Raw genomic sequence first — 55,703 nt, 5'->3', positions numbered from 1 at the left:
ATCGCCAAGCTGCCGATCCCCAAGGTCATGAGCTACCAGCTCGAGAGCGGCTGCGAGCTGCCGGGCTGGAGCAGCGTGAGCTTCGTGCGCCCCGCGCACGGCCTGGTCGCGCTGCACGGCACCGAGGTGGTGGCGATCGAGGCGCTGGGCCTCCAGGCCGGCCGCGACACGCACGGCCACCGCTTCGAAGCCCGGGTCGACCCGGTGGTGCTGCGCGATGCCGACAGCTATGCGCCGCAGCTGGCCGACGAGGGCGCGGTGATTGCGTCCTTCGACGCCCGCCGCGCCGAGATCGTGCGCCAGCTGGCCGCGGCGGCTGCCAAGGTCGGCGGTGGCGTCAAGCCCATCCACGACGACGCGCTGCTGGACGAGGTCACGGCGCTGGTCGAACGGCCCAACGTGCTGGTCTGCGAATTCGAGCGCGAGTTCCTCGACGTGCCGCAGGAATGCCTGATCCTCACGATGAAGGCCAACCAGAAGTACTTCCCGCTGCTCGACGCGGCCGACAAGCTGACCCACCAGTTCCTGGTGGTGAGCAACATCTCGCCCGACGACGCCAGCGCCGTGATCGGCGGCAACGAGCGCGTGGTGCGCCCGCGCCTGGCCGACGCCAAGTTCTTCTTCGACCAGGACCGCAAGAAATCGCTGGCCTCGCGCGTCGAATCGCTGGCCAAGGTGGTCTATCACAACAAGCTGGGCACGCAGGGCGAACGCGTGGAGCGCGTGATGCGCATCGCGCAGGCCATCGCCACGCAGCTTGCCGAATCGACCGGCGACACCGGCTTGGCCGCCAAGGCCGTGCAGGCCGCGCAGCTGGCCAAGGCCGACCTGGTGACCGACATGGTGGGCGAATTCCCCGAGCTGCAAGGCACCATGGGCCGCTACTACGCGCTGCACGACGGCCTCGACGCCGCGGTGGCCGACGCCATCGAGGACCACTACAAGCCGCGCTTCGCCGGCGACACGCTTCCGCGCGACACCGTCGGCACCGTGGTCGCGATGGCCGACAAGCTCGAGACCCTGGTCGGCATGTTCGGCATCGGCAACCTGCCCACCGGCGACCGCGACCCCTTCGCGCTGCGCCGCCATGCGCTGGGCGTGCTGCGCATGCTGATCGAAGGCAAGCTGCCGCTGCAGCTGCGCGCGGTGCTGGCCCAGGCCTTCGCCGCCTTCAGCGCCCCGCTGGCCGGCGGCGCCGCGCTGACCGACCCCACCGATGCGCTCGAATCCTTCATCTTCGACCGCCTCGCCGGCAGCCTGCGCGAGCAGGGCGCCAGCGCGCAGGAAGTCGATGCGGTGCTGGCCTCGCGCCCGCAGCGCCTGGCCGAAGTGCCCGCGCTGCTGGCGGCCGTGCGCGCCTTCGCGGTGCTGCCCGAAGCCCCGGCGCTGGCCGCGGCCAACAAGCGCATCGGCAACATCCTCAAGAAGTCGCCAGAGGCCGATGCCCACGTGAGCGAACTGCTGCTGCAGGAGCCGGCCGAGAAGGCGCTCTACGACGCGATGCAGCAGACCGTGCCCGCGGCCGACGCGCAGTTCGCCGCCGGCGACTACACCGCCTCGCTGCAGACCCTGGCCGCGCTGCGCGCGCCGGTCGACGCTTTCTTCGACGGCGTGATGGTGAACGCCGAGCAGGTCGACCTGCGGCTGAACCGCCTGGGCCTGCTGATGCTGCTGCATGCGGCGATGAACCGCGTGGCGCAGCTGGAACGGCTGGCGGCCTGAGGCACCGCGCTCGATAATTCGATCCATGAACCGGCAACAGCAGATCGACTCGTTCCTGCTGCAGGCGCATCGCCTCGCAGTCGCGCGGCTGCGTGCCGATCCGTCGCGGATCGCGGAACTGGCGCACACGCTGTCGCAGTGGCGCGTGCGCGCAGGTGCGACGCGCTCGGATCCGTACTGGGACGAGTGGCAGACCCTGCTCGATGCCGGCATCGACGCCATCGAGAGCGGCGCCTGCGGCGTCGACGACCATGCGGCCGCGCTGCGCAACGTATCGCCGGTGGGCGTTCTGATCAGCGCGACCGAACGCAGCCAGCTGTTGCAGGCCGCCCGCAGGAGCGGCGATGCAGCGCAGTGAAGTCGAGCACGTCCTGCGTGCGGCTGCCGCCATCGCCCAGGAGCAGTCCTTCGTCGTGGTGGGCAGTCAGGCGCTTCTTTTCCTGTTGCCGAATGCGCCCGACGCCTTGCTCGTTTCACGCGAACTCGATCTCTATCCTGCGCTGAGCCCGGAGAAATCGGACCTCATCGATGGTGCCATCGGCGCGTTGTCCAGTTTCGACACCACCTTCCGCTATCCCGCCGACGGTGTCGGGCCGGAGACCGCCGTCATGCCGCCCGACTGGATGCAGCGTGCGACCTTGCACTACGTCGGCGAGCTGACGGTCATCTGCGCCGATCTCCACGATCTCGCATTGTCCAAATGCGTCGCTGCCAGAGAAAAGGACGCGACCTTCGTGCGCGAACTGATCCGGCATTCGCTTGTCAGTGCGGCCTTGCTCAAGGCTCGGGCCGACATGCTGGACGCGGCGCAGCACCTGGTGGCCAAGATCCTTGCGTGGATCGATCGGCGCGCCCTCGAAGCCCGGACGGACACCCCATGAAACTCGTCATCCTCGACCGCAACGGCAGCATCAACGTGCACCGCGACGACTTCGTCAAGAGCGAGGTCGAGTGGACGCCGCTGCCGAACGCACTGGAAGCCATCGCCCGGCTCAACCATGCGGGTTGGCATGTGGTGATCGCCTCGAACCAGTCGGGCCTGGGCCGCGGCCTGTTCGACGTGGCCTCGCTCAACGCCATGCACGCCAAGATGCACAAGATGCTGGCCGCGGTGGGCGGGCGCGTGGACGCGGTCTTCTACTGCCCGCACAGCCCCGACGAGGACTGCGGCTGCCGCAAGCCGCAGCCCGGCCTGTTCCGCCAGATCGGGGAGCGCTACGGCATCGACCTCGCGGGCGTGCCGACCGCCGGCGACAGCCTGCGCGACCTGCAGGCCGGTGCCGCTGCGGGCTGCGAGCCGCACCTGCTGCTCACCGGCATGGGCGCGGCCTGCCGCAACGTCGACCCGCTGCCGCCCGAGTACCCGCCCGACACGCGCGTCCACGAGGACCTGGGCGCTTTCGTTGAATTCCTGCTCGCGCGCGAAGCGCAGCAGGCCACATTGCAGGTGGCTGTCTGATGGCCTTGATTCGTTCGGTGGTCCACATGCTGTGGATGCTGGTCACGGTGATCCCCTGGGGCATCATCATGTGCGTCGCGTCGCTGTGGCGCCGCGGCGAGCCGCTCTACTGGATGGCCGAGCGCTGGCTCGGCTGGGCCATCGGCGGCGCGCGCCTGATCCTGGGCATCCGCACCCGCGTGAGCGGCATGGAGAACCTGCCGCAGGAAAAGCGCGCGGGCGCGGTGCTGCTGGTCAAGCACCAGTCCACGCTCGAGACCTTCCTCATGCCCACGCTGATGCCGCATCCGCTGGCCTACGTGTTCAAGAAGGAACTGATCTACGTGCCCTTCTTCGGCTGGGCCATGGCGCGGCTGGACATGATCCACATCGACCGCAGCCAGAAGGCCAAGGCTTTCAACAAGGTCGTGGCCCAGGGCAAGGACCTGCTCGCGCAGGGCATCTGGATCATCATGTTCCCCGAGGGCACGCGCATCCCGCGCGGCCAGAAGGGCACCTACAAGAGCGGGGGCACGCGGCTCGCGGTCGAGACCGGCGCGCCCGTGATCCCGATCGCCGTGACCTCGGCCAAGGTCTGGCCGCGCAAGGCCTTCATCAAGCGCCCGGGCGTGGTCGACGTGTCGATCGGCCCCGCGATCCCCAGCGTGGGCCGCAAACCCGACGAGCTGATGCGCGAGGTCGAGGCCTGGATCGAAGCCGAGATGCGCAGGCTCGACCCCGAGGCCTACGCATGATGGCTCACCCCCAGTCTTCGCGCACTTCGTGTCGCTACGCCAACCCCCTTCCAGGGGGCAACACCAGCGGCCCGGCAAAGCCGGTTCCGCGGTGTTTCTGGATGAGATAAATGTCGGGACTGCTGCAGTTCACGATGGACCTGTTCGAGGGGTTGGGCAGCGAGTTCGCGCGGCCCGAGCCGCCTCCGAAGAAGCGGGTGCGCAAGGCCGCGCCGCCCGCGCCACCGGTCGTGACGCCGCCACCCGAAGAAGTCCTCGACGCCGGCCCTTCGCTGCCCGCGATCCCGCTGCGCGACACGCTGGCGCTCGCCCGCTTCATGCATCCGCAGGCCACGCGCGAAGCGGTGCTGGGCTCGGCCCGCGTGGGCTACGCGTTCCAGCGCGGCAAGCGCAAGACCATCGGCTTCGTGGTCGGCGCCGAAGGGCTGTCGGTGCGCGCGCCACGCTGGGTCGCGCTGCGCGACGTCGATGCCGCGGTGCAGGAAAAAGCCGACTGGATCCTGCGCAAGCTGGTCGAAACGCAGCAGCGCCATGCGCGCGTCGAGGCCACGCGCATCGAATGGCAGGACGGCGCGGTCTTTCCCTTCCTGGGGGAGACGGTCGCGATCCGGCTCGATCCCAAGCATGCCTTCATCGGCGTCGGCGGCGCGCTCGACGAGGCGGCCGAGGGCACCGGCGTGCCGCGCGCGCTGCGGCTGGCCGTGGCGCAGAACGCCGAGCCTTCGCAGATCCGCGACGCCGCGCAGGCCTGGCTCATGCGGCAGGCGCGCAAGCTCTTCATCGAGCGGTTGGACCATTTCGCGCCGCGGCTGGGCGTGCGCTGGCAGAAGCTCACGCTGTCGAATGCGGCCACGCGCTGGGGCAGCGCCAGCATCGACGGCTCGATCCGCCTCAACTGGCGGCTGATCCATTTCGGCCTGCCGGTGATCGACTATGTGGTGGCGCACGAGCTGGCCCACCTGCGCGTGATGGACCATTCGCACCGCTTCTGGGAAACGGTCGAGAGCGTGGTGCCGGACTATGGCGCGCTGCGCCAGCAGTTGAAAGACCAGCCCATACCGAAGTGGAACTGACGGGCGCGCGGCGCCGTCATTCCTTCACCGAGCCGGTCATCCCCGAGACGTAGTACTCGACGAAGAAGGAGTAGATGAAGGCCACGGGCAGCGAGCCCAGCAGCGCGCCCGCCATCAGCGGGCCCCACTGGTAGACGTCGCCCTGCACCAGCTCGGTCACCACGCCCACGGGCAGGGTCTTCATCTCGGAAGAGGAGATGAAGGTCAACGCATAGATGAACTCGTTCCACGACAGCGTGAAGGCGAAGATGCCCGCCGAGATCAGGCCCGGCACGGCCAGCGGCAGCACGATCTTGACCAGGATCTGCCAGCGGTTGGCGCCGTCGATCAGCGCGCATTCCTCGAGCTCGGCCGGGATCGAGCGGAAGTAGCCCATCAGCAGCCAGGTGCAGAAGGGGATCAGGAAGGTCGGGTAGGTCAGGATCAGCGCCCAGCGCGAGTCGAACAGCCCGAGGTTGAACACCACGTTGGCCAGCGGGATGAACAGGATCGAGGGCGGCACCATGTAGGCCAGGAAGATCGACAGGCCCACCTGCTTGGAGCCCTTGAAGCGCAGCCGCTCGATCGCATAGGCCGCGAACACCGACACCGCCAGCGAGACGAAGGTCGACACCACCGACACCAGCACCGTGTTCCAGAGCCACTGCGGGTACGAGGTCTCGAACAGCAGCTTGTAGAAGTGCGACAGCGTGGGCTGGATCACCCAGAAGGGATTGCCCTCGCGCGACAGCAGCTCCGCATCGGGCTTCACCGAGGTGATGGCCATCCAGTAGAAGGGGAACAGCAGCACCACCAGGAAGGCGAACAGCGGCAGGTAGACCAGCACCGCCTTGCGGCGGGTCGAGTCCAGGAAGCTCATGCCGACGGTGTCGGACTGGGCGGTGTTGCTGCTCATTTGTCGGTGCCCCCTTGTTGCCATGCGCGCCGTTGCAGGCCGAAGAAACTGAACATCACGCAGGCCAGCAGGAAGGGCACCATCGCGATCGCGATGGCCGCGCCTTCGCCCAGGGCGCCGCCCGAGATCGCGCGCTGGAAGGACAGCGTGGCCATCAGGTGCGTCGCGTTGAGCGGGCCGCCGCGGGTGATCACGTAGATCAGCTGGAAGTCGGTGAAGGTGAACAGCACCGAGAAGGTCATGACCACCGCGATGATGGGCGTGAGCAGCGGCATCGTCACATGGCGGAACTGCTGCCAGGGCGTCGCGCCGTCGATGGCCGAGGCCTCGTAGTACGAGGGCGAGATGGTCTGCAACCCGGCCAAGAGCGTGATCGCCACGAAGGGCACGCCGCGCCACACGTTGGCGATGATCACCGCGATGCGCGCGTTCCACTCCGAGCCGAGGAAGTCGATGTAGGTGTCGATCAGTCCCATCTTCACCAGCGCCCAGCTGATGATCGAGAACTGCGAGTCGTAGATCCACCAGAAGGCGATCGCCGACAGCGCGGTCGGCACGATGTAGGGCAGCAGGATCACCGCGCGGAAGAAGGTCTTGAAGCGGATGTTCTTGTTCAGCAGGATCGCCAGCCACAGGCCCAGCAGGAACTTGAACACGCTCGCCACGAAGGTGTAGAACAGCGTGTTGAACAGCGCCAGCCGCGTGACCGCGTCGCCCCACAGGTACTCGTAGTTCTCCAGCCCGATCCACTGGCCCGGCCGCCCGACCTTGGCATCGGTGAAGCCCAGGTAGGTGCCCAGCCCGAGCGGATAGGTGAGGAAGACCAGCAACAGCAAGGCGGCCGGCAACATGAACATGAAGCCGAGCGCATTGCGACTGTTCTGCATTCTCTGGATCAGCGTCATGAGACCCTCAATGGACAGAGCCGCGTGAGCCGGCTCTTTTCAAGAAATGCGCGGAACCGGCGTTGCCGGCCCGCGAGGCCCCAGGCACTGCCGGGGGCGAGGGGAGCTCTTTAGAGCTTGTAGTAGCGCTCGGCGCGTTTTTGCGCGCGCTCGGCGGCTTCCTTCGGCGTCTTCGATCCGCTCGCGGCTTCGGCCACCATGTTCGGGATGATGAAGTCGGCCGCGGCGCCGGCCGAGGCGTAGCCCAGCTTGCCGTCGTAGCCGGCCGGGCGCAGGTTCTTCACCGAGTCGCGGTAGGGCAGGTTCTTGGGGTCCGAGGTCCAGATCGCGCTGTTCTCGTAATAGCGCAGGGGCTGCGCCACGTAGCCGCCGCCGCCCTGCAGCCAGGGGTCGAACTGTTCCTTCTCCATCATGAAGCGCAGGAACTCCTTGGCCGCCTGCGGAAACTTGGTGTACTTCATGATCATCTGGTTGAAGAACAGATGCGATTCGGTGGGCACGCCCACCGGCCCGATCGGGAACACCGCGTGGTTGATGTCGGCCGCCATCTCCTTGAGCTTGGGGTCGGGCGAGTTCTTGGCCGCGTAGTAGACCGAGATGCCGTTGTTGGTGACGCTGATCTGGCCGTCGAGGAAGGCCTTGTTGTTGTTCGGGTCCAGCCACGACAGCGTGCCGGGAATGAAGTTCGCGTAGAGCTCCTTGCCGTACTCCAGCGCCTTGATGGTCTCGGGGCTGTCGATCACCACCTTGTTGGTCTTGTCGACCAGCTTGCCGCCGTGCGACCAGATCAGCCAGTTGCACCAGGTGCTGTCGCCGGTCGCGTTGCCCAGCGCCATGCCGCCCGGCGTGCCCTTTTCCTTCAACGCCTTGTAGAGCTTGAGGAAGTCGTCGGTGTTCTTGGGGAAGGTGTCGAAGCCGGCCGCCTTGACCATGCTTTCGCGGTAGACGATCAGCGAGCCCGAGGCGCCCAGCGGCAGGCCCAGCCAGCGCTTGCCGTCGGGGCGCATGAAGGTCTCGCCCGCCGGGTACCAGCCGCCGTACTTCTTGCCCAGGTACTCGGCCAGGTCGGTCACGTCGAGCAGCTTGTCGGGGTAGAGGTTGGCGTCGTCGTTGGTCGACAGGATGATGTCCGGGCCCGCGCCGGTGTTGGCCGCCACCGCGGCCTTGGGGCGCACGTCTTCCCAGCCCTCGTTGTCCACGCGCACCTCGACACCCGTGGTCTCGGTGAACTTCTTGACGTTGGCCATGTAGGCGTCGATGTCGCCCTGCACGAAGCGGCTCCAGCGCAGCACGCGCAGCTTGGCCCCCTTCTCCGGCTTGAAGCTCAGCGTCTGGGCCTGCGCGAACGGGGCGAACAGCGCCGTGCCCGTGCCGATGGTCGCGGCGGCGGCGACGCCGGCCGAACCCTCGAGAAACTTGCGGCGATTGAAATCACTCATGGATGTCTCCTTCGTTGTAGGTAAGCGAACCGGGGGGCTGGAAAGGGGAGGGGCGTGTTCAGGCCGCGAGGCGCTGGCCGCTCGCGGCATCGAACAGGTGCGCGCGCTCCAGGTCGGGCTGCAGGTGGATGGTGCTGCCGGGGGCGAAGTCGTGGCGCTCGCGGAACACCGCCGACAGCTCGGCGCCCTCGTGGCGGCAGGCCACGAAGGTGTCCATGCCGGTGGGCTCCATCACCACCACGCGCGAGGGGATGCCGCCGCTCGCGGCCAGCGTCAGGTGCTCGGGCCGGGTGCCGTACACCACCGGCTGGCCGTCGGCGCCGCCGGCCTGCAGCGGCGCCTGGAGCAGCGTGCCGTCGTGGAGTTCGACATGGGCCGCGCCGGCGCCGCGGCGCAGCGTGCCGGGCAGGAAGTTCATCGAGGGCGAGCCGATGAAGCCGGCCACGAATTGGTTGGCCGGATGGTCGTAGAGCTCGAGCGGGCTGCCGGTCTGCTCGATGCGGCCGTCGCGCATGACCACGATCTTGTCGCCCATGGTCATCGCCTCGATCTGGTCGTGCGTGACGTAGATCGAGGTGGTCTTCAGGCGCTGGTGCAGCTCCTTGATCTCGCTGCGCATCGCGACGCGCAGCTTGGCGTCGAGGTTGGACAGCGGTTCGTCGAACAAAAAGACCTGCGGGTCGCGCACGATCGCGCGGCCCATGGCCACGCGCTGGCGCTGGCCGCCCGAGAGCTGGCGCGGGTAGCGGTCGAGCAGCGGCACCAGGGCCAGGATCTCGGCCGCGCGCTTAACCTTGGTCTCGATGGTGCCCTTGTCGGCCTTGGCCAGGGCCAGCGAGAAGGCCATGTTGTCGCGCACCGTCATGTGCGGGTACAGCGCGTAGTTCTGGAACACCATCGCGATGTCGCGTTCCTTGGGCGGCAGGTCGTTCACCCGCCGCTCGCCGATGCGGATCTCGCCGCCGTGGATTTCCTCCAGGCCCGCGATCATGCGCAGCAAGGTGGACTTGCCGCAGCCCGAAGGCCCCACCAGCACCGTGAACGAGCCGTCCGGGATATCGATGTCGACGCCATGCAGGATGGCCACATCGCCGAAGCTCTTCCTGACTGCCTGAATCGTGACACTGGCCATGCAAGGAATCCTCAAGATCGCAAAGAAGGGCGCGACACGGAGACCTCCGCATCGCAGCCAGCGCAGTATCGACACTGCCCCCTTGCTCCGGTATCAGGGCAAACCGGTAGGAGAAAACCCCTGTAGATTTGTATGATCACCTGATAACTGTGCTCCATACATCCGCTGCCGTGCAGGCCCTTTCCGCCCCCGAACCCATCCGCCGCGTGGCCGATCGCCTGTCCGATCGCCTGGCGTCGCGCTTGGGCTCGCAGATCGAATCGGGTGCCTTGCGCCCGGGCGAACGGCTGCCGACCGAGCAGCAGTTGGCGACCGAGCACGGCGTGTCGCGCACCGTGGTGCGCGAAGCGGTGCACCAGCTCAAGTCGCGCGCGCTGGTGGTGTCGCGCCAGGGCTCGGGCGTGTTCGTCGCGCAGGCGCCGCTCAACCAGCCGCTGGCCTTCGACCCGGCCGTGCTGGGCTCGGTCCAGGCCGTGGTGCACGTGGTCGAGGTGCGGCGCGTGCTCGAGGGCGAGATCGCCGCGCTGGCGGCCGAGCGCGCCACCCGCAGCCAGATCGCTGCGCTGCGGCGCGCGCTCAAGGCCATCGACACCGCGGTCGCGGCCGGCCAGGACGGCGTGGCCGAGGACCTGGCCTTCCACCGCGTGATCGGCGAGGCCACCGGCAACCCGCAGTTCCGGCTGCTGCTGGGCTTTCTCGAGCAGTACCTGCGCGAAGGCATGCGCATCACACGCGGCAACGAGGCGCGCCGCACCGACTTCATGCAGGCGGTGCAGCTGGAGCACCGCGCGATGGTCGAGGCCATCGCCGCGCGCGACCCGGACCGCGCGCGACGCTGCGCCACCGAACACATTCTTTCCGGCGAACGCCGGCTGGTCGAGGGCGGCGTGATCGCCGGCCGCCGCCAGGCGGCGCCGAAATCACGAACGAGCAAACCCTGAACATGAAGGAGACACCATGAAACTGATGATCACCGGCGGCGGCGGCTTTCTGGGCGCCCGCCTGGCGCGCACCCTGCTCGCACGCGGCACGCTCGCGGGCGAGCGCATCGACCGCATCGTGCTGACCGACATCGCGCCACCCCCGGGCGACCTGCTGGCCGATGCACGCGTCGAGGCCCGCACCGGCCCGTTGCTCACGCAGACCGAGGCGCTCAAGACCGAGGCCTTCGACGGCGTGTTCCACCTGGCCTCGGCGGTGTCGGGCGAGTGCGAAGCCGACTTCGACCTGGGCCTGCGCTCCAACCTCGACAGCACGCGCGCGCTGCTCGATGCGCTGCGCGCCAACTTCAACACCGGCGGCAAGGTCACGCGCTTCGTGTTCTCCAGTTCGGTCGCGGTGTTCGGGCCCGACCCGGCCATCCCCTTCCCCAAGCTGGTGGCCGACGACACGCTGCCCACGCCGCAGACCTCCTACGGCACGCAGAAGCTGATCTGCGAGCACCTGATCGCCGACTACACGCGCAAGGGCTACATCGACGGCCGCGCCGCGCGGCTCATGACCGTGACCGTGCGCCCGGGCAAGCCCAACGGCGCGGCCTCGTCCTTCTTCAGCGGCATCATCCGCGAGCCGCTGGCGGGCGTGGAATCGATCTGCCCGGTGTCGCCCGAGGTCTCGCACCCGATGGCCTCGCCCACCCGCACCGTCGAAGGCCTGATCGCGGTCTACGAAGCCACGCGCGAGGCCTTCGTGGGCCGCACCGCGCTCAACCTGCCGGGCCTCAACGTGCGCGTGGCCGACATGCTCGACGCGCTGGAGGAAGTGGCCGGCCCCAAGGTGCGCGCGCTGGTGCGCTTCGAACGCGACGAGCGGGTGGCGAACATCGTGGCCAACTGGCCCAGCGGCGCGACCGCGGTGCGGGCGGCGGGGCTGGGCCTGCACCCGCACGACAACTTCGCCGACATCATCCGGCTCTACATCGAAGATTGCAAAGCGCTGCCCAATGCAGCCGAAACCCTGAAAGGCATGTCCTGAAAATGAGCAACAAGAACCCCACGGTGAAAGCGGCGTCGAAGAGCGCGGCAGCGACGAAGAAGAAGTCCGCAGTGAAGAAGGCGGCACCGCAGCAGCTGCGTTCGCAGGCCTGGTTCGACAACCCCGCCAACACCGACATGACCGCGCTCTACATCGAGCGCACCATGAACTTCGGCCTGGGCCTGGACGAGCTGCAGTCGGGCCGCCCGATCATCGGCATCGCGCAGACCGGTTCCGACATCGCGCCCTGCAACCGCCACCACCTGGTGCTGGCCGAGCGCACGCGCGAAGGCATCCGCGACGCGGGTGGCATCGCCTTCGAGTTCCCGATCCACCCGATCCAGGAGACCTGCAAGCGGCCCACGGCCTCGCTGGACCGCAACCTGCAGTACCTCTCGCTGGTCGAGATCCTCTACGGCTACCCGATCGACGGCGTGGTGCTCACCACCGGCTGCGACAAGACCACGCCGGCCCAGCTGATGGCGGCCGCCACGGTCGACATCCCGGCCATCGCGCTCAACTCGGGCCCGATGCTCAACGGCTGGTACAAGGGCGAGCGCACCGGCTCGGGCACCATCGTGTGGAAGGCGCGCGAGCTGCTGGCCGCGGGCGAGATCGACGACAAGGGCTTTCTCAAGCTGGTGGCGTCGTCGGCGCCGTCGACCGGCCACTGCAACACCATGGGCACGGCCTCGACCATGAACTCGCTGGCCGAGGCATTGGGCATGACGCTGCCGGGCAGCGCGGCCATTCCCGCGCCCTACCGCGACCGCCAGGAGATGGCCTACATGACGGGCCGGCGCATCGTCGAGATGGTGCGCGAGAACCTCAAGCCCTCGGACATCATGACCCGCGCGGCCTTCGAGAACGCGATCGTCGTGAACTCGGCCATCGGCGGCTCGACCAACGCGCCGATCCACCTGAACGCCATCGCGCGCCACATCGGCGTCGAGCTGCACACGTCCGACTGGGAGAAGCACGGCTACAAGATCCCGCTGCTGGTCAACCTGCAGCCGGCCGGCGAGTACCTGGGCGAGGACTACTACCGCGCGGGCGGCGTGCCGGCCGTGGTGGCCGAACTGATCGGCAAGGACCTGATCCAGCCCGCGCTCACGGTCAACGGCAAGACGCTGGTCGAGAACTGCAAGGGCCGCTTCACCGAGGACCGGAAGGTGATCTTCCCCTATGCCAAGCCGATGAAGAAAAACGCCGGCTTCCTCAACTTCAAGGGCAACCTGTTCGATTCCGCGATCATGAAGACCAGCGTGATCGGCCCCGAGTTCCACCAGCGCTACCTCGAGAACCCGGCCGACCCGATGGCTTTCGAAGGCACGGCCGTGGTGTTCGACGGCCCCGAGGACTACCACGCGCGCATCGACGATCCCAAGATGAAGATCGATGAGCACAGCGTGCTGTTCATGCGCGGCGTGGGCCCGGTGGGTTACCCCGGCGCGGCCGAGGTGGTGAACATGCGCGCGCCCAGCTACCTGCTCAAGAAGGGCATCACCGCGCTGCCCTGCATCGGCGACGGCCGCCAGTCGGGCACCTCGGGCTCGCCCTCGATCCTCAACGCCTCGCCCGAGGCGGCCACGGGCGGCGCGCTGGCGCTGCTCAAGACCGGCGACCGCGTGCGCATCGACCTGAAGAAGCGCACCGCCAACATGCTGGTGTCGGACGAGGAACTGGCCCAGCGCCGCGCCAAGCTCGATGCCGCCGGCGGCTACGCCTTCCCGCCGAGCCAGACGCCGTGGCAGGAGATCCAGCGCGGCGTGGTCGGCGAGCTGTCGGAGGGCATGGTGCTCAAGCCGGCGGTGAAGTACCAGAAGATCCACGCGACCTACGGGATCCCGCGCGACAACCACTAGTCGCGCAGCACGGGCGATCCGTGGTCAGAATGGGGGGTGCGGCCGCGCCGCATCCCGCCTTTCCATGGGGTCGCCATGAAACGTCTTCTCGCGCTCTGTCTTCTGTCGATCGGCCTCGCCGGCACGGCCACTGCGCAGGTCATGCGCTGTGTCGACGCGGCCGGCCGGGTGAGCTACACCGACGCCGCCTGCCCCGCCGAGACGCGGCGCGCCGAGACGGTGCAGGGCATCGAGGCCACCGAGCGCCGCAGCGAACCCGAGGGCGCGCGCCGGCAGGAGCAGCTCGACAGCGTCGAGCGGGCGAGCCGGCTGCAGCGCGAGACGGTCGAGGCGGCCACGCCGCCCGCGGCACCGCCGGGCGGGCCGATCGTGCTCGACCGGCGCGGCGACGAATCGCGCGCCGCCGAGCGCGAACGGGAGCGTGAAAGGGAACGGGCCGCGGCCGAGGCCTGGTACCCACCCGCCGTGGTCCCGTCGCGGCCGCAGCGGCCACAGGACATGCGCCCGCGCATCCGCAACTGCGGCCCCTCGGGCTGCAACGACACCCAGGGCAACCACTACGACAACACCGGCAAGCTCGACCGCTACACGCGGCCCGACGGCCGGACCTGCCGGCCCGTGGGCACGACGGTCGTCTGCAACTAGCGCGTGTACATCACGCCGCCGTCGACCACCAGCGTCGCGCCCATCACGTAGTCGCCCGCGCGCGAAGCCAGGTAGATGGCCGCGCCCGCCATGTCCTCGGGCGTGCCGATGCGGCCGGCCGGGATGCGGGCCTTGACCTCGTCGCCATGATCGCGCGCATCCTTGTTCATGTCCGAGGCGAAGGCGCCGGGGGCGATCGCGCTCACCGCGATGCGCTCGGGCGCCAGGTGCAGCGCCATCCGGCGCGTGAGGTGCACCAGGCCGGCCTTGCTGGCGGCGTACGAATAGGTTTCCTGCGGGTTCACCGACAGCCCGTCGATCGAGGCGATGTGGATCACCTTGGCCAGGTGGTCGGTGGCGGCCTTCTTGAGCATGGGTGTGAGCGCCTGGGTCAGGAAGAAGGGCGCCTTGAGGTTGAGGTCGACCACCTTGTCCCAGCCGCTTTCCGGGAATTCCGCATAGGGCGCGCCCCAGGCCGCGCCGGCGTTGTTGACCAGGATGTCGAGCGAGTCCTCGTGCTTGGCGTAGGCCGCGACCAGCGCATGCGCGCCTTCCACGGTCGACACGTCGCCCGGCAGCGAGATGCAGGTGCCCAGGGCCGACAGCTCCTTGGCGGTCTGGTCGCAGGCCGCGGCCTTGCGGGCCGAGATGTAGACGCGGGCGCCCTGGGCGAGGAAGCCCTCGGCGATCATGCGGCCGATGCCGCGCGAGCCGCCGGTGATGAGCGCGCTGCGGCCTTGCAGGGAAAAGAGTTGGCGGGTGTCCATGCGATGTCTCCTGAAAACGTCGATCACGCCGTCGAGCGGCGGCGGTGCAGCTTAGTGTCAGCGCGCGGCGGGCGCCGTCGCCAAGGTGCCAGCCAGGGCGCGCACGATCTCGTCGAAGGCCGGGCGTGTGGCCGCGTCGGGCTGCAGGCAGCGCGCGGCCACCGCGGCCAGGGGTGCGAGCAGCGGGGCCGCCGGATCGCTGTGGTGCAGCAGTTCCTCGGCCAGGCAGCCGAAGGCGCGGGCCTCGAGGCCTTGCAGCGCATCCGCGTCGTCGGAGAGAAACGAAGCGGCCCCCAGATCGCCCAGCCGCGCCTCGCCGTCGGCGCGCCAGAGGATGTTGTGGCCGTACAGGTCGCCATGCAGCAGGCCGCGCGCATGCAGGTCGGCCACGGCCTTGGCGATGCCGCGCGCCAGCCGCAGCGCGGCCTCGGGCGCGAAGCGCGCGCCCTCGGCGTAGACGTCGCGGGTGCAGCTGTCGAAGCTGGGCGGGCCGGCCAGCACGGCGAAGCGCGTGTCGGCCCAGGGCATCACCAGGCCTTCGGTTCCGTCGGGATGGCCGCTCAGCCGGCCCTCGGCGCCGATCCGGTGGGGATGCGGTCCGGCCGCCAGGCTCGCGGCCAGTTCGCTCTGGGGCGCGCCGTCGCTGGTGAGGGCGCCCTTGAACAGCTTGAGCGCGACCTGGCGCGCACCGCCCGGCGCCTCGGTCCAGGTCGCGCGATGGATCAGGCCCGAGGCGCCTTCGCCCACCACTTCATGCACCTCGAGTGCCCGCCAGCCGATGGCCGGCAGCGGCGGCGCGGCCAGCACCGCGGCTTCGCGGTCGGCGTTGAGCGGGTTGCCACCGAAGGCCAGCCAGCCCAGGCGTGGCATCCGCGTCAGCCAGGGCGGCAGGGTGTCGAAGCGGTTGGCCGCGATGCGCAGCAGTTCGAGCCGCTCGCAGCCCGCCAGCGTGGCCGGCAGGGCCCGCAGCCGGTTGCCGGCCAGCATGAGCTTCTGCAGCCGGTGGCGCTGGCCGAGCGCATCGGGCAGCTCTTCGATCGCGTTGTCGCTCAGGATCAGCCAGCGCAGCCGCGGCGGCAGGGAAGAAGCCGGCACCTCGGCGATGCGGTTGGCCTTGAAGCCGACCATCTCCAACTGCGCGCAGCGGCCCAGGCTTTCGGGCAGCACGGTGAAGCGGTTGTCCGAACAGAAGAGCACGCGCAGCCGGTGCAGGCGGTGCAGGTCCTCGGGCAGCGCGTCCAGCGCATTGCCCGAGAGGTCGAGGATTTCCAACGTGTCGGCCAGCGCGAAGACCTCGCGCGGGAATTCGGTGAGGCCTTCGCGCAGCGCGAGCCGTGTGGCGCCGCGGAACTGGCCGCCGCGCAGGCGGGAGAGGGTGTCGTTCATGCAGCGCCGAGCATGCCACGGCGCCGCTGCGGATCAGGCGGTCGACGCCAGGCGGAAGCGGTAGATGCCGTCGGCGTCCCGCGTGCGGCGCAGCTGGCCTTCGTGCCACAGCAGGTGCAGGTGGGCGATGGTCTCGCCCATGGCGAAGGTCAGCTGGTGCAGGTCGAGCTCGCGCTTGAACATGATCGGCACGCCGTCGGCCGCGCTCAGCGCGCGTTCGCTGCAGCCGGCCAGCAGTTCGGCCAGGCGGTCGCGGTGGTGCTCCTCGAGCTGCTCGACGCGCCGGTGCACGCCGGTGAAGGGCTTGCCGTGCGAGGGCAGCGCCAGCACGTCGGCCGGCAGCGCGCGGAAGCGCGCGATGCTGTCGAGGAACAGGCGCAGCGAGTTCGCCTCGGGCTCGTCGGCCTGCACGCTCACGTTGGTCGAGATGCGCGGCAGCATCATGTCGCCGCCGATCAGCAGGTTGAGCGCCTCGCAGTACAGCGCGATGTGCTCGAAGGAATGGCCGTAGCCGCTGATGCAGCGCCAGGCCTGGCCGCCGATGGTGACGGTGCCGCCGTCCATCAGCCGCACGTAGCTGGGCGGCAGGCCGGGCACCATGTTGCGGTAGTAGTCGGCGCGCGAGCGGATCTTCTGCACCGCCTCGGGGTCGACCAGGCCGTGCGAGGCGAAGAAGCTGGCCGCCACGTCGCCGCCGGCCGCGTTGTCCATGCCATGGGGGCTGGTGAGGTTGCGCGCCACGTAGTAGTCGGTGGCGCTCATCCACAGCGCCACCTGCCAGCGCTCGCAGAGCCACTGCGCGAGCCCGACGTGATCGGGGTGCATGTGGGTCACGATCACGCGCAGGATCGGCAGGCCCTCGAGCTGGGTGGCGAACACCTGTTCCCATTGCGCCTTGGCCTCGTCGCGCGCGATGCAGCAGTCCACGACGGTCCAGCCCTCGACGCCGTCGAGCGTGTCGCGCATCAGCCAGAGGTTGATGTGGTCGAGCGCGAAGGGCAGGCTCATGCGGATCCAGCGCACGCCGGGCGCGACCTCGACGGTGTCGCCGGGCGCCGGCAGCCGGTCGCCGAGGGGGTAGTGGAGTTCGCGTTCGAGGAGGTTCATGTAAGATTGACGTTGACGTAAACGTCACGTAGTGGGCCTTCATTGTAGGCAGTGGGGCGCCGATGCGCTGTCGCCACCGTGATGTCCCGTGTTTCCGCTCCTTCTTCGCCACAGGCGTCCATGCCCTCATCGACCTATTCCATCAGCGAGCTGGCCCAGGAATTCGATCTCACCACGCGTGCGATCCGTTTCTACGAGGACAAGGGCCTGCTGGCGCCCGAGCGTTCGGGCGCGGGCGGGTTGCAGCGGGTCTACAGCGCGCGCGACCGCACGCGGCTGGCGCTCACGCTGCGCGCCAAGCGGCTGGGCCTGAGCCTGGACGAGGCCAGGGACATCCTCGACATCTACGACAGCCCGCGCGACACGGTGGTGCAATTGCAGAAGTTCCTCGACGTGCTGGGCGTGCACCGCGGCCAGCTCGAGGCGCAGCTGGCCGAGCTGCAGGCCAACCTCGCCGAGGTGCGCGACCAGGAGCAGCAGGCGCGTGACACGCTGGCCCGGGCACAGAAGCCGGCCAAACCCGCGAAGGCGCGCCTGCGATGACCCTGGCCTGCCCCGCGAACGATGTCCCGCAACCCTTCCAAGATACCCGTCACCGACAATACGACCATGCCTGAAAACAACCGCGACGACTCCCTCGACGATCTGTTTGCCCACAACCGCGCCTGGTCCGCCCAGATGGAGCGCGACCGCCCCGGATTCTTCACCGGGCTGGTGAAGCAGCAGACGCCCAAGTACATGTGGATCGGCTGCTCCGACAGCCGCGTACCCGCCAACCAGATCACCGGCCTCGAGCCCGGCGAAGTGTTCGTGCACCGCAACGTGGCCAACATCGTGGTGCATTCCGACCTCAACGCGCTGTCGGCGATCCAGTTCGCCGTCGAGCACCTGAAGGTCGAGCACATCATGGTGGTCGGCCACTACGGCTGCGCCGGCGTCAAGGCCGCGCTCAGCGGCGCGCGCATCGGCCTGGCCGACAACTGGATCCGCCACATCCAGGACGTGCGCGACCGCCACATCGTGATGCTCGAGAGCCTGCCCGAGGAAGTGCGCGCCGATGCGCTGTGCGAACTCAACGTGGCCGAGCAGGTGGTCAACGTGGCCGTGAGCACCGTGATGGTCGATGCCTGGAGCCGCGGCCAGAAGGTGCGCATCCACGGCTGGAGCTTCGGCGTGCACGACGGCCTGCTGCAGGACCTGGAGCTCAGCGTCAACGGCACCAAGCCGCTGGACGCGATCTACAAGGCCGCGGTGCAGCGCATCCGCTACAAGTGGAGCAAGCCCGGCGAGGCGCTGAAGATCGTGCCGCGTCCCCGGGCCGAGGAGCCGGCGCGGGCCCCGATCCCCACGAGCACGGACCTGGACGGCGCGCCCGACCATGTTCCCCCAACGGCTTGATTCGCCGCTGGCCTACGACATCGCCAAGGCGCTGCTCGATGGCTTCAACCGGCACTACCGCCTGTTCCGTGGGGAATCGGCGCGTGCCAAGCACCGTTTCGAGACCGCTGACTGGCATGGCCAGCAGCGGGCCCAGCGCGAGCGCATCGCGTTCTACGACCTGCGCGTGGGCGAGGCCGTGGCCCGGCTCGAGAAGGAGTTCAAGGCCGGCGAGCAGCCGATGGCGGTGTGGCACCAGGTCAAGCTGCACTACATCGGCCTGCTGGTCGACCACCACCAGCCCGAGCTGGCCGAGAGCTTCTTCAACTCGGTGACGACCAAGATCCTGCACCGCGCCTACTTCCAGAACGACTTCATCTTCGTGCGCCCGGCGCTCAGCACCGAGTACATCGAGCCGCGCGGCGCGCCGACCTACCGCCCCTACTACCCGGCCCACGACACGCTGGCCCAGACCGTCGAGCGCATGCTCGAGGACTTCGCGCTGCAGGGCCGCTTCGCCGACCGGGCGCGCGATGCCGAGCGCGTCGCGGCCGCGGTGCGCGGGCGCTTCCACCAGGTCAAGCTGCGCGCCAACTTCCAGCTGCAGGTGCTGTCGGGCCTGTTCTTCCGCAACAAGGGCGCCTACGTGGTGGGTAAGGTCATCAACGGCTACGTCGAGCTGCCCTTCGCGCTGCCGATCCTGCACGACGACCAGGGCCGCTTCCATGTCGATGCGGTGCTGTTCGGCGAGGACGAGCTGCAGATGCTGTTCAGCTTCGCGCGCGCCTACTTCATGGTCGACATGGAGGTGCCCTCGGCCTGGGTGCAGTTCCTGCGTTCGCTGATGCCGCGCAAGCCGCGCGCCGAGATCTACAACGCGCTGGGCCTGGCCAAGCAGGGCAAGACGCTGTTCTACCGCGACTTCCTCTCGCACCTGAACTTCAGCAGCGACCGCTTCCGCATCGCGCCCGGCATCAAGGGCATGGTGATGCTGGTGTTCGACCTGCCGTCCTTCCCCTACGTGTTCAAGCTCATCAAGGACTTCTTCCCGCCGCCCAAGGAAACCACGCGCGAGCAGGTCAAGGCCAAGTACCAGCTGGTCAAGCAGCACGACCGCGTGGGCCGCATGGCCGAGACGCTGGAGTACAGCGACGTGGGCTTTCCCTTCGACCGCTTCGAGCCTGCGCTGATCGAGGAGATCCGCCGCTTCGCGCCCAGCCAGCTCGAGATCGGCGACCGCGACGGCAACGGCGAGATGGAGATCGTGCTGCGGCATGTCTACATCGAGCGCCGCATGATCCCGCTCAACCTCTACCTGCAGGAGACCTTCGACCTGCTCGCGCATCCCGAGAGCGAAGCCCAGGCGAAGCGCGCGAAGGAGCAGCTGGTGCGTGCGGTGGTCGAGTACGGCAACGCGATCAAGGACATGGTGGCGGCGAACATCTTCCCCGGCGACATGCTGTGGAAGAACTTCGGCGTCACGCGCAACGGCAAGGTCGTGTTCTACGACTACGACGAGATCGAGTACCTGACCGACTGCAACTTCCGCCGCGTGCCCGAGGCGCGCAACGAGGAAGACGAAATGAGCGACGAGGTCTGGTACGCGGTCGGCCCGAAAGACGTGTTCCCCGAGACCTTCGCCCCCTTCCTGCTGGGCAACGACGCGGTGCGCGAGGCCTTCATGGCGCACCATGCCGACCTGCTCGAGGCCGACTTCTGGCAGCAGCACCAGCAGCGCATCCGCGCCGGCCAGATGCTCGACGTGTTTCCCTACGACGCGGCGCAGCGCTTTGCGCATGAAGGGAGTGCGACACATTTCTGAACACCCAACCGCCGGACGCAGAAGACGCAGAGATTTCGCAGAGAACGCAAAAGAAAAGCATCAAGGATCTGGATCCTTTTTGCGACCTCTGCGAAACCTTCGCGTCCTCTGCGTCCGGAAACCCGATTCTTTTTTCCCCTACCTCCAAGGAGACCCTCATGTCCGAATCCATCGTCATCGTCGGCGCCGCACGCACCCCCATGGGCGCGTTCCAGGGCGACTTCTCTTCCCTGTCGGCCCATGACCTGGGCGGCGCCGCGATCAAGGCGGCCGTCGAGCGCGCGGGCATCGACCCGGCCGTGGTCGGCGAGGTGCTGTTCGGCAACTGCCTGATGGCGGGCCAGGGCCAGGCGCCGGCGCGCCAGGCGGCCTACAAGGGCGGCCTGCCCGACGCCGCGGGCGCGGTCACGCTCAGCAAGATGTGCGGCTCGGCCATGAAGGCCGCGATGCTGTCGCACGACATGCTGCTGGCCGGCACGCACGACGTCATGGTGGCGGGCGGCATGGAGAGCATGACCAACGCGCCCTACCTGATGCTCAAGGGCCGCGGCGGCTACCGCATGGGCCACGACCGGATCTTCGACCACATGATGCTCGACGGCCTGGAAGACGCCTACCAGCCGGGCCGCTCGATGGGCACCTTCGGCGAAGACTGCGCCGCCAAGTACAGCTTCACGCGCGAGCAGCAGGACGCCTTCGCGACCGCCAGCGTCGAGCGCGCCAAGCAGGCCACGGCCGACGGCCTGTTCAAGACCGAGATCACGCCCGTGACGGTCAAGGGCCGCGGCGGCGAGACCGTGATCTCCATCGACGAAGGCCCGGGCAAGGTCAAGCTCGACAAGATCCCCACGCTCAAGCCCGCCTTCAAGAAGGACGGCGGCACCATCACCGCGGCCTCGAGCTCGTCGATCAACGACGGGGCCGCCGCGCTGGTCATGACCACCGCCTCGCAGGCGCAGAAGCTGGGCGCCAAGCCCATCGCCCGCATCGTCGGCCACGCCACGCACGCGCAGCAGCCCGAGTGGTTCTCGACCGCGCCGGTGGGCGCCGTCGCCAAGCTGTTCAAGAAGATCGGCTGGAGCGTCAAGGACGTCGACCTGTGGGAAGTCAACGAGGCCTTCGCCGTGGTGCCGATGGCGCTGATGAAGGAACTGGGCGTGGCGCACGACATCGTCAACGTGCACGGCGGCGCCTGCGCGCTGGGCCATCCGATCGGCGCCAGCGGCGCGCGCATCATGGTCACGCTGATCCATGCGCTGCAGTCGCGCGGCCTCAAGCGCGGCGTGGCCACGCTGTGCATCGGCGGCGGCGAAGGCACGGCCGTGGCGCTGGAACTCCTGTGAGCGCATCCCTTCGTGGACGGCGCACCGGGCTGCGCCAGACGATGCTCGCCCTGTGCCTGGCGGCGCTGCTGCCGGCGGCCGGGGCGCAGAAGCGCGACAACGTGCTGTTCGATGCGGCCACCGCCAAACAGCCGGCGGTCGTGAAGACGCTCGAGCGGCTGGTCAACATCGAGAGCGGCACCGGCGACGCCGAGGGCATCGCGGCCGCGGGCAAGCTGCTGGAGGACGAGCTCAAGGCGCTGGGCTTCAGCGTCACCCGCCACAAGGCGGTGGCGCCGGCGGTGGGCGACAACATCGTGGGCAAGCTGCGCGGCCGGCTCGACGGCCGGGCCGGCAAGCACCTGCTGCTGCTTTCGCACATGGACACGGTCTACCCGCGCGGCATGCTGGCGCGCGCGCCCTTCCGCATCGAGGGCAACAAGGCCTACGGCCCGGGCATCGCCGACGACAAGGGCGGCAGCGCGGTGATCCTGCATGCGCTGAAGCTGCTCACCACCTACGGCTTCCGCGACTTCGGCAGCCTCACGGTGCTGTTCAACGTCGACGAGGAGAAGGGCTCCTTCGGCTCGCGCGACCTGATCCAGAGCGAGGCGCGCGCGGCCGACTACGTGCTGTCCTTCGAGCCCACCAATGCCGAGCGCGAGAGCTTCTACCTCGGCACCTCGGGCATCGCCTACGTGCAGGCCGACATCAAGGGCAAGGCCTCGCATGCGGGCGCGGCGCCCGAGCTGGGCGTCAATGCACTGGTCGAGGCGTCCGACCTGGTGCTGCGCACCCAGGACATCGACGACAAGGCGCGCGGCCTGCGCTTCAACTGGACCGTGGCCAAGGCCGGCACGGTGTCGAACATCATCCCCGACAGCGCCACCCTCAATGCCGACGTGCGCTACGCGCGCAACGAGGACCTCGAGGCCGCGCTCAAGCTGCTGGAAGAACGCGCCCAGGCGCGCAAGCTGCCGGAGGCCGAGGTCAGGCTGACCATCACGCGTGGCCGCCCGGCCTTCAACGCCGGCGCCGAGGGCCGCAAGCTGATCGACAAGGCCAGTGCCTTCTACCGCGAGGCCGGCGGCCAGCTCGAGGTCGACGAGCGCAGCGGCGGCGGCACCGACGCGGCCTATGCGGGCCTGTCGGGCAAGCCGGTGATCGAGGGCCTGGGCCTGCCGGGCTTCGGCTACCACAGCGACAAGGCCGAGTACGTGCTGGTCGATGCGATCCCGCGCCGGCTCTACATGACGGCGCGGCTGATCATGGACCTGGGCCAGGGCCGCTAAGGCCCGAGAGACAACAAGAGAAACGAAGGAGACCCGCATGCTGCTCACCACCGACCAGGAAGCGATCCGCGACGCGGTTCGCGATTTCTGCCAGACCGAGATCTGGCCGCACGCCCCGCGCTGGGACCGCGAACACCACTTCCCCAAGGAAGTGCACCAGGGCCTGGCGGCGCTGGGCGCCTACGGCATCTGCGTGCCCGAGGAAGACGGCGGCGCCGGCCTCGACTACCTCACGCTGGCGCTGGTGCTGGAGGAGATCGCGGCCGGCGACGGCGGCACCAGCACCGCGATCAGCGTGACCAACTGCCCGGTCAACGCGATCCTGATGCGCTACGGCAATGCCGAGCAGAAGAAGCAGTGGCTCTGGCCGCTGGCGCAGGGCCGGATGCTCGGCGCCTTCTGCCTGACCGAGCCGCAGGCCGGCAGCGACGCCTCCAGCCTGCGCACCACCGCGCGCAAGGACGGCGACGCCTACGTGATCGACGGCGTCAAGCAGTTCATCACCAGCGGCAAGAACGGCCAGGTCGCGATCGTGATCGCGGTCACCGACAAGGCCGCGGGCAAGCGCGGCATGAGCGCCTTCATCGTGCCCACCGATGCGCCGGGCTACAGCGTGGCGCGGCTGGAGGAGAAGCTGGGCCAGCACAGCAGCGACACCGCGCTGATCAACTTCGATGGTTGCCGCATCCCGCGCGAGAACCTGATCGGCGCCGAGGGCGAGGGCTACAAGATCGCGCTGGGCGCGCTCGAGGGCGGCCGCATCGGCATCGCGGCGCAGAGCGTGGGCATGGCGCGCAGTGCCTTCGACGTGGCGCTGGCCTATGCCAAGGAGCGCCAGGCCTTCGGCGGCAGCATCTTCGAGCAGCAGGCCGTGGGCTTCCGCCTGGCCGAATGCGCGACCCAGCTCGAGGCCGCGCGCCAGCTGATCTGGCATGCGGCCGCGCTGCGCGACGCGGGCCGGCCCTGCCTCAAGGAGGCGGCGATGGCCAAGCTGTTCGCCAGCGAGATGGCCGAGAAGGTCTGCAGCGCCGCGATCCAGACGCTGGGCGGCTATGGCTACGTCAACGACTTTCCGCTGGAGCGCATCTACCGCGACGTGCGGGTCTGCCAGATCTACGAAGGCACCTCGGACATCCAGAAGCTGCTGATCCAGCGCGCGCTGGCGTGAAACGCCGCCAGCTGCTGGCCACGGGCGCCGCGCTGGCCGCGGCACCCTGGGCCCATGCGCAGGCCGAGCCGCTGCGCATCGTCGTGCCCTTCCCGCAGGGCGGCCGCACCGGCTACCTGGCCGAGACCTTCGCCGCCGCGCTGCGCCGCGTGCGGACCGGGCCGGTGGCGGTCGCGTACCGCCAGGGCGAGGTCACGGCCGAGATCCGGGCCTTCGCCCAGGGCACGCCCGATGCCCGCACGCTGCTGCTCGCGGGCGTGCGCCTGCCGCGCCGGGGCACGCCCTTGGCGCCGGCCGACGACGACAACCGCCTGATGGACAGCCTGGCACCGGTGACGCTGGTGGCGCGCGATCCGATGGTGCTGCTGATGAACCCGGCGCGCGCCGAGGCGCTGCGCATCCGCGACACCGCGCAGCTGCTGCGCTACCTGCGTGCCCACCCCGGCCGGCTCACCATCGCCACCGGCGTCGACGGCAGCATCGACCACATGGCGACCGAGCTGTTCAAGAGCATGACCCGCACCTACCTCACGCGGCTGCCGGCGAACGGGCTCACGCCCGACGTGCGGGGGGTGGCCGCCGGCCGGGTCGACCTGCTGTTCGCCGAACTGAGCGCCGCCATCGACAGCGTGCGCGACGGCGCCTTCCGCGTGCTCGGCATCGCCTGCGGCGCCGGCGATCCGCAGCCCACGCCGCGCACGCTGGGCATGCCGAAGGGCCCGGTGACGCTGCAGCAGGCCGACCGCTCGCTGGCGCGCTTCGAGGCCTACAGCTACTACTCACTGTTCGCGCCGCCCGGCACGCCCGAGGGCCTCACGGCGCCGCTGCAGCAGGCCGCCACCGAGGCGCTGGCGCTGCCCGAGGTGCGACGCGAACTGCTGGAACACAGCGCCATCCCGGGCGGGCAGACGCGTGCCGGCTACCTGCGGCTCGAGGACGCCGAAGCCGAGCGCTGGCGCGTCGGGCAGGCGCGATGGTGAGCGCCCTCGCCGAGGCCGCGGCGGATGGTGTTCCAATGGAGCCCGTCATGAGCAGCAGCCCGATCATTCCCCCCGCCGGCCCTTGCCCCTGTGGTCGCACCGACCGCCGGGACAAGCCCTTCGCCTTCGCGCTGTGCTGCGGCCGGTACCTCGACGACTTCGAGCAGACGCCGGCGCCCGACGCCGAGTCGCTGATGCGCTCGCGCTATGCGGCCTTCGTGCTGCAGCGCGCCGCGTACCTGCTGGCGACCTGGCACCCGACGACGCGGCCGGCCGCGGTCGATTTCGACGCCGGCGTGAAGTGGCTGGGCCTGGACGTGCGCTCGCGCTCGGTGCTCGACGCCGACCACGCCGAGGTCGAGTTCGTCGCCCGCCAGCGCGATGCCGGCGGCGTCGCCACCCGGCTGCACGAGCGCAGCCGCTTCGTGCGCGAGGTCGAGCCGGCCGTGGGCGAGCAGGCCGAACGCCAGCGCTGGTACTACGTGGACGGCGAGCCGCGCTAGCAGCCGGACTGTCCACGGCGCGCGAACGCAACGATTCGTTGCGGCGTCACACGCCCGGGCCTTGAACGCGGCACACTGTGCGGCTGTTCGCAACCCTCGTGCGGAAGGCGCTCCCGATGACTCCCTTACGTCGTTCCTGCATGGCGGCCCTGGCGCTGCTGTCGTGTCTTGCGCTTCCGCTCGGCGCGCGTGCGCAGGGCGCGCCGTCGCCCCTGTTGACCGCCTTCTCGCCCACCTCGACCGGCGCGGCGCCACCGCCCTGGCATTTCAGCACCCTGCCCAACAAGAAGGCCACGCGCTTCGAGGTGGTGCGGCTGGACGGCCGGACGGTGCTGCGCGTCGAGACCGACGATGCCTACGGCAATCTCGTGCATCCGGTGCGCCTCGCGCTCGATGGCGGCGCCACGCTGGGCTGGCGCTGGCGGGTCGACCGCTTCGTCGAGGGCGCCGACCTGCGCACCCGCGCGGGGGACGACGGTGCGGCCAAGCTCTGCGTGTTCTTCGCGCTGCCGACCGACCGGCTGCCCTTCACCGAGCGCGCCCGCCTGGCGCTGGCGCGCAGCGCCACCGGCGAGGACGTGCCCAGCGAGACGCTGTGCTACGTCTGGGACGGGAAGGAGGCGCGCAACACCGAGCTGGTCAATGCCTTCACCCAGCGCATCCGGATGCTGGTGCTGGAATCGGGCCCGGCCGAGCCGGGCGCCTGGCGCAGCGAGCGGCGCAACCTGCTGGCCGACTACCAGCGGGCCTTCGGCGCGGAGGCGGGCGGGCTGCAGCCCGACGTGGTGGGCGTGGCGGTCTCGGCCGATGCCGACAACACCGGCAGCCAGGGCCTGGCCTATTTCGCCGACCTCGACCTGCGCGGCACGGGAGCCGGACCGTCGATGCAGACGGTGCACGGCCCCTGAGCCCTTAGGGCCTGTTCACCAGCCCTAGCGGGCGATGGTCTTGCCCGTGGCGACGTCGGTCACCGTGCCGTCGACCAGGCTGATGCGGTAGATCTCGCGCGTCACGTTGCCGGCGAAGGCCAGCTCGACGATCGACACGTCGCGGAAGGTGGTGGCGATGCCCTCGGGCAGCACGGCGTTGAACTTGGCCGCTTCCTGGTTCATCGCGGCCTGCACCGCGGGCGTGAAGGGCGCCATGCTGTAGACCAGGGTGTTGTGCGGGTTGTGCAAACGCAGTTCCTTGCCGTCCTTGACCACGTTGACGCCGCTCACGCCCACGGTCTTCACCAGCTCGCGGCCGGCCTCGGCCATCTTGGCGTAGACCGGGCCGGTCACGCGCGGCAGCGGGCCGTCGCGCAGCGGGGCCATGGCGGCGGTGGTCACGGTGTTGTAGGCCATCAGCGCCTCGAAGCCGGGGCCGGTCTTGACGATGCCCAGGTCCAGCCACCAGGGGCGGCCGGCGTCCTTGGCGGCCTCGGTGGTGTAGAAGGTCTTGAGCGTCAGCGCGATCGGCGCGGGCGGCTTGGGCAGCGCCTTGAGCATCTTCAGCGGCGTGCCGGGGTCGGCGCTGTGGATGTGCACCACGGTCACGTGCGGGATGTTGAAGTTCTGCGCTTCGGCCTGCAGGCCCAGGCGCACCAGGTCCTGGCGCAGCACCGGGTACACGCGGGCGTCGAGCACCTCGTTCACTTCCTTGGGCAGCCGGTAGACCACCCCGTAGGTGGCGGTGTGGGCGCGGAACTCGGGCTGGCCGATGGCGCTGTTGTCGATGGCGGGCGCCGACGGACCGGGGGCGCTGCAGGCCGTGAGGAACGAACCGAAGACGACGGCGAGGGCCAGGGGCCGGAGGGTGCGGATCATTGGGAGAACTCCATTTTCAAAGACGCGGCGGCTGGTGGCCACCGACGAGGCGAGGCCCTGCGCAGGCGGATTCCTGCGCAGGCGGGGGAACGGGAGGGGTCAGGTGGGCAGCGAAGGCGAGGCGGGCGGGGCCGCGATCGCGGCATCGTCGCTGCGGTCCTTGAGCTGCACGCCGGTGAGCTGCAGGCGCTTGGCTTCGCGGGCCAGCCACCAGAAGCGGCGGGCGGCGGTTTCGGGGTCCAGGCCCTCGGGCCGGATGTTCGAGATGCAGTTGCGCTCGGCGTCGTGGCGGCCGACCGCGGGTCGCCAGGTCAGGTACAGGCCCAGGCTGTCGGGCGAGCTCAGGCCGGGGCGCTCGCCGATCAGCATCGCCACCAGTTGCGCGCCGAGCAGCGCGCCGGCCTCGTCGGCCAGGGCCACGCGCGCCTGCCGCGCGATCACCACCGGGCCGAGGCGCCAGTCGGCCGGCGCGTGCGTGCGCAGCGCGGCGATCAGCGCGCGTGCGTTGCGCTCGACCGCCAGCGAGGAGAGACCGTCGCCCACCACCAGCAGCAGGTCGCAACCGGCCACCGGGCTCGGGCCCGCGGCCGCGCGCAGCGCCTGCACGCTCGCATCGTCGAGGCGCCGTCCCAGGTCGGGCCGCAGCAGGTAGGCCGCGCGATCGGGGGCGGCGCTGTGGACGGGCACGCTGGCCAGGCCGTCGTCGGCCAGCGCCTGCGCGAGCGCGTCGATATCGAGCACGGCATGCACCGCGTCGCGCGCCTGCGCATGGGCGAAGCCGAAGCGCAACAGCTCGTCCGTGGGCATGCTGGCGCCGCTGCGGCCCAGGGCCAGCCGGGCCGCGGTGTAGGCGCGCAGGTCGTCCCAGGGATCGGCATCCGTCATGGCGTGCCTCCGTCGCCGATGCGCAACTGGCGCATCTGCTGCAGCGCCGGGTGCTGCGCCGTCAACGGCCGCATGCGGCCACTCGCATCGCTCAGCTGCATCGCCTGCAGCCAGGCCTCGAACTCGGGCGCGCGTTTCAGGCCCAGCACCTCGCGCAGGTAGAGCGCGTCGTGGAAGGAGGTGCTCTGGTAGTTGAGCATGATGTCGTCGGCGCCCGGCACGCCCATCAGGAAGGTCAGGCCGGCCGTGCCCAGCAGCGTCATCAGCGCGTCCATGTCGTCGGAGTCGGCCTCGGCATGGTTGGTGTAGCAGACGTCGCAGCCCAGCGGCAGGCCCATGAGCTTGCCGCAGAAGTGGTCCTCCAGGCCGGCGCGGATGATCTGCTTGCCGTCGTACAGGTACTCGGGCCCGATGAAGCCGACCACGGTGTTCACCAGCAGCGGCCGGAAGGCGCGTGCCACCGCATAGGCGCGCGCCTCGCAGGTCTGCTGGTCGACGCCGTGGTGCGCGTCGGCCGACAGCGCGCTGCCCTGGCCGGTCTCGAAATACATCACGTTGTCGCCCAGCGGGCCGCGCCGCAGCGACAGCGCGGCCTCGTGCGCCTCGCGCAGCAGCGCCAGGTCGATGCCGAAGCTGGTGTTGGCCTTCTGGGTGCCGGCCACCGACTGGAACACCAGGTCGACCGGCGCGCCCTGCTCGATCATCTGCAGGGTGTTGGTCACGTGCGTGAGCACGCAGGACTGGGTGGGGATGCCGAGCTTCGAGATGAGTTCGTCGAGCATGTGCACCAGCCGCGTGAGCGCGGGCAGGCCGTCGGTCGCGGGGTTGATGCCGATCACCGCATCGCCCGCGCCGTAGAGCAGGCCGTCGACCATCGAGGCCGCGATGCCGCGCAGGTCGTCGGTCGGGTGGTTGGGCTGCAGCCGCACCGCCAGGTGGCCGGGCAGGCCGATGGTGTTGCGAAAGCGCGTGAGCACGCGGCACTTGCGCGCCACCAGGATCAGGTCCTGCTGGCGCATCAGCTTGCTCACCGCGGCCGCCATCTCGGGCGTGATGCCGGGCGCCACGCGCGCCAGCATGGCGCTGTCGGCCGCCTCGGACAGCAGCCAGTCGCGGAAGTCGCCGACCGTGAGGTGCGCGATCGGCGCGAAGGCCGCGGCGTCGTGCGTGTCGACGATCAGCCGCGTGACCTCGTCACTCTCGTAAGGGACCAGCATCTCCTCGAGGAAGCGCCGCAGCGGCACCTCGGCCAGGCACATGCGCGCCGCCATGCGCTCCACCGCCGTGGCCGCCGCCAGCCCCGCGAGCACGTCGCCCGAGCGCGCCGGCGTGGCCTTGGCCATCAGCGTGCGCAGGTCGGCGAAGGCCCAGGTGGCGGTGCCGAGGGTGTGGCGGTAGGGCATGGCGCGGGTCCGTGGGGGCTCAGGCGACGATCACGCGTTCGCAGGCCTTGCGCAGGCCGGCGAGCGCCGCCACGCCGCGCGCCTTGGCGTCGGTCACGATGACGTCGATGTCGGCGCAGCGCGCATAGGTCACGCGGCTGGCCACGCCGATCTTGCTGTGGTCGGCCAGGATCACCAGCTGCTGCGCCTGCTCGGCCATGGCGCGCGCCACCGCGGCCTCGTGGTGCTCGAAGCTCATCGCGCCGTGCTTGGCGTGCAGGCCCACGGGCGACATCAGCGCCACGTCGACCCGGAAGCGGCGGATGTCCTCCAGCGTGCCGTCGCCGTGCGTGGCCTGGGTGCCCACGTCGATGCCGCCGCCCAGCAGGCGCACCACGTTGTGCGAGCTGCGGCCCTCGTCGGCACCGGCCAGCTTGAGCGCGATGTTGAGCGAGTTGGTGATCACCGTCATGCCGCTGAGCATGGCGATCTCCTCGGCCAGGATCGCGGTGGTGCTGCCGGCGTCGAGGAACAGCGTCTGGCCCGGGCGCAGCAGGCCCACCGCGGCCTTGGCGATGGCGCGCTTCTCCTTCTGGCGCGCCACCAGCCGCACGGCCAGCGGTGCCTCGGGCTCGGGGCCGGTGGCCACGGCGCCGCCGTGCACGCGGCGCAGCTCGCCCGTGCCTTCGAGCTCGAGCAGGTCGCGCCGCACGGTCTCGCGCGAGACCGAGAGGTCCTGCACGATGCGATCGACGCTCACGCGCGAGAAGGTGGCCAGCAGGTTGCGGATGCGCAGGAATCGTTCTTCTTGAAGCATGGTGGACAAACGGTACGGGTTTCAGTGGGCGGCCGGCACGGAGCGGCGCGTGAGCAGGTGCAACAGCAGCGCCATCGCGCCGACCACCGCCATGATGCAGGTGGAGAAGGCCGCGGCCTGGGAGGTGAAGCCGGCCTCGTCGAGCCGCATCACGGTGACGGCGCTCAGCGTGAGCGAGGGCGTGATCAGGAAGATCACGGCCGACAGCGTGACCATCGAGCGCATGAACAGGAACACCGCGATGGCCATCAGCGTGGTGCGCAGCGCGGGCCAGTAGACGTCGGCCAGCACCCGCCCCACGCCACCGCCCAGCACCGTGGTGGCGTCTTCGAGGGCGACGGGGACGGTGCGCATGCCCGTCATCATGCTCACAAATCCCTGCGTGTGGTGGTGGTAGTAGTTGCACATCGCCAGCAGCACCGCGCTGCCGTAGAGCAGGCCCCAGGGCATGGCGGCCGAGTTGAAGGTGAAGACGTAGGCCAGGCCCAGCACCAGGCCGGGCACGGCCACCGGCAGCGCGCTCAGCAGCCGCGCCGCGTTGGCGGTGCGCCCGGGCAGCCGCTGCACGCCGAAGGCCAGCAGGAACAGCAGCAGCGTGCCCACCACCGCCGCGATCAGCGAGACCAGGATCGAGGTCCACAGCGGGGCGTAGCCGCCCGCGATCTGGATGTCGTAGTGCTTGAGCGTGAGGTCGAGCCGGTAGGGCCAGAGCCGGATGAAGCTCGCCACCACCACCGTCAGCACCACCGCGTAGATCGCGCCCACGATCAGCAGCGAAGCCGCGAAGAAGGCGCCGTCGCGCGCCGGCCGGGGCTTGGGCACCGGCGGCTGGGCCGATTCGGCGCCCAGGCCGGCTTGGCGCTGCGCCGCCAGGTGCTCGATGGCCACCGACAGCGCGGCCGGCACCAGCAGCACGATGCCGATCACCGCGCCCATGCCGAACTTCATCTGGCCGCTGACCTGGTTGTAGATCTCGGTGGCCAGCACCTGGAAGTTGCCGCCGATCACCACCGCGTTGCCGAAGTCGGTGATGGTCAAGGTGAACACCACGAAGCCGGCGCTCAGCACGCCGTAGCGCACCCCCGGCAAGGTGATGTCGACGAACTGCCGCCAGGGCGTGGCGCCCAGCACCTCGGCCGCGTCGTACTGGCGCGCGTCGCCGTGGCGCAGCGCGGTGCGCAGGATCAGCACCGCCTGCGGCAGCGCGTAGAGCACATCGGCGATCAGCAGGCCCCAGAAGCCGTAGATCTCGGGCCGCACGCCGAAGGCCTTGCCCACCACGCCGTTGCGCCCGAGCAGGAAGATCAGGCCCAGGCCCAGCACCAGCGAGGGCGCGAGCACCGGCAGCGACATGCCGATGGCGGTGAAGTGGCGCCCGGGCATGCAGGTGCGCTCGATGCCGAAGGCCACCACGAAGGCCAGCAGCAGCGTGACCACCGTGGTCGCCCCGCCCAGCAGCAGGCTGTTGCCCAGCGCGCGCCAGACGCCGGGCGTGTCCCACAGGGCCGCATAGTTGCCCAGCCCGATGCCGCCACTGGCGCCGTCCTGCACCAGGCTGCGCCAGGCGATGGCCAGCATCGGCAGCCCGAAGAACAGCAGCAGCCCGGCCAGCGGCAGCCACAGGCAGGCGCGCAGCAGCCAGCGGTCGGCGACGTGCAGGGGTAGCGACGGCGTCATGCGCGCACCCAGCTGCAGTCGGCCGCGCCGACCGCGAGGAAGACGCTCTGGCCCGGCTGCAGCGGCACGGCGCTCGAGGTCTCGGCCAGCAGGTCATGCTCGTTCCAGCGCAGCCGCACACGCTGGATGCTGCCCAGGAAGGAAATGCCCGTGACCTGGCCCACCGCTTCCGAGGCGGCGCCGAGCCGGATGCGCTCGGGCCGCACGCACAGCAGCGCCTCGGCCTCGGCGAGGCCCGCAGGCAGCGGCGGCAGCGCGGGCACCCACTGGCGCGCGAGCGCGGGCGGCAACAGGTTGCTGTGGCCCATGAAGTCGGCCACGAAGCGGGTGCGCGGGCGCAGGTAGAGGTCCTGCGGTGCGCCCTGCTGCTCGATGCGGCCGTGGTTCATGCAGACGATGGTGTCGGCCATCGACATGGCTTCCTCCTGGTCGTGCGTGACCATCAGCGTCGGGATGCCCAGGTTGCGCTGCACCTCGCGCAGCTCGCCGCGCAGGTCGGCGCGCACGCGGGCGTCGAGCGCCGACAGCGGCTCGTCGAGCAGCAGCAGCGAGGGGTTGACGGCCAGCGCGCGGGCGATCGCCACGCGCTGCTGCTGGCCGCCCGAGAGCTGGCCCGGGAAGCGCGCGCCGAAGCCCGGCAGCTTGACCATGTCGAGCAGCGCGGCCACGCGCTTGTCGATGGCGGCCGCGTTCTCGCCGCGGATGCGCAGGCCGTAGCCCACGTTCTGCGCCACCGTCATGTGGGGGAACAGCGAATAGGACTGGAACACGATGCCGAAGCCGCGCTCGCGCGCCGGCATCTGCGCCAGGTCGCGGCCGTTGAGCGACACGCTGCCGCCATCGGCGGCCATCAGGCCCGCGATGATGCGCAGCAGCGTGGTCTTGCCGCAGCCGCTCGGGCCCAGCAGGCAGACGAATTCGGCGCCCCCCACGTCGAGTTCGATGCGCTCCAGCGCGGGCTGGCCGCCGAAGCTTTTGTGGAGGTTCCTGATCTGCAGTGCCATCTTGTTGCTGTTCCTTCTTAGCTTGCGGGATGCGCCTCAGGCCGGCGTGGCCAGGCCCATCGCGGGGTCGCTGATGCCGTCCGCACCCGTCTCCACCCGGCCGGCGAAGCGGCGCAGGTAGACGTTGCCGCTGTCGACGTTGGCGCTCACCGCGAAGTCGTACCACTGCCGGCTGTAGCTCAGGTCCCAGCGCTGCTGCACGAGCTGGCCCGGCGCCAGCGTGAAGGTCCAGGGGCCGTCGGTGCGATAGGCCGCGGGCGCGATGTGCACGGTGCAGGCGATGTTGCCGAGGTTCTGCAGCTCGAGGTAGACCTCGCCGTTGGCCGTGTCGTAGCAGACGCGGGTCTCGGGCAGGCCCACACCGCCGGCCAGCGTGGCCGGCAGCTTGCCGCGGAAGCGCCGGAAGAAGCCGTTGGGGCCGAACACCGACAGGTCGTAGCCGCCGTCCTTGGCCACCGCCCAGCTGTCGTTGAGCATCTTGCCGGCCTCGACCGTGTAGCGGCGCGGCACCGCGTTGAGCGCGAGGTGGTTGTAGACATGGAACACCGCGCCGGCCTTGCCGGTGTTGCTGAACACCAGCCAGAACTGCTGGCGGTCGACGTCGGGCCGGCCGCTGGTGTGCAGCTCGTAGGGCAGGGCGCGCGAGTGGCGCACGCCGGAGGCCTGCACCGGCAGGCTGCCCGTGCCCGGCGCGGGGGCCGTCGGCGTCGGCAGCAGCAGCTGCTTCGCGATGGCCGCATCGGCCTCGGCGCCGGTGATCACCGGCAGCGCGGGCATCGCCGCATTGGGGGTGGCGAAGTTGAAGCAGGACAGCAGGTCGCTGCTGACCGCGCGGCGCCAGGCGCTGATGTTGGGCTCGACCACGCCGAAGCGGACTTCGAGGAAGCGGATCACCGAGGTGTGGTCGGCGACCTGGGAGTCGACCCAGCCGCCGCGGCTCCAGGGCGACACCACGTACATCGGCACGCGCCAGCCCATGCCGTAGGGCGAGCCGCGGTAGGGCGCCTTGAGGTCGTTGCGTTCGCCCAGCGTCGACACCGTGCTCTGGCCGGCCGGCGTGCCGTCGTCGTTGAGCGAGGGGATGGCGGGCGGCGGCATGTGGTCGAAGTAGCCGTCGTTCTCGTCGAACATGACGAACAGCACGGTCTTGCTCCAGACCGCCGGGTCGGCCGTGAGCGCGTCCAGCACGCGCGAGGTGTACTCGGCGCCCCACAGCGGCGACGAGGGGCCGGGGTGTTCGGAGTACTTGGCCGGCGCCACGATCCAGCTGACCTGCGGCAGCGTGCCGCCGGTCACGTCGGCGCGCAGGTCGTCCAGCGAGCGGGTCGACAGCGCACGGGCCTTGAGCGAGGCCTGGGCCGCGTTCGGCGTGGCGGTGTAGTAGGCGTTGCGGTAGTTGGTGAAGCCTTCGAGCGGGTTGTCGGTGTAGTTGTCCGCCATGTCCTGGTAGACCTGCCAGCGGATGCCCGCGGCCTCCAGCCGCTCGGGGTAGGTGGTCCAGCTGTAGCCCGGTTCGTTGGCCAGGTCGTCGTTGGTGTTGTCGATGGCCGGGCCGCCGCCCTGGCCCAGCGGGTCGTTGGTGCCGGTCCAGAGGAACAGCCGGTTCGAGTTGGTGCCGGTGAGTTCGCTGCAGTGGTAGGCATCGCACACCGTGAAGGCGTTGGCCAGCGCGAACTGGAAAGGCATGTCGCTTTCCTTGTAGTGGCCCAGCGCGCGCGCCGTCTTGGCCGCCACCCACTGGTTCATGCGCCCGCCGTTCCAGGCCTGCTGGCCGTCGGCCCAGCTGTGGGCCATGCCGGTGGTGCGCTGCGCGCTGGTGAGGGTGGTGTCGTAGTGGAAGGGCAGGCAGGTCGCGCTGCCGCTGGTGGCCGGCTGGTTCCAGACCGGCTGGCCGTTGGCCAGCGGCACCGGGAAGCGGTCGCCGAAGCCGCGCACGCCGCGCAGCGTGCCGAAGTAGTGGTCGAAGGAGCGGTTCTCCTGCATCAGGATCACCACGTGCTGCACGTCGTTGATGGTGCCGGTGTCCTGCGCGGCGGGGATGGCCAGCGCGCGCCGGATGCTGGGCGGCAGCAGGCCCATCGCGGCCGCGGCGCCGGCCGTGCCGGTGGCGGCGCGCAGGAAGCCGCGGCGGCTTGGCGAATGGTCGTCGTTCTTCTTCATGGACGGATCTCGGGAACTCAGGGCGCGCAGCGCACCGATGCGGGGCGCCGGGGCGGGGTGGAAGGGTCTTGCGGTGTTTCGCCCGGCGGCGTGAGCGCGTCGGCGGGCGGGCCGGCGGTGGCCGGGTCGTTGGGCGTGACCACCACCAGCGGCGTGTCGCCGCCGGGTTTGTTGTCGCCCGTGGCCGGGCCGGCGGGCGCGGCGCCGCCGCTGCCACCGCCGCAGGCGGCCAGCGCGCAGGCGAGCGCCGCGGTCGAGAGCCACCGCCAGGCGGCGGGGCGCGAAGCCGGGGAGGTGCCGGGCGTCTGCATGCGGGCCTCCGTCATGGCAGCAGCGTGGTGATCGACTGGCCCGAGCGCGCGATCGAGGTGATCTCGGCCGGTGTCAGCGCGCGGTTCCAGCTGCCGAACTCGCTGAAGTCGAAGCGGCCGCCGATGGTGTTGCTGGCGTTGCCGTTGCGGTAGTTCGGGCCGTAGCCGCCGTCGCCGTCCTCGTTGAGCGAGAAGCCCTTGTTGAGGCCGTTGAGCGCCGCCACGTAGTCGGCCGTCAGCGTGCCGGAGCTGCTCTGCAGGCCCAGCACCGGGTCGAACACGTAGTAGTTCGCCTTGAGGGTCGGGATGTCGACCGTCATCGCGGCATAGACCCAGGTGTTGGCGCTGAAATTCAGGTCCTTGTCGCCCAGGCGCGCGCCGCCCTTGCCGATGTTGAAGCGGATGGCGCTGCCGTACTGCCCCAGCGCGATGCCGGGGTTGGAACCGCTGCCCCAGTCCTTGTTCGACACGATCGGCATGCCCGAGCGCGTGGCGTCGGAGCGGAACCAGAAGCCGAAGCTGAAGGAGGTGCTGGTGCTGGTGACCTTCGCGGTGGGAATGCGCAGGCCGCCGTCGCAGGATGCGCAGACCGTGGGCCCGGCGTAGTTGGTCGAGGCCAGCGCGCGGCCCGTGCCCTTGAAGGGCGCATCGCCGGCGGCGGTGTAGACCGGCGCGGCAGCCGCGACCCAGGGCGTGAAGACCGTGCCGGCGTCGATGCGGTCGGCCAGCGTGCCCTGCAGTGCGAACAGGTGCGTGAGGCCGTCGCGCAGGCTGGCAAGCAGCTCGATCGGCGGCTCCGGCTTCTTGTAGTCCAGCGTGGCGCGCAGCGAGGTCGGCACGCTGCCCGCCACCACCGTGTAGTTGTAGGTGTAGAAGCCGCTGGCCGCGGGCTTCATCGCCGTGTCCTCGTAACTGGTGGCGTCGGCGGGCAGCGTGGCCAGCACTTCGCCGTCGCGCAGCACCGTGAGCGCGGCCGGCGGCGTCGGCAGGGTCCAGCCCAGCACCACGCCGCTGCGGGCCTCGTTGGTCGCGGCCTGGAGCTGCCGCACCGCCGAGGGGCCCACCAGCGGGCTGCCGTCGATGGCATAGGCCTTGGCGGCGGGGCGGGCCGACAGGTGGGTCAGCAGCGTGGGCGCGATGTCGGTCGCCGCCGCATAGGCGTACCAGGGCGTGATCGCCGTCGGCAGGGTCGTGGGCGCGGTGAGCGCGAGGTTGGCGGGGCGGTCGAGCGCCACGAAGGTGGCGAGGTTCGACGGCACCGGAATGCCGTCGGCGACGCCGGTGGCGCCCAGGCCGTGGGTGCCCGCGACGATCACCAGCCAGTCCTCCTCGGGGTGCGCCTGGCGGCGGCTGGCCAGCGTGGCGCGCACGGCGGCCAGGCGGCGGTCCAGCGTGGCCAGCGCGTTCTGGTAGTCGCTGCCGTAGCCCGCGACATCGGCGACCTGCGCGGGCCCCTGGAAGTCGGCCACCACCAGTGCGTAGTCGCCGGAAGCGATGGCGGCGGAGGTCTCGCTGCCCACGCAGGCGTCGTCGCCGGCGCAGTCCTTGGCCAGGTCGAGGTAGCCTGCCGCGCGGTCGGCGCGCAGCAGTTGCGGCAGGCCGCCCCAGCTGGCGATGGTGGCGGTGCGGGCACCGGCCTGCACCGCCTTGAGCTGCTTGAACACCGTGTCGGCGCTGAAGGCCTGGCCTTCGTAGTTGGAGCGGATCTCGTGGCGGTCGGCCCAGGTTCCGGTCAGCAGCGTGGCCCAGCCCGGTCCGGCGGTCGCCTGCTGCTGCGTGGCGCGGCCCATGACACCGCCGGTGTAGGCCGGCAGCAGCGTGCCCAGGCCCTGCAGCGAAGGCAGGCGCGTCGCGGCCAGCGCCTGCTGCAGGGCTTCGTACTGCACGCCGTCGACGCCGATCAGCAATGCCTTGCTGACGGGCGCCGGCGTGGGCGGCGGTGCCGGGGGATCGACCGGTGTCACGGGCGGCGCGGGCGGCTGCTCGGGCGTGCCGGTGTTGCTGCCACCGCCGCCACAGGCGGCCAGCAGCAGGGCCAGGCTCAGGCCGATCGCGGTGCGGCCGAGGCGGGCGTGGGTTGGATGTTGTTCTCTCACGGGAAGGCTCCGTCGACGACAGGAAAGACAGGCGCGCCGGCGGCTCGGTGCCGCGTGCGCCGGGAAATCGGGAAAAAAGGAAAAGAAGGCGGTCGCACCCGGCGACCGCCGCGGCGGGTGGCCGCTCAGCGGCCGATGTTCTTGGTCCAGGCCGAGAGGATCGCGTCGCGGTCCTTGGCCGATTGCGCGAAGTCCATCTTGTAGAGCACGGTGCTCAGGTCGGCCGGCAGGCCCGCGGCCTTGGCGGCCTTGGATTGCGGCGCGCCCGGGATCGTGACCATTTCCTTGTACTTGGTGTAGAGCGCGGTGGCACCGGGCGAGAGCGTCCAGTCGAGGAAGCGCTGGGCGTCGGCCTTGTTGCGCGCCTTGGCCATCAGGCCCGAGGCCTCGAGCTCGTAGCCCGCGCCGTCGCTGGGGATCACCATCTTCACCGGATAGCCTTCCTCGACCGACTGCATGGCGGCGAAGGCCAGCGAGGTGCCGATGGCGAACTCGCCGGCGCGCGCGGCCTTGCAGGGGCGCGAACCCGACTTGATGTACTGCGCCACGTTGCCGTCGAGGGTCTTCAGGAACTTCCAGCCTTCGTCGCTGCCCTTCGATTGCAGCAGCGCCGCGATCTGCAGGTAGCCGGTGCCCGAGGACACCGGGTTGGGCATCACGACCTCGCCCTTGTAGACCGGGTTGCTCAGGTCCTTCCAGCTGGTGGGCATGGGCAGGTTCTTGGCCTTGAGCACTTCGGTGTTGACGCAGAAGGCGCCCACGTAGCCGGTGGTGGTGAACCACTTGCCGTCGGCGGCCTTGTTGGCGGGCGCCAGCTTCTCGCTGCCCTTGGCCGCATAGGGCTCGAGCAGCGCGGTGATGCGCGGGTCGAGCATGTTGGTCAGCGCCCAGCCCCAGATCACGTCGTGCTGCGGGTTGGCCGACTCGGCCAGGATGCGCGCACCCAGGTCGCCGGTCGACAGGCGCAGCACCTTCACGTCGACATCGGGCATGTCCTTCTTGGCGGCCGCGACATAGTCCTTGATCTCGTCTTCCTCGAGCGCCGAGTAGACGGTGATGGTGCCGGCGTGCGCGGCGGCGGCCAGCAGGGCGGCGGCGAGCACGGCGGTGGTGCGGAAGCGGGAAGCGAAGGAAGCGATGGTGGACATGGAGGACTCCAGAGTGCAGTGATCGGAAATGGGGCAGAACGGATCGGGGTGCTTCACCAACATTGGGCGAATAATTGCGTTTGTGCGATTACTGGGAATTTGCAAGAATATCCACAAGCACCATTCATGCCACGATATTGATCGATGCGTATGACAACTCCTTGACAACCTTCAGCTCCTGCCGAGACCTTTCCATGGCTTCCACGTCCCCTGCTTCTCCGATCGATTTCCCCGCGCTGGCCGGCCAGCTGGCGGACCTGGCGGCCGCGCATTCGCTACGCACTTTCCGTACCGCGCTGGAGGTCGACCTCAAGGCCGATGCCAGCCCGGTCACCATCGCCGACCGCGCGGCCGAGGCCGCGATGCGCGCACGGCTCGAGGCCGAAGTGCCCATGCACGGCATCCTGGGCGAGGAACATGGCCGCGTGCGCATCGATGCCGAGCATGTGTGGGTGCTCGACCCCATCGACGGCACCAAGAGCTTCATCACCGGCTCGCCGCTGTGGGGCACGCTGATCGCCTTGGTGCATGGCGGACGCGTCGAGCTCGGCCTGATCGACATGCCGGTGCTGGGCGAACGCTGGATCGGCCAGGCCGGCCGCGGGGCCCGCTGCAACGAACGCGTGGTGCATGCCAGCGGCTGCACCATGCTGGCGCAGGCGCGCATCGTCACCACCTCGCCCGATGCCTTCGCGGCCGACGAATGGGCCGCCTACGATGCGCTCAGCAAGGCCTGCGCGATGCGCCGCTTCGGCGGTGACTGCTACGGCTATGCGCAGCTCGCGGGCGGCCACGTCGACCTGGTGGCCGAATGCCAGCTGCAGCCCTACGACTACATGGCGCTGGTCGGCGTGGTCGAGGGCGCGGGCGGCGTGATCACCGACTGGCGCGGGCGCGCGCTGCACATCGGCTCCAACGGCCGCGTGCTGGCGGCCGCCACGCCGGCGCTGCATGCGCAGGCGCTGGCGCTGCTGGCCGGCGTGCCCGACGTCGCCGCCTGAAACGGCAACGGCCCGCGCTGGGCGGGCCGTCTTCTTTTCTCTTCTTCAGCGCGTGGCGATCAGAGGCTGTTCAGGCCCATCGCCGGGTCGCTCACCGAATGCTGGCCGGTTTCCACGCGGCCCGCGAAGCGCCGGTAGTAGGCCGGGTCGGCATCGCAGGTCACGGCGAAGTCGTACCAGCGTCCGCTGCCGGCCAGTTCCCAGTGCTGCTCGACCGTGGCGCCGCCCGCTACGGAGGCGGTCCAGGGGCCGTCCTCGCGGTAGGCCTTGGCCTGGAGGCTGAACTTCACGGCGTTCTTGCCCGTGTTGTTCATGCTCAGGTAGACGTTGCCGTTGGCGATGTCGTAGCAGACGCGCACTTCGGGAACGGCCGCGTTGGCCGCGCGCAGCGGGTTCAGGTCGCCCTTGAAGTGGCGATGGAAGCCGTTGGGGCCCAGCACCCAGAGGTCGTAGAGGCCGTTGTCGCTCGCGGTGCTCCAGGCGTCGTCCAGCGTCTTGCCGGCTTCCACCATGAAGCGGCGCGGCAGCCGGTCGAGGTGCAGCTTGTCGTAGACATGGAACACCGCGCCGGCCTTGCCGGTGTTGGCGAACAGCAGCCGCGCGTTGCCGCTCAGCGCATCGGCGCGTGCGCTCACATGCAGCTCGTAGGGCAGGGCGCGCGAGGGGCGGGTGCCCCGGGCCTGGACCGGCAGTTGCGGATTGGCCGGCGGCACGATCTGCGGCAGCGCCTGCTGCTGCGCGCGCAGCGTGTCGGCGTCGCTCTTGCTCTTGCGGCCGGCCAGCGTGGGCAGCACTTCGCTGTTGGGCGTCTTGAAGTTGAAGGCGCTGGTCAGGTCGCCGCACACCGCACGCCGGAACGGGCTGATGTTGGGTTCCTTGACGCCGAAGCGCGCTTCCAGGAAACGCACCACCGAGGTGTGGTCGAAGGCCTGCGAGTTGACCCAGCCGCCGCGGCTCCAGGGCGAAACCACGTACATCGGCACGCGCACGCCCGGGCCGTAGACGCGGCCGTCGGGCTTGGGCTGGTCGGTGGTGCCGGGGGGCGCGGGGTGCGTGAAGCGCTCGAAGTCGATGTCGGCCGCGGGCAGCGTGGTCTTGCCGGCGGCGCTGCCGTCGGGGTTGAGCGAAGGTGCGGCCGGCGAGGGCACATGGTCGAAGTAGCCGTCGTTCTCGTCGAAGTTGATCAGCAGCACCGTCTTGCTCCAGACCTCGGGCACGGCGGTGAGCGCGTCCAGCACCTGCTGGGTGTACCAGGCGCCCTGCACCGGGCTCGAGGGGCCGGGGTGCTCGGAGTAGGTGGCCGGTGCGACGATCCACGACACCTGCGGCAGCTTGCGGTTCTTGACGTCCTGGCGGAAGGTCTCGAGGAAGCCGCCGTCGGGCATGGTGTTGGCGATGCCCTTGTAGAGCGGGTTGCCGGTGTTGTCGCTGGCCGGGTCGTAGGCGGGCGAGACCACGTTGTCGTCGGAGCTCACCGGCTTGCCCGAGGCGACGTTGGCCTGGCGGTACTGCTTGAAGCCGGCCAGCGAATTGTCGGTGTAGTTGTCCGGCATGTTCTGGTAGACGATCCAGCTGACCTTGGCCTCTTCCAGCCGCTCGGGATAGGTCTTCCACTGGTAGCCGGTGGCCGGGCTGTCCATGCCGTCCCACTCGTTGTTGACCACGGCCACGTTGGCGCCGGTCGGGCCGTTGGTGCCGCTCCAGAGGAACAGGCGGTTGGAGTTGGTGCCGGTGTGCATCGCGCAGTGGTAGGCGTCGCACAGCGTGAAGGCGTTGGCCAGCGAGAACTGGAAGGGCAGCTCGGCTTCCATGAAGTAGCCCATCGAGGGCACGTTCTTGTAGCGCGGCCACTGGTTCATGCGGCCGCCGTCCCAGGCGTCCTGGCCGTTGCTCCACGAGTGCGGCGTGCCGCTCACGCGCTGGGCGTTGCCCTGCGTGCCGTCGAGGTGGTAGGGCAGGATGGGCTTGCCGTTGGCGTCGCTCTGCTGCCAGACGTTGAGGCCCTTGGCCAGCGGCACGGTGAAACGGTCGCCGAAGCCGCGCACGCCCATCAGGGTGCCGAAGTAGTGGTCGAAGGAGCGGTTCTCCTGCATCAGGATCACGACGTGCTCGACGTCCATGATGGTGCCGGTGACGTTGTTCGCCTCGATGGCGAGCGCGCGGCGGATGCTGGGCGGGAAGGCGGCCAGCGTGGCGGCGGCCATGCCGGTGGTAGCGGTGCTGCGCAGGAAGTTGCGGCGTGAGGTCATGGTGTGGTGCCTTGTTTTCTGGACGAGGGGTTCAGGGCGCGCAGCGCATCTCGGGCTTGACGGTGGGGTCCGTCGGCGTGCCGGGGTCGGTCGGCGTGGTCGGCGTCGTGGTGGGCGGTGTCGGCGTGCTGCCACCGCTGCCGCCACCGCAGGCGGCGAGCACGCCGGTCAGCAGTGCGATCGCGGCAGCGGCCGCCAGCCGCCGGGCGGGGGCACGCAGGAAAGAGGGCGTGGAGGTCATCGAGGGTTTCCTGAAATTGAAGGAATGGGGAACCGGGCGTTGAGGCGCATCCATGGAGTTGCAACAAAATCCACAACTACCATTTGCGCCGCAATCTTCTGCCCCGTTCGTGACAGGCGATTGACACCGTGGCGTGGTCGCGCGTTGTTGCAAATGCACCGAAGGCATTGCGGTGGCGGCGATGCGCTCCTAGAATCCACCCCGCTCCGGGGCGCACGTGCAACGTGCTGAGATGGCGATCCCTATCGCCGATCCCGCGAACTTGAACCGGTTAGTACCGGCGTAAGAAGAGCTGCAGTTCCCTGATCCACAGGTCCCTTTTTTCTCGAGGGCCGTGGGTCCGTCGAGCGATTGCGGAGCACCCATTCAAACCAGGAGTGCCCCTCATGAACGCCATCGACAACTTCGCCTCGCTGCTCACGCTCACCCGCGAGCCCTTTCCCGCTTCGACCAAGACCTTCATCACCGGCAGCCGGCCCGACCTGCGCGTGCCGGTGCGCGACGTCGCGCTGAGCAACGGCGAGTGCGTGTCGCTCTACGACACCTCGGGCCCCTACACCGACGCCACGGTCGACATCGACGTGCGCCGCGGCCTGCCCGACCTGCGCGGCGCCTGGATCGCCGAGCGCGGCGACACCGAAGGCTACGAGGGCCGCGTGCGCGTGGCGCTCGACGATGGCGGCAAGGGCGAAGAGAGCGAGCGCATCGCGCAACTGCGCGCCGATGCGGCCGCACTGCAGCGCGCACCGCGCCGCGCGAAGAGCGGCGCCAACGTCACGCAGATGCACTACGCGCGGTGCGGCATCGTCACGCCCGAGATGGAGTACGTGGCGCTGCGCGAAAACGGCAAGCGCGAATGGATGGCCGAGTACCTGGCGCACGAGGAGCGCGCGAAACGGGTGGCCGGCAACCCGATGGGCGCGCGCATCCCGAAGATCATCACGCCCGAGTTCGTGCGCGACGAGGTGGCGCGCGGCCGCGCGATCATTCCCGCGAACATCAACCACCCCGAGGTCGAGCCGATGGCGATCGGGCGCAACTTCAAGGTCAAGATCAACGCCAACATCGGCAACTCGGCCGTCACCTCGAGCATCGAGGAAGAGGTGGAGAAGCTGGTGTGGGCCATCCGCTGGGGCGCCGACAACGTGATGGACCTGTCGACCGGCAAGAACATCCACACCACGCGCGACTGGATCGTGCGCAACAGCCCGGTGCCCATCGGCACCGTGCCGATCTACCAGGCGCTGGAGAAGGTGGGCGGCGTGGCCGAGGACCTCACCTGGGCGATCTTCCGCGACACGCTGATCGAGCAGGCCGAGCAGGGCATCGACTACTTCACCATCCACGCAGGCGTGCGCCTGCCTTTTATCCACCTCACGGCCGACCGCATGACCGGCATCGTTTCGCGCGGTGGCTCGATCATGGCCAAGTGGTGCATCGCGCACCACAAGGAGAGCTTCCTGTACGAGCACTTCGAGGACATCTGCGACATCATGAAGGCCTACGACGTGAGCTTCTCGCTGGGCGACGGCCTGCGGCCGGGCTCGGGCGCCGACGCCAACGACGAGGCGCAGTTCGCGGAGCTGCGCACCTTGGGCGAGCTCACGCAGGTGGCCTGGAAGCACGATGTGCAGACCATGATCGAAGGCCCGGGCCATGTGCCGATGCACATGATCCAGGCCAACATGGACGAGCAGCTCAAGCACTGCCACGAAGCGCCCTTCTACACGCTGGGCCCGCTGACCATCGACATCGCGCCCGGGTATGACCACATCTCCAGCGCCATCGGCGCGGCCATGATCGGCTGGGCCGGGACGGCGATGCTCTGCTACGTGACGCCCAAGGAACACCTGGGCCTGCCGGACCGCGACGACGTGAAGCAGGGGATCATCGCGTACAAGATCGCGGCGCATGCGGCCGACGTGGCCAAGGGGCATCCGGGGGCGCGCTCGCGCGACGATGCGCTGAGCAAGGCGCGCTTCGAGTTCCGCTGGCAGGACCAGTTCAACCTCGGGCTCGACCCGGACACTGCGCGCGAATTCCATGACGAGACGCTGCCGAAGGATTCGAGCAAGGTGGCGCACTTCTGTTCGATGTGCGGGCCGAAGTTTTGTTCGATGAAGATCACGCAGGAGGTGAGGGAGTACGCGGCTGCGAAGGGGGTGGCGGAGGCGGAGGCGCTTCGGGAGGGGATGGTGGAGAAGTCTGAAGAGTTTGCTGCTGGAGGGGGGGAGATCTACATACCGATTCGTTCGGTGGTCTGATTTCGGCGTTGTGCTTTGTTTGCGGGCGGGGCCGGGACTCGCCCCGGCGGGCGACTCACTTTCTTTTGCTTCGCCAAAAGAAAGTAAGCAAAGAAAAGGCGACCCTGCTGTCTGCGACCCTCCGCTTCGCTGCGGGCAACCTGCGGTGCTCGCGGTTCGCGGGGTCTCGCTCGAACTCGCTTCGCTCAGACAATCGCGAGCCCTGATCCGCGAACCGCTGCGCTCCTCGGCGCAGCCAGAAGGGATTTGGAAACGGGAACCGAACGGGCCATCGCTTCGCTCGGCCCTACGAAAGACAAACACAAATACAAAAAATCCCCAGCGCTGCAGGCGCAACGCGCCTGCAGCGCGTTGTGGGCCGAGCGAAGCAAAGGCCCGAGCGGTCTTCAAGCCCCTCTGGATGCGCTGAGGAGCGGAGCGTTTCGCGGATCAGGGCTCGCTCATGTTTGAGCGAAGCGAGTTCGAGCGAGACCCCGCGAAACGTGAGCACCGCAGGGTGCCCTGGAGCGAAGCGGAAGGGTCGCAGACGGCGGGGTCGCCTTTCTTTTGCTTACTTTTCTTTGGCGAAGCAAAGAAAAGTGAGTCGCCCGCCGGGGCGAGACCCGGCCCCTGCCTCAACTTCCAGCGCAACGAAAGACCCGACCCCAGACCCAAATCTCCAATGCGCCGTTGATACCATCCCCACCCATGAACGCATTCCCCTTCTCCGCCGTCCTCTTCGACTGCGACGGCGTCCTCGTCGACTCCGAACCCATCACCAACGGCGTCCTGCGCGACATGCTCGAAGAGCGCGGCTGGACGCTCAGCAGCGACGAGTGCATGCGCATCTTCGTCGGCAAGGCCGTCAAGGACGAGGCCGCGCTGATCGAGGCGAACACCGGCAGCCCGGTCACCTCGGAGTGGCTCCAGAGCTTCTGGACGCGCCGCAACGAACGCTTGACCCACGAGCTGGTCGAGATCCCTGGCGCACCCGCCGCCATCCGCGCACTGCATGCCACGCTCGGCGGCAAGATCGCCTGCGCCTCGGGCGCCGACCGGATCAAGGTCGAGATGCAGCTGCGCAAGATCGGCGTGTTCGACGCCTTCGAGGGCCGGATCTTCAGCGGCCACGAGATGCCGCGCTCCAAGCCCGCGCCCGACGTCTACCTCGCGGCGGCCGCCGCGCTCGATGTCGACCCGGCCCGTTGCGCGGTGGTGGAAGACACGGTGACCGGCGCCACGGCCGGTGTCGCGGCTGGCGCGACGGTGTTCGGCTACAGCCCGGGCGGCCTGGGCCACAGCGGGGCCGATGCGCTGCGGGCCGCGGGCGCGGTGCAGATCTTCACCGACATGGCGCAACTGCCGGCGGTGCTCGCCGCCTGGCGCGGCGTCCCGGCCTGAGCCCATGCGCGCACGCAGCCGGCCCTTTCTCTTGAGCGCGGGCCTGCTGCTCGCGGCGGCACTGCTGGCCGGCTGTTCCTCCGTCCGGCCCTGGATCAACGAACCCCTGGGCGACGGCCCGGCACCCGCCGCCACATTGTTCAACCCCGACCGCGACCCGAGCCTGTTGGTGGCGGTCACGCTTTCGGGCGGCGGGGCGCGTGCCGCGGCCTTCGGCTACGGCGTGCTGAGCGAGCTGCAACGCACGCATTTCCAATGGAACGGGCAGGACAAGAACCTGCTCGAGGCCACCGACGTGATCAGCGGCGTCTCGGGCGGCAGCATCCTGGCCGCCTACTACGCGGCCTTCGGTGCCAAGGGGCTGGCGGGCTTCGAGGCCGATTTCCTGCGCCAGAATTTCCAGAACAGCCTGATCACGCAGACCCTGCAGCCCACGCACCTGATCGAGCTCACCTCGCCCTGGTTCGGCCGCAGCCAGCTGCTCGCGCGCCGGCTCGACACGCTCTACCAGGGCATGACCTACGCCGACATCGCGCGCCAGCCGCGCCACCCGCAACTGGTGATCGCGGCCACCGACATGTCGCTGGGCACGGGCTTCGAGTTCACCGACGACCAGTTCGCGCTGATCTGTTCCGATCTGGGCAGCGTGCCGCTGTCCTTCGCGGTGGCGGCTTCTTCGGCGGTGCCGCTCGCGCTGAGCCCGATGACGCTCAAGAACCATGCGGGCGATTGCCACGCGCGCAACGTGGTGCCGCGCTTCGCCGGCCTCGAAGGCGGCGACTACCGCGCCCGCATGTACCGCTCGCAGGCCAACAGCTACCTCGATGCGGCGCGCCGGCCCTACATCCACCTGGTGGACGGCGGCCTGGCCGACAACCTGGGCGTGCGCCGCCTGCTCGACCGCGCGCTGGCCGGCGGCGGCCTGCGCGACAGCTTCGTCGAGGTCGGCATTCCGCCGGGCAGCGTGCGCCAGCTGGTGCTGATCACCGTGAACTCCGAGCGCGACCCGGCCAACAACATCGACATGAGCGACCGCGTGCCGGGCTTCATGGAGGTGGCCGACGCGCTGCTGTTCGGCGCCGGCGCGCGCGCCACCACCGAGACCCAGGAGTACCTGGCCGACATCACGCGCCAGTGGCGCGCCGAACTGCGCAAGCGCGTGGGCGGCGGCAGCGACGTGTTCACGCCCGATGCCGAGATCCACGTGGTGCAGGTCAACCTGCGCGATGCCGAGGGCGAGCAGCGCCGCAGCCTGCTGCAGGTGCCCACGGCCTTCACCATCTCCGACGCCGAGGTCGACGGCCTGATCGAGGCCGGCCGCCAGGTGCTGCTGCGCTCGCCGGAGTTCGAGGCGCTGCGCCGTTCACTGGGTGCGCGCCGCGTCGAACCCTAAGGGGCCTCGCACTGCCCCGCATCGAAGTGCGGCCCCGGCCCCAGCCGCGACAGCGTGTCCTGCGGATTGCGCAGCGGGCAGACCTTGAGCGACAGGCAGCCGCAGCCGATGCAGCCGTCGAGCTGGTTGCGCATCTGCGTGAGCGTGAGGATGCGCGCGTCGAGCTCGTCGCGCCATTGGCTTGACAGCCGGCGCCAGTCGGCCCCGGTGGGCGTGCGCCCGGCCGGCAGGGCCTGCAGCGCATCGGCGATGGCGCCCAGCGGAATGCCCACGCGCTGCGCCACCTTGATGAAGGCCACGCGCCGCAGCACCGAGCGCGGGTAGCGCCGCTGGTTGCCGGCGCTGCGCCCGGCATGGATCAAGCCGCGCGATTCGTAGAAATGCAGCGCCGACACGGCCACGCCGCTGCGCGCGGCCAGTTCGCCGACGCTGAGCTCGGGCGCAGGGTCGGTCGGGTCCGGTGGGGAAGAGGGGGCATTGGCCATGGCGCTCCGAGGGTCGATCGCGCGAAGCGCTTGACCTCAAGTTAAGTTGAGATTCGATACTAGCGCCTTCTTCCTCGCTCCCCTGTCCAGCATGTCCTTCTTCACGCTCCCCCTGCATGTGCCGGCCGCCCTGCCGCTGTTCATCAACCCGCCGCGCCTGGCCGGCCGGCGCGCCGATGGCGGCTCGCATGTGGCGGTGGCCACCGCGCCCGCGCGCTTCATCTACCTGGCGGAGCAGGGCGGCGAGGACGCGACGGGCGCGCTGTCGCCGGACTTCGAGGCCCAGCTCGCCCAGGCGCTGCGGAACCTGCGCCTGGCGCTGACCGGTGCCGGCGCCGGCCTGCAGCACGTGGTGCGCCTGCGTGTGCTGGTGGTCGGCCACAGCGAGGCCCGGCTGGCCCTGCTCGCGCGCACGCTGGCCACCGTCTGGGGCGAGCTGCCGACGCCGGCCTGCACGCTGATCCCGGTGCCCTGCCTGGCGCGCGAGGGCATGCTGTGCGCGTTCGAGGCCACGGCGGTCAAGGCGATCGCTGCCTCGACCCTGGCAGACTGAGGGCATGTCCTCCGCTTCGCTTTCGTCTCGCACCCCCGTCGCCCCGCTGAGCCTCCCCGTCCTGCTGCTGATGGCCGTGGCCGCCGGCCTGAGCGCGGGCAGCAATTACTTCAACCAGCCGCTGCTGCACTCGATCGCGGTCCACCTGCGCGTGAGCGATGCCGCGGCCGCGCTCACCGTCACGCTGGGGCAGGTGGCCTATGCCTGCGGCCTGCTGCTGCTGGTGCCGCTGGGCGACAAGCTCGAGCGGCGCGGCCTCGCGGTCGGGCTGATGCTGCTGGCCTCGATCGGCCTGTTCATGAGCGGCTTCGCCACCAGCCTGGGCCTGCTGATCGCGGGCACGGTGATGACCGGCCTGTTCTCGGTCGCGGCGCAGACGCTGGTGCCGATGGCCGCCACCCTGTCCGACCCGCAGCGCAGCGGTCGCGCGGTGGGGCTGATGATGAGCGGGCTGCTCACCGGCATCCTCGCGGCGCGCAGCGTGGCCGGGCTGCTGTCGGCCGTGGGCGGATGGAACACGGTCTACCGTGTGGCCGGCGTGCTGATGGTGGCCGTCGCATCGGTGCTGTGGTTCGTGCTGCCCAGCTCGCGCAACCCCGTGCCGCAAAGCTATGCGCGCACGCTGCGTTCGCTGGGCACGCTGCTGCGCAAGCATCCGCGGCTGCGCAGCCGCGCGCTGATCGGCGCGCTGACCTTCGCCTCGGTCAGCGTGCTGTTCTCCACCATGGCGCTGATGCTGTCGGGCCCGGTGCACGGCATGAACGACGTGCAGATCGGCCTGGTCGGGCTGGTGGGCGTCGCGGGCGCGCTGATGGCCAGCGTGGCCGGCCGGCTGGGCGACCGCGGCTGGGTCCAGCAGGTCACGGCCGTGTCGGTGCTGCTGCTGGCGCTGGGCTGGGTCTTCCTGTGGCTGGGCGGCGCCAGCCTCGGCTTCTTCCTGCTGGGCATGCTGGTGGTCGACATCGCGCTGCCCGGCGTGCACATCAGCAACCAGAACGTGATCTACAAGCTCGAGCCCGAGGCGCGGTCGCGCATCAACGCGGTCTACATGACCAGCTATTTCGCGGGTGCCGCCTGCGGCTCCGCGCTGGGGGCGCTGGCCTGGCGCCATGGTGGCTGGGGCATGGCCTGCGCGCTGGGCGTGGGGCTGGCCGCGCTGGCCGGCGGGGCGCTCTGCCTTGATCAGCGGCTGGTGGCGCGCCGCCGCTAGCCCTCAGCTCGCCGGCATGCGGCCCGGTGCGGGCTGCTGCAGTGCGACCTGCAGCGCCTCGACCTCGCGCTGCATGGTGCGCACCACCATCGCCTCGCGCTCGGCCATGCGCGAGGCGATCGCGCTCACGCTGACGGCGCCCAGCACCTGGCCCGTGCGGTCGCGGATCGGCACGCCGATGCTGGTCACGCCGGCCACCGCGTAGTTGGTGATCGAGGCGTAACCGCGCTGGCGCGCCTGCGCCACCAGCTTCTGCAGGATCGCGCGTGTCAGGCCGCCATAGGGCTTGAGCTGCGGCTCGATGCGCGCCAGCACGGCCGGCAGTTCGGCCTCGGGCATGAAGGCCAGCAGCGCGAGCCCGCCGCCGCCGATGCCCAGCGGGCGCCGCTTGCCCACCTCCACCGTCAGCACCTGGATCGGGAACGAGCCCGACTGCCGGTCGAGGCAGAAGGAATCGGCGCCGCTGCGCACCACCAGGAAGGCCGAGTCGCCGGTGTCCTGCGAGATGCGCGCGAGGAAGGGCGCGCACTGCTGGCGCAGCCCGAAGTGCGAGGCCGCGGCCAGGCCCAGTTCGTAGGCGAAGTGGCCCAGCCGGTAGCGGCGGTCGGCGTCCTGCATTACCAGGCCGCCTTCGACCAATTGCTTGAGCAGCCGGTGCACCGTGGGCTGGGCCAGGCCGCTGGCCGTCACCAGGTCCGACAGGCGCTCGCCCTCGCGGTAGTTGGCGGAGATCAGGCGCAGCAGTTCGATCGCGCGGTCCAGGCTCTGGACAGTACTCATGGTTTACCCGTGAAACGACATGGAAATCCGGATTATGGACTTTGTGTGTTGGTGCTTCGAAAGTGCATCGCGATACTTCGTGCCTTCAAAAGCACAGGGATCGACGAGAGACTTTCCAGGTGCTGGCCGATAAGTCCGTATTGCGGACTATGACGCTCAACCCAAAGCCGCCATGTATCCCATCGATTTCTTCTACCGCGCCGCGCGCCTCCTGCCCGAACGCATCGCACTGCAAAGCGGCGACACCGCGCTGCGCTACGACGAGCTGCGCCTGCGTGTCGACGCCGCGGCCGCCGCGCTGCAAGCGCTCGACCCCACGCCCGGTTCGCGCGTGGGCATCTGCGCGGGCAACACGGTCGAGCACATCGTGGCGCTGCTCGCGGTGCTGGCCGCGGGCAAGACCTGGGTGCCGCTCAACTGGCGCAACCCGGCCGCAGAGCTCGACCGCATCGTGGCCTTCACCGAGCCCTCGATCGTGATCGCCGAGCCCGCGCACCTGGGCACCTTGAACCTCAAAGATGTCGGCGCCGTGATCGCGCTCGGCGATGCGGCCACCGGCCAGCCGCGCTTCCAGGACCTGCTCTATCGCCACCGTGGTGAAACGCCCCGGCCGCACGGCCGCTCGCGCGACGAGGTGCAGGCCATCAAGTTCACCGGCGGCTCGACCGGCGTACCCAAGGGCGTGATGCAGCCCTACCGGGCCTGGGTCACGACCATCGTCAACCAGATCCATGCCTTCGGCTTCGATGCCGACGAGCGCTACCTGGTGGCCGCGCCGGTGACGCACGGCACCTCGACCTACCTGCTGCCGATCCTCGCGGTGGGCGGCTGCCATGTGCTGCCGGCCGACGCCAAGGCCGCGACGCTGCTGCAGTGCTTTCGCACGCAGGGCATCACCACCACCTTCATGCCGCCCACGCTGCTCTACATGGTGGCGGCCGAGGCCGGTGCGGCGCACGAGCACTTCCCCGCGCTCAGGCACCTGATCTACGGTGGCGCGCCGATGCCGCCCGAGAAGATCGGCCGCATGCGCGCCTTCTTCGGCCCGGTGCTGGAGACCACCTACGGCCAGACCGAGGCGCCGCAGGTGGTGAGCGTGATGCGTGCCGAGGACTTCGCCGACGAGCGCAACTGGCGTTCGGTCGGCCGCCAGGGCCTCCTGACCGACATGGCCATCATGGACCCGCAGGGCGCGTTGCTGCCGGTGGGCGAGGTCGGCGAGATCGTGGTGCGCGGCGACCTGGTAATGGCCGGCTACTGGAAGATGCCGGAGAAGAGCGCCGAGACCCTGGTCGACGGCTGGCTGCACACCGGCGACCGCGGCTACGTCGATGCGCGGGGCTACCTCTACCTCAAGGACCGGCTGCGCGAGGTGGTGATCACCGGTGGCTTCAACGTCTACCCGATCGACGTCGAGAGCGTGCTCGACCAGCATCCCGCGGTGCACGAGTCGGCAGTGTTCGGCATCGAGGACGACAAGTGGGGCGAGGCGGTGCACGCGGCCGTGCAGCTCAAGCCCGGCGCCACGTTGAGCGAACAGGAACTCATCGCCTTCGCCAAGCCCGAGCTGGGTTCCGTCAAGACGCCCAAGGCCATCCATTTCTACGACGACCTGCCGCGCAGCGTGGCGGGCAAGGTGCACAAGCCGACGATCAAGGCCGAGGTGCACCGCAAGCTCAACCGCCAGGAGACCGCCGCATGACCCAGGCAAAAAACACGCCGTACACCGAGCTCTGCACGCACTCGCAGACCTCGATCCACTACCGCAACGAGAACCTGGTCGAGGACATCCTCGGCAAGAAGACCTTCACCGAAGTCATGTTCTCGCAGATCATGGGCCGCGAGGCCAGCGCGCACGACCTGCGGGTGGTCGATGCCGCGCTGATCGCGATCATGGAGCACGGGCTCACGCCCAGCGCCATCGCCACGCGGCTGGTCTACATGAGCTCGCCCGAGAACATCCAGAGCGGCGTGGCCGCGGGCCTGCTGGCCGTGGGCAGCCAGTTCATCGGCACGGTCGAGAACTGCGCCGTGCTGCTGAAGCAGATCATCGACGCGCCCGAAGGCATCGAAGCCGCGGCGCGCGAGGTGGCGCAGCGCCACCAGCGCGAGCGCAAGCCGCTGCCCGGCTTCGGCCAGCACCTGCACAAGCCCGACGACCCGCGCGCCGCCCGGCTGCTGGCCATCGGTCGAGAACACCCCGAATTCAAGGGCGACTACCTGAAGGCGATCGCCGCGCTGTCGACGGAGGTCGACCTCGCCTACGGCAAGCACATCACGATCAACGCCACCGGCGCGGTCGGCACGCTGCTGGGCGAGCTCGGCATCCCGCCCGCGCTGATGCGCGGCTTCGCGGTGATCTCGCGCGCCGCCGGCCTGGTGGCGCACATCGCCGAAGAGCAGCGCGTGCCCACGGGTCGCTTCATCTGGGACCTGGTCGACCACGCGGTGCCGTACCAGGGCGAGGGCGAAGGCCACAACAAGGCCCGGCCTTGAGCGGCACCATGGCACGGCCCGGCATCCTGGTGCTCGACTCGGTCACCAAATTCGGACCCGAGGCGCACGGTGCGGTCGCGATCGCGGCCTCGCACGGCGGCGTGATCGCGGCCCACATGGCATTGGCCGGCGGCATCGTCGGCCTGCTGCTCAACGACGCGGGCATCGGCCTCGACCAGGCCGGCCTCGGCGGCCTGGCGTACTGCGACCACTTCGGCGTGCCCTGCGCGGTGGTCGACCACCGCAGCGCGCGCATCGGCGACGGCGCCGACCATGCGGCGCGCGGCCTGGTCTCGCGCGCCAATGCCGCGGCCACGCGGCTCGGCGTGCAGCCCGGCATGCCGACGCGCGAGGCGGCCGAGCGCATGCAGGCGGCGGCGCTGGCGCCGGTCTTCCCCGGCCCGCTGCCGGCCGAGGCGCGCGAGACCGTCGCGCTGGCCGGTGCGCTGCGCCCGCTGGTGCTGATCGATTCGGTGTCGCTGGTGCAGCCCGGCGACGCCGGCGCGGTGGCCTTCACCGGCTCGCACGGCGGCCTGCTGGGCGGCCGGCCCGAGACCGCGATCAAGGTCGACGTGTTCGCCGCGCTCTACAACGACGCGGGCATCGGCGCCGACGAGGCCGGCCTGTCGCGCCTGCCGGCGCTCGATGTGCGCGGCATCGCGGGCGCGACCGTGGCCGCGATGAGCGCGCGCATCGGCGACGCGCACTCGGCCTATGCCACCGGCGTGCTGAGCCATGTCAACCACACGGCCGAGATGCTGGGCGCGTGGGCCGGCATGCGGGCGCGCGACTTCGCCGTGCTGATGTGCGGCGCCATTCCATGAGCACCTCTTCCATGACCCCCAACGACATCCACGCCAGTGCCACGCCGCCCGCCGGCCGCCAGCGCGTCGCCGGCAAGATCGCGCTGGTCTTCGGCGCCGGCTCCTCGGGCCCGGGCTGGGGCAACGGCAAGGCCGCGGCCGCGGTCTACGCCCGCGAAGGCGCGCGCGTGGCGGCGGTCGACATCGACCGCGCGGCTGCCGAGGCCACGCGCGACGTGATCCGCGCCGAGGGCTTCGACTGCGAGGCCTACGTGGCCGACGTCACCGTGTCCGAGCAGGTGGCCGCGGTGGTGGCGCAGGTGCAGGCGCGCTTCGGCACGGTCGACATCCTGCACAACAACGTCGGCATCACGCGCATGGGCAGCGTGGTCGAGATGAGCGAGGACGACTGGCGCCAGGTGATCGACACCAACCTCACGGGCGTGTTCCTCACCTGCAAGCACGTGATCCCGCTGATGCTGGCGCAGCGGCGCGGCGCGATCGTCAACATCTCCTCGCTGGCCTCGATGCAGGTCAACAGCTACCCCTACATGCCGTACTACGCGGCCAAGGCCGGGCTCAACCACCTGACGCGCGCGCTGGCGGTGCAGTACGCGCCGCAGGGCATCCGCGCCAACGCGGTGCTGCCGGGCGTGATGAACACGCCGCTGATCCACACGCAGATCGCGGGCCGCTTCGCGAGCACCGAGGAAATGATCAGGACGCGCAATGCCGCCAGCCCCATGGGCCGCATGGGCGATGCCTGGGACGTGGCCTATGCCTCGCTGTTCCTGGCCTCGGACGAGGCGGACTACATCACGGGCGTGTGCATTCCCGTCGATGGCGGAAAAAGCTGTGCCGGGCGTTGAGCCCTTTCGAACAAAGAGATCCAGGAGACAAACCATGAACCGACGCCAACCCCTCGTCCTCGCCACCGCCTTCGCCGCCGCCCTGCTGGGCCTCGGCGGCGCCGCCTTCGCCCAGGGCGCCTTCCCCGACAAGCCGGTGAAGCTCATCGTGCCCTTCCCGCCGGGTGGCACTTCGGACATCACGGGCCGGATCCTGGCCGAGGCGCTGGGCAAGGAACTGGGCCAGCCGGTGGTGGTGGAGAACAAGGGCGGCGCGGGCGGCACCATCGGCGCGCGCTTCGTGGCCGACGCCAAGCCCGACGGCTACACGCTGCTGCTGGGCACCTCGAGCACCAACGGCACCAACTCGGCGGTCTACAAGAACCTGCCCTTCGACGGCGTCAAGAGCTTCACGCCCATCACCCGCATCGTCACCGTGCCCGGCGTGCTGAGCGTGACCGCCAGCTTCCCTGCCAGGAGCTATGCCGAGTTCTACAAGCTGGCCAAGGAGTCGCCGGGCAAGTTCTCGTATGCCTCCTCGGGCAACGGCGGCGCCACGCACATGGCGATGGAGTACTACAAGTCGCTGAGCGGCCTGCGCATCGTGCACGTGCCCTACCGCGGCACCGGCCCGGCCCTCAACGACGTGGTCGGCGGCCAGGTGCAGATGATCTTCGACACGCTGGCCTCCTCGTACCCGCACATCAAGGCCGGCACGCTGATCCCGATGGCCGTGGCCGCGCCGCAGCGCGCGGGCGAACTGCCCGACGTGCCGACCTTTGTCGAGACCGGCCTCAAGACCTTCAACGAAGGCTTCTGGAACGGCGTGCTGGCCCCGGCCGGCCTGCCGCCCGAGGTGCTCAAGACGCTGCACGGCGCGGTGATCCGCGCGCTGCGCACGCAGTCGGTGAAGGACCGCTATGCCGCCACCGGCGCGCTGGTGGTCGAGGACACGCCGGAAGCCTTCACCGCGCTGATCACGGCCGACATCGCCAAGTGGAAGAAGGTGGCGGCGTTCGGCAAGATCACGGCGGACTGAGCACGCCGCGGCCGAACGGCCCTGGGAATGTGCCCCTGTCCGCGCGCGCCTCGCTTCGGTAGGCTCGGCGCATGATCGTTCTGCACCACTGCGTCAGCGCCCGTTC

General features: G+C 69.8%; 52 protein-coding genes and 1 riboswitch (2 of these 53 cut by a window edge). Of the genes, 31 read left to right on the top strand and 21 right to left on the bottom strand.

Annotation, left to right across the window (positions count from 1 at the left end):
• The 6 genes from glyS to A9977_RS24555 form a co-directional block, all read left to right on the top strand.
• On the top strand, window positions 1-1,722 hold the 3' portion of the coding sequence (glyS, locus tag A9977_RS24580; RefSeq protein WP_183027552.1) for a glycine--tRNA ligase subunit beta. The gene continues 432 nt to the left of window position 1, outside the view; the window shows 1,722 of its 2,154 coding nt (coding positions 433-2,154); its start codon lies off the left edge, out of view; the stop codon is at window positions 1,720-1,722.
• A gap of 25 nt (window positions 1,723-1,747) precedes the next feature.
• Window positions 1,748-2,080: a hypothetical protein gene (locus A9977_RS24575; protein ID WP_183027464.1), complete on the top strand. Its 333-nt coding sequence runs from the start codon at window positions 1,748-1,750 to the stop codon at window positions 2,078-2,080.
• Window positions 2,067-2,603 carry a DUF6036 family nucleotidyltransferase gene (locus tag A9977_RS24570; RefSeq protein WP_183027463.1) on the top strand — a complete coding sequence of 179 codons (537 nt, stop codon included), beginning with the start codon at window positions 2,067-2,069 and terminating at the stop codon, window positions 2,601-2,603. The genes A9977_RS24575 and A9977_RS24570 overlap by 14 nt, the downstream gene beginning before the upstream one ends.
• Window positions 2,600-3,181 (top strand): D-glycero-beta-D-manno-heptose 1,7-bisphosphate 7-phosphatase, encoded by a 582-nt coding sequence (gene gmhB / locus A9977_RS24565; protein ID WP_183027462.1) that lies wholly within the window; start codon window positions 2,600-2,602, stop codon window positions 3,179-3,181. Before A9977_RS24570 ends, gmhB begins: the two co-directional genes overlap by 4 nt.
• Window positions 3,181-3,915, top strand: a complete 735-nt coding sequence (locus A9977_RS24560) for a 1-acyl-sn-glycerol-3-phosphate acyltransferase (RefSeq protein WP_183027461.1) — start codon at window positions 3,181-3,183, stop codon at window positions 3,913-3,915. Before gmhB ends, A9977_RS24560 begins: the two co-directional genes overlap by 1 nt.
• Window positions 3,916-4,025: 110 nt before the next feature.
• Window positions 4,026-4,988 carry a M48 family metallopeptidase gene (locus A9977_RS24555; protein ID WP_259652127.1) on the top strand — a complete coding sequence of 321 codons (963 nt, stop codon included), beginning with the start codon at window positions 4,026-4,028 and terminating at the stop codon, window positions 4,986-4,988.
• A 16-nt stretch (window positions 4,989-5,004) separates the two neighbouring features.
• On the opposite strand, the gene A9977_RS24550 is transcribed toward A9977_RS24555, so the two are convergent.
• From A9977_RS24550 to A9977_RS24535, 4 genes are all read right to left on the bottom strand, one after another.
• The gene (locus A9977_RS24550; protein ID WP_183027460.1) at window positions 5,005-5,883 is read right to left on the bottom strand and encodes a carbohydrate ABC transporter permease; all 879 of its coding nucleotides are present in this window, start codon (window positions 5,881-5,883) and stop codon (window positions 5,005-5,007) included.
• Window positions 5,880-6,770, bottom strand: a complete 891-nt coding sequence (locus A9977_RS24545; RefSeq protein WP_405054703.1) for a carbohydrate ABC transporter permease — start codon at window positions 6,768-6,770, stop codon at window positions 5,880-5,882. Before A9977_RS24545 ends, A9977_RS24550 begins: the two co-directional genes overlap by 4 nt.
• 128 nt (window positions 6,771-6,898) lie before the next feature.
• Window positions 6,899-8,227, bottom strand: coding sequence for an ABC transporter substrate-binding protein (locus tag A9977_RS24540; protein WP_183027459.1), 1,329 nt, complete (start codon window positions 8,225-8,227; stop codon window positions 6,899-6,901).
• 58 nt (window positions 8,228-8,285) lie between these two features.
• Window positions 8,286-9,359, bottom strand: coding sequence for an ABC transporter ATP-binding protein (locus A9977_RS24535; RefSeq protein ID WP_183027458.1), 1,074 nt, complete (start codon window positions 9,357-9,359; stop codon window positions 8,286-8,288).
• 170 nt (window positions 9,360-9,529) lie between these two features.
• On the opposite strand from A9977_RS24535, the gene A9977_RS24530 reads away from it, so the two are divergent.
• From A9977_RS24530 to A9977_RS24515, 4 genes are all read left to right on the top strand, one after another.
• Complete coding sequence (locus A9977_RS24530; RefSeq protein ID WP_310936187.1) at window positions 9,530-10,300, top strand: FadR/GntR family transcriptional regulator; 771 nt, start codon at window positions 9,530-9,532, stop codon at window positions 10,298-10,300.
• A 16-nt stretch (window positions 10,301-10,316) separates the two neighbouring features.
• On the top strand, window positions 10,317-11,333 hold the full coding sequence (denD, locus tag A9977_RS24525) for a D-erythronate dehydrogenase (RefSeq protein WP_183027457.1): 1,017 nt from the start codon (window positions 10,317-10,319) through the stop codon (window positions 11,331-11,333).
• 2 nt (window positions 11,334-11,335) lie between these two features.
• A complete protein-coding gene (locus tag A9977_RS24520; protein WP_259652126.1) occupies window positions 11,336-13,198 on the top strand; it encodes an IlvD/Edd family dehydratase in 1,863 nt (620 codons plus the stop codon).
• A gap of 75 nt (window positions 13,199-13,273) precedes the next feature.
• Complete coding sequence (locus A9977_RS24515; protein ID WP_183027456.1) at window positions 13,274-13,843, top strand: DUF4124 domain-containing protein; 570 nt, start codon at window positions 13,274-13,276, stop codon at window positions 13,841-13,843.
• On the opposite strand, the gene A9977_RS24510 is transcribed toward A9977_RS24515, so the two are convergent.
• From A9977_RS24510 to A9977_RS24500, 3 genes are read right to left on the bottom strand one after another with little or no spacing between them, the layout of a single operon-like run.
• The gene (locus tag A9977_RS24510) at window positions 13,840-14,610 is read right to left on the bottom strand and encodes an SDR family oxidoreductase (RefSeq protein WP_183027455.1); all 771 of its coding nucleotides are present in this window, start codon (window positions 14,608-14,610) and stop codon (window positions 13,840-13,842) included. The two genes, A9977_RS24515 and A9977_RS24510, sit on opposite strands and share 4 nt — an antisense overlap.
• Window positions 14,611-14,667: 57 nt before the next feature.
• Complete coding sequence (locus A9977_RS24505) at window positions 14,668-15,996, bottom strand: leucine-rich repeat-containing protein kinase family protein (RefSeq protein WP_183027454.1); 1,329 nt, start codon at window positions 15,994-15,996, stop codon at window positions 14,668-14,670.
• A 33-nt stretch (window positions 15,997-16,029) separates the two neighbouring features.
• Window positions 16,030-17,103, bottom strand: a complete 1,074-nt coding sequence (locus A9977_RS24500) for an MBL fold metallo-hydrolase (RefSeq protein ID WP_183027453.1) — start codon at window positions 17,101-17,103, stop codon at window positions 16,030-16,032.
• A 120-nt stretch (window positions 17,104-17,223) separates the two neighbouring features.
• On the opposite strand from A9977_RS24500, the gene A9977_RS24495 reads away from it, so the two are divergent.
• The 9 genes from A9977_RS24495 (at window position 17,224) to A9977_RS24455 (ending at window position 26,475) form a co-directional block, all read left to right on the top strand.
• Window positions 17,224-17,646: a MerR family DNA-binding transcriptional regulator gene (locus A9977_RS24495; RefSeq protein ID WP_183027452.1), complete on the top strand. Its 423-nt coding sequence runs from the start codon at window positions 17,224-17,226 to the stop codon at window positions 17,644-17,646.
• A gap of 66 nt (window positions 17,647-17,712) precedes the next feature.
• On the top strand, window positions 17,713-18,501 hold the full coding sequence (gene can, locus A9977_RS24490) for a carbonate dehydratase (protein WP_183027451.1): 789 nt from the start codon (window positions 17,713-17,715) through the stop codon (window positions 18,499-18,501).
• The gene (gene aceK / locus A9977_RS24485) at window positions 18,482-20,302 is read left to right on the top strand and encodes a bifunctional isocitrate dehydrogenase kinase/phosphatase (RefSeq protein WP_183027450.1); all 1,821 of its coding nucleotides are present in this window, start codon (window positions 18,482-18,484) and stop codon (window positions 20,300-20,302) included. The genes can and aceK overlap by 20 nt, the downstream gene beginning before the upstream one ends.
• Before the next feature lie 158 nt (window positions 20,303-20,460).
• Window positions 20,461-21,645, top strand: a complete 1,185-nt coding sequence (locus A9977_RS24480) for an acetyl-CoA C-acyltransferase (protein ID WP_183027449.1) — start codon at window positions 20,461-20,463, stop codon at window positions 21,643-21,645.
• Window positions 21,646-21,674: 29 nt separating this feature from the next.
• Complete coding sequence (locus tag A9977_RS24475; protein ID WP_405054704.1) at window positions 21,675-22,916, top strand: glutamate carboxypeptidase; 1,242 nt, start codon at window positions 21,675-21,677, stop codon at window positions 22,914-22,916.
• A 37-nt stretch (window positions 22,917-22,953) separates the two neighbouring features.
• Complete coding sequence (locus A9977_RS24470; RefSeq protein WP_183027448.1) at window positions 22,954-24,084, top strand: acyl-CoA dehydrogenase family protein; 1,131 nt, start codon at window positions 22,954-22,956, stop codon at window positions 24,082-24,084.
• Window positions 24,081-25,064 carry a tripartite tricarboxylate transporter substrate-binding protein gene (locus A9977_RS24465; protein ID WP_183027447.1) on the top strand — a complete coding sequence of 328 codons (984 nt, stop codon included), beginning with the start codon at window positions 24,081-24,083 and terminating at the stop codon, window positions 25,062-25,064. Before A9977_RS24470 ends, A9977_RS24465 begins: the two co-directional genes overlap by 4 nt.
• Before the next feature lie 47 nt (window positions 25,065-25,111).
• Entirely contained in the window at window positions 25,112-25,567 is a 456-nt protein-coding gene (locus A9977_RS24460; RefSeq protein WP_183027446.1) for a YchJ family protein, read from the top strand.
• 116 nt (window positions 25,568-25,683) lie between these two features.
• Window positions 25,684-26,475 (top strand): DUF3047 domain-containing protein, encoded by a 792-nt coding sequence (locus A9977_RS24455; RefSeq protein ID WP_259652125.1) that lies wholly within the window; start codon window positions 25,684-25,686, stop codon window positions 26,473-26,475.
• A gap of 24 nt (window positions 26,476-26,499) precedes the next feature.
• On the opposite strand, the gene A9977_RS24450 is transcribed toward A9977_RS24455, so the two are convergent.
• From A9977_RS24450 to A9977_RS24405, 10 genes are all read right to left on the bottom strand, one after another.
• Entirely contained in the window at window positions 26,500-27,375 is an 876-nt protein-coding gene (locus A9977_RS24450; RefSeq protein ID WP_183027445.1) for a hypothetical protein, read from the bottom strand.
• A 99-nt stretch (window positions 27,376-27,474) separates the two neighbouring features.
• Complete coding sequence (eutC, locus tag A9977_RS24445) at window positions 27,475-28,260, bottom strand: ethanolamine ammonia-lyase subunit EutC (RefSeq protein ID WP_183027444.1); 786 nt, start codon at window positions 28,258-28,260, stop codon at window positions 27,475-27,477.
• Window positions 28,257-29,663 carry an ethanolamine ammonia-lyase subunit EutB gene (locus A9977_RS24440; RefSeq protein WP_183027443.1) on the bottom strand — a complete coding sequence of 469 codons (1,407 nt, stop codon included), beginning with the start codon at window positions 29,661-29,663 and terminating at the stop codon, window positions 28,257-28,259. Before A9977_RS24440 ends, eutC begins: the two co-directional genes overlap by 4 nt.
• A 19-nt stretch (window positions 29,664-29,682) precedes the next feature.
• The gene (locus A9977_RS24435) at window positions 29,683-30,459 is read right to left on the bottom strand and encodes a DeoR/GlpR family DNA-binding transcription regulator (RefSeq protein ID WP_183027442.1); all 777 of its coding nucleotides are present in this window, start codon (window positions 30,457-30,459) and stop codon (window positions 29,683-29,685) included.
• 21 nt (window positions 30,460-30,480) lie between these two features.
• Complete coding sequence (locus tag A9977_RS24430) at window positions 30,481-32,136, bottom strand: ABC transporter permease subunit (protein WP_183027441.1); 1,656 nt, start codon at window positions 32,134-32,136, stop codon at window positions 30,481-30,483.
• The gene (locus A9977_RS24425; RefSeq protein WP_183027440.1) at window positions 32,133-33,140 is read right to left on the bottom strand and encodes an ABC transporter ATP-binding protein; all 1,008 of its coding nucleotides are present in this window, start codon (window positions 33,138-33,140) and stop codon (window positions 32,133-32,135) included. The genes A9977_RS24430 and A9977_RS24425 overlap by 4 nt, the downstream gene beginning before the upstream one ends.
• Before the next feature lie 36 nt (window positions 33,141-33,176).
• Window positions 33,177-35,300, bottom strand: a complete 2,124-nt coding sequence (locus A9977_RS24420) for a phosphocholine-specific phospholipase C (protein ID WP_183027439.1) — start codon at window positions 35,298-35,300, stop codon at window positions 33,177-33,179.
• A 17-nt stretch (window positions 35,301-35,317) separates the two neighbouring features.
• The gene (locus A9977_RS24415; RefSeq protein ID WP_183027438.1) at window positions 35,318-35,626 is read right to left on the bottom strand and encodes a hypothetical protein; all 309 of its coding nucleotides are present in this window, start codon (window positions 35,624-35,626) and stop codon (window positions 35,318-35,320) included.
• A complete protein-coding gene (locus A9977_RS34675) occupies window positions 35,623-37,707 on the bottom strand; it encodes a LamG-like jellyroll fold domain-containing protein (protein WP_183027437.1) in 2,085 nt (694 codons plus the stop codon). Before A9977_RS34675 ends, A9977_RS24415 begins: the two co-directional genes overlap by 4 nt.
• 125 nt (window positions 37,708-37,832) lie before the next feature.
• Window positions 37,833-38,855, bottom strand: a complete 1,023-nt coding sequence (locus A9977_RS24405; RefSeq protein ID WP_183027436.1) for an ABC transporter substrate-binding protein — start codon at window positions 38,853-38,855, stop codon at window positions 37,833-37,835.
• A 194-nt stretch (window positions 38,856-39,049) separates the two neighbouring features.
• On the opposite strand from A9977_RS24405, the gene hisN reads away from it, so the two are divergent.
• Complete coding sequence (gene hisN, locus A9977_RS24400; RefSeq protein WP_183027435.1) at window positions 39,050-39,856, top strand: histidinol-phosphatase; 807 nt, start codon at window positions 39,050-39,052, stop codon at window positions 39,854-39,856.
• Window positions 39,857-39,915: 59 nt separating this feature from the next.
• Here the strand turns inward: hisN and A9977_RS24395 are convergent, their stop codons facing one another.
• Window positions 39,916-42,105: a phosphocholine-specific phospholipase C gene (locus tag A9977_RS24395; protein ID WP_183027434.1), complete on the bottom strand. Its 2,190-nt coding sequence runs from the start codon at window positions 42,103-42,105 to the stop codon at window positions 39,916-39,918.
• A 31-nt stretch (window positions 42,106-42,136) separates the two neighbouring features.
• Window positions 42,137-42,346, bottom strand: a complete 210-nt coding sequence (locus A9977_RS24390) for a hypothetical protein (RefSeq protein WP_183027433.1) — start codon at window positions 42,344-42,346, stop codon at window positions 42,137-42,139.
• 197 nt (window positions 42,347-42,543) lie between these two features.
• Window positions 42,544-42,652: riboswitch (TPP riboswitch) on the top strand.
• Between the two features lie 80 nt (window positions 42,653-42,732).
• Between A9977_RS24390 and thiC the strand changes: the two genes are divergently transcribed.
• The 3 genes from thiC (at window position 42,733) to A9977_RS24375 (ending at window position 47,383) form a co-directional block, all read left to right on the top strand.
• Entirely contained in the window at window positions 42,733-44,610 is a 1,878-nt protein-coding gene (gene thiC / locus A9977_RS24385) for a phosphomethylpyrimidine synthase ThiC (protein ID WP_183027432.1), read from the top strand.
• A gap of 687 nt (window positions 44,611-45,297) precedes the next feature.
• Window positions 45,298-45,990: an HAD family phosphatase gene (locus A9977_RS24380; protein ID WP_183027431.1), complete on the top strand. Its 693-nt coding sequence runs from the start codon at window positions 45,298-45,300 to the stop codon at window positions 45,988-45,990.
• A 4-nt stretch (window positions 45,991-45,994) separates the two neighbouring features.
• Window positions 45,995-47,383 (top strand): patatin-like phospholipase family protein, encoded by a 1,389-nt coding sequence (locus A9977_RS24375; RefSeq protein WP_183027430.1) that lies wholly within the window; start codon window positions 45,995-45,997, stop codon window positions 47,381-47,383.
• On the opposite strand, the gene soxR is transcribed toward A9977_RS24375, so the two are convergent.
• Window positions 47,380-47,868, bottom strand: a complete 489-nt coding sequence (soxR, locus tag A9977_RS24370) for a redox-sensitive transcriptional activator SoxR (protein ID WP_183027429.1) — start codon at window positions 47,866-47,868, stop codon at window positions 47,380-47,382. The two genes, A9977_RS24375 and soxR, sit on opposite strands and share 4 nt — an antisense overlap.
• A gap of 91 nt (window positions 47,869-47,959) precedes the next feature.
• Between soxR and A9977_RS24365 the strand changes: the two genes are divergently transcribed.
• Window positions 47,960-48,421, top strand: a complete 462-nt coding sequence (locus A9977_RS24365) for a RidA family protein (RefSeq protein WP_183027428.1) — start codon at window positions 47,960-47,962, stop codon at window positions 48,419-48,421.
• A 4-nt stretch (window positions 48,422-48,425) separates the two neighbouring features.
• Window positions 48,426-49,631, top strand: coding sequence for an MFS transporter (locus A9977_RS24360; RefSeq protein ID WP_183027427.1), 1,206 nt, complete (start codon window positions 48,426-48,428; stop codon window positions 49,629-49,631).
• A 3-nt stretch (window positions 49,632-49,634) separates the two neighbouring features.
• Here A9977_RS24360 and A9977_RS24355 read toward each other — a convergent pair whose 3' ends face one another.
• Window positions 49,635-50,411 (bottom strand): IclR family transcriptional regulator, encoded by a 777-nt coding sequence (locus A9977_RS24355; protein ID WP_183027426.1) that lies wholly within the window; start codon window positions 50,409-50,411, stop codon window positions 49,635-49,637.
• Window positions 50,412-50,583: 172 nt separating this feature from the next.
• Here A9977_RS24355 and A9977_RS24350 point away from each other — a divergent pair, with 172 nt between their 5' ends.
• The 6 genes from A9977_RS24350 to A9977_RS24325 all read left to right on the top strand — a co-directional run.
• Window positions 50,584-52,113, top strand: a complete 1,530-nt coding sequence (locus A9977_RS24350; protein ID WP_183027425.1) for a class I adenylate-forming enzyme family protein — start codon at window positions 50,584-50,586, stop codon at window positions 52,111-52,113.
• Entirely contained in the window at window positions 52,110-52,907 is a 798-nt protein-coding gene (locus tag A9977_RS24345; protein ID WP_183027424.1) for a citryl-CoA lyase, read from the top strand. Before A9977_RS24350 ends, A9977_RS24345 begins: the two co-directional genes overlap by 4 nt.
• Window positions 52,904-53,731 (top strand): hypothetical protein, encoded by an 828-nt coding sequence (locus A9977_RS24340; protein WP_259652124.1) that lies wholly within the window; start codon window positions 52,904-52,906, stop codon window positions 53,729-53,731. Before A9977_RS24345 ends, A9977_RS24340 begins: the two co-directional genes overlap by 4 nt.
• Before the next feature lie 11 nt (window positions 53,732-53,742).
• A complete protein-coding gene (locus tag A9977_RS24335) occupies window positions 53,743-54,579 on the top strand; it encodes an SDR family NAD(P)-dependent oxidoreductase (protein ID WP_183027544.1) in 837 nt (278 codons plus the stop codon).
• A gap of 34 nt (window positions 54,580-54,613) precedes the next feature.
• On the top strand, window positions 54,614-55,597 hold the full coding sequence (locus A9977_RS24330; protein ID WP_183027423.1) for a tripartite tricarboxylate transporter substrate binding protein: 984 nt from the start codon (window positions 54,614-54,616) through the stop codon (window positions 55,595-55,597).
• A 71-nt stretch (window positions 55,598-55,668) separates the two neighbouring features.
• Window positions 55,669-55,703, top strand: the start of a protein-coding gene (locus tag A9977_RS24325) for a glutathione S-transferase family protein (RefSeq protein WP_183027422.1). Its footprint extends 637 nt past the window's final position; only the first 35 of its 672 coding nucleotides appear in the window; its start codon is at window positions 55,669-55,671; its stop codon lies off the right edge, out of view.

Source organism: Variovorax sp. UMC13, from assembly GCF_014170375.1.
Classification (GTDB): Bacteria; Pseudomonadota; Gammaproteobacteria; order Burkholderiales; family Burkholderiaceae_C; genus Variovorax.
The sequence above is the reverse complement of the archived record's forward strand: the minus strand, read 5'-3'. Positions and strand labels throughout refer to the sequence as shown.

What these genes read in the sequence shown, in the direction of transcription:
- A9977_RS24455 (WP_259652125.1), top strand. Translation starts at nt 25,684, where the DNA reads ATGACTCCCTTACGTCGTTCCTGCATGGCGGCCCTGGCGCTGCTGTCG.
- A9977_RS24425 (WP_183027440.1), bottom strand. Translation starts at nt 33,140, where the DNA reads ATGGCACTGCAGATCAGGAACCTCCACAAAAGCTTCGGCGGCCAGCCC.
- A9977_RS24420 (WP_183027439.1), bottom strand. Translation starts at nt 35,300, where the DNA reads ATGAAGAAGAACGACGACCATTCGCCAAGCCGCCGCGGCTTCCTGCGC.
- A9977_RS24495 (WP_183027452.1), top strand. Translation starts at nt 17,224, where the DNA reads ATGCCCTCATCGACCTATTCCATCAGCGAGCTGGCCCAGGAATTCGAT.
- A9977_RS24430 (WP_183027441.1), bottom strand. Translation starts at nt 32,136, where the DNA reads ATGACGCCGTCGCTACCCCTGCACGTCGCCGACCGCTGGCTGCTGCGC.
- A9977_RS24520 (WP_259652126.1), top strand. Translation starts at nt 11,336, where the DNA reads ATGAGCAACAAGAACCCCACGGTGAAAGCGGCGTCGAAGAGCGCGGCA.
- A9977_RS24460 (WP_183027446.1), top strand. Translation starts at nt 25,112, where the DNA reads ATGAGCAGCAGCCCGATCATTCCCCCCGCCGGCCCTTGCCCCTGTGGT.
- A9977_RS24350 (WP_183027425.1), top strand. Translation starts at nt 50,584, where the DNA reads ATGTATCCCATCGATTTCTTCTACCGCGCCGCGCGCCTCCTGCCCGAA.
- A9977_RS24560 (WP_183027461.1), top strand. Translation starts at nt 3,181, where the DNA reads ATGGCCTTGATTCGTTCGGTGGTCCACATGCTGTGGATGCTGGTCACG.
- gmhB (WP_183027462.1), top strand. Translation starts at nt 2,600, where the DNA reads ATGAAACTCGTCATCCTCGACCGCAACGGCAGCATCAACGTGCACCGC.
- A9977_RS24575 (WP_183027464.1), top strand. Translation starts at nt 1,748, where the DNA reads ATGAACCGGCAACAGCAGATCGACTCGTTCCTGCTGCAGGCGCATCGC.
- can (WP_183027451.1), top strand. Translation starts at nt 17,713, where the DNA reads ATGCCTGAAAACAACCGCGACGACTCCCTCGACGATCTGTTTGCCCAC.
- denD (WP_183027457.1), top strand. Translation starts at nt 10,317, where the DNA reads ATGAAACTGATGATCACCGGCGGCGGCGGCTTTCTGGGCGCCCGCCTG.
- A9977_RS24415 (WP_183027438.1), bottom strand. Translation starts at nt 35,626, where the DNA reads ATGACGGAGGCCCGCATGCAGACGCCCGGCACCTCCCCGGCTTCGCGC.
- A9977_RS24380 (WP_183027431.1), top strand. Translation starts at nt 45,298, where the DNA reads ATGAACGCATTCCCCTTCTCCGCCGTCCTCTTCGACTGCGACGGCGTC.
- A9977_RS24360 (WP_183027427.1), top strand. Translation starts at nt 48,426, where the DNA reads ATGTCCTCCGCTTCGCTTTCGTCTCGCACCCCCGTCGCCCCGCTGAGC.
- A9977_RS24440 (WP_183027443.1), bottom strand. Translation starts at nt 29,663, where the DNA reads ATGCCCTACCGCCACACCCTCGGCACCGCCACCTGGGCCTTCGCCGAC.
- A9977_RS24335 (WP_183027544.1), top strand. Translation starts at nt 53,743, where the DNA reads ATGACCCCCAACGACATCCACGCCAGTGCCACGCCGCCCGCCGGCCGC.
- A9977_RS24355 (WP_183027426.1), bottom strand. Translation starts at nt 50,411, where the DNA reads ATGAGTACTGTCCAGAGCCTGGACCGCGCGATCGAACTGCTGCGCCTG.
- A9977_RS24345 (WP_183027424.1), top strand. Translation starts at nt 52,110, where the DNA reads ATGACCCAGGCAAAAAACACGCCGTACACCGAGCTCTGCACGCACTCG.
- A9977_RS24545 (WP_405054703.1), bottom strand. Translation starts at nt 6,770, where the DNA reads ATGCAGAACAGTCGCAATGCGCTCGGCTTCATGTTCATGTTGCCGGCC.
- A9977_RS24555 (WP_259652127.1), top strand. Translation starts at nt 4,026, where the DNA reads ATGTCGGGACTGCTGCAGTTCACGATGGACCTGTTCGAGGGGTTGGGC.
- A9977_RS24540 (WP_183027459.1), bottom strand. Translation starts at nt 8,227, where the DNA reads ATGAGTGATTTCAATCGCCGCAAGTTTCTCGAGGGTTCGGCCGGCGTC.
- A9977_RS24510 (WP_183027455.1), bottom strand. Translation starts at nt 14,610, where the DNA reads ATGGACACCCGCCAACTCTTTTCCCTGCAAGGCCGCAGCGCGCTCATC.
- A9977_RS24450 (WP_183027445.1), bottom strand. Translation starts at nt 27,375, where the DNA reads ATGATCCGCACCCTCCGGCCCCTGGCCCTCGCCGTCGTCTTCGGTTCG.
- A9977_RS24375 (WP_183027430.1), top strand. Translation starts at nt 45,995, where the DNA reads ATGCGCGCACGCAGCCGGCCCTTTCTCTTGAGCGCGGGCCTGCTGCTC.
- A9977_RS24500 (WP_183027453.1), bottom strand. Translation starts at nt 17,103, where the DNA reads ATGAACCTCCTCGAACGCGAACTCCACTACCCCCTCGGCGACCGGCTG.
- A9977_RS24405 (WP_183027436.1), bottom strand. Translation starts at nt 38,855, where the DNA reads ATGTCCACCATCGCTTCCTTCGCTTCCCGCTTCCGCACCACCGCCGTG.
- A9977_RS24435 (WP_183027442.1), bottom strand. Translation starts at nt 30,459, where the DNA reads ATGCTTCAAGAAGAACGATTCCTGCGCATCCGCAACCTGCTGGCCACC.
- A9977_RS24395 (WP_183027434.1), bottom strand. Translation starts at nt 42,105, where the DNA reads ATGACCTCACGCCGCAACTTCCTGCGCAGCACCGCTACCACCGGCATG.
- A9977_RS24505 (WP_183027454.1), bottom strand. Translation starts at nt 15,996, where the DNA reads ATGAACGACACCCTCTCCCGCCTGCGCGGCGGCCAGTTCCGCGGCGCC.
- A9977_RS24550 (WP_183027460.1), bottom strand. Translation starts at nt 5,883, where the DNA reads ATGAGCAGCAACACCGCCCAGTCCGACACCGTCGGCATGAGCTTCCTG.
- A9977_RS24480 (WP_183027449.1), top strand. Translation starts at nt 20,461, where the DNA reads ATGTCCGAATCCATCGTCATCGTCGGCGCCGCACGCACCCCCATGGGC.
- A9977_RS24535 (WP_183027458.1), bottom strand. Translation starts at nt 9,359, where the DNA reads ATGGCCAGTGTCACGATTCAGGCAGTCAGGAAGAGCTTCGGCGATGTG.
- thiC (WP_183027432.1), top strand. Translation starts at nt 42,733, where the DNA reads ATGAACGCCATCGACAACTTCGCCTCGCTGCTCACGCTCACCCGCGAG.
- soxR (WP_183027429.1), bottom strand. Translation starts at nt 47,868, where the DNA reads ATGGCCAATGCCCCCTCTTCCCCACCGGACCCGACCGACCCTGCGCCC.
- eutC (WP_183027444.1), bottom strand. Translation starts at nt 28,260, where the DNA reads ATGACGGATGCCGATCCCTGGGACGACCTGCGCGCCTACACCGCGGCC.
- A9977_RS24330 (WP_183027423.1), top strand. Translation starts at nt 54,614, where the DNA reads ATGAACCGACGCCAACCCCTCGTCCTCGCCACCGCCTTCGCCGCCGCC.
- A9977_RS24515 (WP_183027456.1), top strand. Translation starts at nt 13,274, where the DNA reads ATGAAACGTCTTCTCGCGCTCTGTCTTCTGTCGATCGGCCTCGCCGGC.
- A9977_RS24390 (WP_183027433.1), bottom strand. Translation starts at nt 42,346, where the DNA reads ATGACCTCCACGCCCTCTTTCCTGCGTGCCCCCGCCCGGCGGCTGGCG.
- A9977_RS24570 (WP_183027463.1), top strand. Translation starts at nt 2,067, where the DNA reads ATGCAGCGCAGTGAAGTCGAGCACGTCCTGCGTGCGGCTGCCGCCATC.
- A9977_RS24470 (WP_183027448.1), top strand. Translation starts at nt 22,954, where the DNA reads ATGCTGCTCACCACCGACCAGGAAGCGATCCGCGACGCGGTTCGCGAT.
- A9977_RS24365 (WP_183027428.1), top strand. Translation starts at nt 47,960, where the DNA reads ATGTCCTTCTTCACGCTCCCCCTGCATGTGCCGGCCGCCCTGCCGCTG.
- aceK (WP_183027450.1), top strand. Translation starts at nt 18,482, where the DNA reads ATGTTCCCCCAACGGCTTGATTCGCCGCTGGCCTACGACATCGCCAAG.
- hisN (WP_183027435.1), top strand. Translation starts at nt 39,050, where the DNA reads ATGGCTTCCACGTCCCCTGCTTCTCCGATCGATTTCCCCGCGCTGGCC.